We start from the raw sequence: 53,887 nt of genomic DNA on the forward strand, positions 1-53,887 counted from the left end.
GGAGTACAAATCTAGATTTGTACTCCAATGCGTGGCTTGGGCGGCTCCGGTTGGGAAGAGCGGGGTTGAATCGCGGCTGGTCGGCCGAGCCAAAAAGACTCGGCGTCGAGTATCGTTGGTTCGGCGTCGGGCAAAAAAGACTCGGCGTCGAGTATCGCCGGGTCGACGTCGGGCAAAAAACACTCGGCGCCGAGTATCGTTGGTTCGGCGTCGAGCAAAAAACACTCGGCGTCGAGTATAGCCGGTTCGGCGTCGGGTAAAAAACACTCGGCGTCAAGTATCGCCGGTTCTGCGTCGGGCAAAAAACACTCGGCGTCGAGTATCGTTGGTTCGGCGTCGGGCAAAAAACACTCGGCGTCGAGCAAAAAAGACTCTCTGCCGCATGTCGCTGGCGGTCGGCCCTAGACTCCCGATACCGGCGAATTTTTGCGATTTTTGATCGGTGAAAAGGCTAGGAATGCGATGCCGCTGAACAAAAATCAGGCCGAAGGCGTTAACGGAACGCTGGTTGAAAGCGTACTCAGCATTGTCGAATCGCCGGCTGTAAATTGTGCGGTCATGCTATGCGCCGCGTCCGCCGTGCCGGCGATATCGCTGCCGTCCGCCCAAAACGCATTGGCGGTTCGCGGTCCTATAGCCCGCGAGACTGCCACGACGAAAATTGCCCCTTACGCCCTGCGGGTCGCGGTATCGTGATCGCACGGTTCGTGCTCGACGATCAAAATGGCTTGGCGTCGAGCGAGTCTTTGGTGACGACGGCAGGCGAGGTGCGCATAGCCGCTGCTACGGATTCGCCAGATAGTTAAAAAATTCCCGCAGCCAATCCTGACCGCGTTTTTTCGGAAATTGGTTGGGATGCCGCTTGACCCATTTCAGCGCGTAAATCATCGGCACCGAATCCAAATCCTTGATGTGGTTGGTCCGCCAAAGCTTGCGGACGATCTTGGATACTTGAAACTTCAACTCGATGTGCTTGACGTGTTCCGGCGTCGGATTTCGGCAATGTTCGGCTGGCGAGGTGACCAAATACTCCCGACAAGCCAGCGGCCGAACCGGGTGAATCGAACAGCTTTCCGCTTCCAAAAACGGGCAGGCCACGCCAGAATGAAAATAACGTAGCGCGTGCGTCTGGACCGCTTCGTGCGTCGTTCCCTCTGCCAGCATCCGTTCCAATTGGCCCAGCCAGTCGATCTCGTCCAGTTTGGCGCAGCCGTCGGCAAATCGTTGCTTGATCGCCGAACGCTTCGGCTCGGGTATTTGTTCGACCAGCCCGGCTATCTGATAGGCCTCGAACTCCGCCAACGGCACCACTTGCCGGCAGCAAGCGCCGCAGCCGGCTTGGCAGGAGATGGTGGCACCGTCCGCGACAAATACCTCGACCGCGGTTTCGACGAAGGTGTTGTTGATGCGATGCAGCGCCGGCAGGATTGCCACCGGCGTGACTTTTTCCGCCGGCGCGCTGAGTTCCAATTCTATCGGTTTGCCGTAAAGCGTCAGTTTGATGTTGGCGGGCGTGGTTTTGCGCATAGGCTCTGCTCAAGGAATCGGAAAACTGTCTCCGGTATGCCGGCGACGATGGACGGCAAGCGGCGGGTGCTTGGGGTTATTTACCGTTCGCCAAGCGCTACCAGCATAGAAGCTTTTACGAAAAATCGAAACTTCGGCTTGCAACTCTCCGACAGCGCCACGGATTGCCTTGCTGAATAGCCTCTTATGACGGCATAACCAAGGTTTTCATACCTCGCCGAAAGCGCTCGCTCCGGACATACGGCATTTCGTAAACAAGACGGCATCTCGTGGCGATATCCAGAAATTCCAGCCGGCCTAGTCGGTGGCGGTCGGCGCCAAAACCAAAAAATAACTTTCAAATACAGCCGCTTAAAAATTTAAAAATCCGGCGACCGGCTTTGGCACGGCAATTGACTCTATTCCATCGAACTCAACCGTAAGGCGAACAAGTTCGGTAAAGCCCGGAGGACGCGGCGGTACCGGCCTTGTTGACCCGGATATTCAACATATTGCAACCCATTCGACCCTATAACGAAATCATTCAAGAGGCGCATCATGAAAACCATAGAAAGCACACTATCGAATCCCCAGGCATCGACCGACAAGCTGTCGCTCAAACGACTCCGCTCCGGCGTTTCCGCTCTGGTTTTGGCCATCAGCGGGCTGGGGATAGCCCAACCGGTCGCGGCGGCCGTGTTCAATCCATTCATCAATATTACCGGTAAGGTGGAATTCGATAGCTTAGGCACGCCGACCTTACCGACCAACGCCACCCAAAACGGCGAATTGATCCGCGTCGTCGGCGGCGCGACCACCACTACCAGCTTAATCAACGATCAGATTGTCGGCGACGACCCGCTGAGCGGGAGTTTATCCGACATCGGCGACGGTTTCGGCATCAAGCTGCACGCCGAAGGCGGTTCGAAAGACGAGCCGTCGTTTATGAGTTCGCTGTTCGGCGACTTGGCCTTGTCCATCAGAAACAGCTCGGCGGTCGACACGTTTTTGGTGAGCTTGAAATTCGATTTCAGCCATTTGGTTGCGGCTCCCGAGACCAAAACCATCAAAGGTAACGGCGATTTTGCCCAATCGATAGTACAGCTCCATAAAAAGGACAACAGCGAATTGCTGTTCAGCAAACTCATTTCGGATACGGTATTCGGCAACGAAGCCCGACCCGCGAGCGCACCGGACCAAAATACGGCCAGCGGCTACGGTGGAAAGTTGGTCGACAGCGGTTCGCGCTTGCTGACCTTCATTCTACACCCCGGCGAATTGCTGGAACTGGGCGACGACAGTCCGGAGTTAACGTTGTTCGGCGGTGCCGATCCGGGCGCTTTCTTCCTGGCGGACACGTCAGCCTTTCTCAGCGTCGCCGAGGTCACTCGACAAACCACCAACACCGTGCCGGAGCCGGAAACCTTGCTGCTGATGGCGATCGGCTTGCTGTCGTTCGGCCTGTCCAAACGCCGCGCAAGCACTTGCTAAAACAAAACGCTTTAAATCGACGAATTACTCAACATCACTGAATAAAGGTACTTCCCATGTCTAAAAAATCCTTGAAAACCCTATTGGCCCTGACCATCGCAAGCTTGAGCGGCTCCGCCGCCGCCTGCGGCTCGCAACCTTATATCGGCGAAGTATGCACCTTTGCCACCACCTATTGCCCAATCGGTTATGCAGAAGCCGACGGACGCTTGTTATCGATAGCTCAAAACCAGGCGCTGTTCGCCTTGTTAGGCACTACTTACGGCGGTAACGGACAAACGACATTCTCATTGCCGGATTTACGCGGCCGCAATCCGATCGGCGTCGGCGTCGGCCCGGGCTTGGCGCCGGTCGATTTGGGCGAGATCAGCGGGCAGGAGAACGTAACATTATTCCAGCCGAATATGCCGTTTCATAGCCACGCGGCTAATACCATCGTCACCGCGAAATTGCATGCCGTCAACAGCAACGGTAACAGCACCAATCCGAGCGGCAAGTTTCCGGCCGTCTCCGCGAATCGGGATAACATTTATTCCAACTCGCCCTCGAACGCTGAGTTGGCGACGGATGCCGTTACCGTCAACGCCAGCACGACGGTGGGCGCTAGCGGCGAGAGCCATCCATTTTCAGTACGCAATCCCTACGTCGGCATGCGTTATTGTGTCGCGACTGTGGGCATCTTTCCTGGACGCGAGTAGCATCAAACCCCCAAGAGCGCGGCTCAGGCCGCGCCTTTTGTGTTTGCGGGTAAGAGATGTGGTCCTATTGGTATTAACAGGAAATTGATGGATGTAAGGTTGCGGCAGAGGAAGTATTCTAGACTTAAAGCCATCGAACAGCCGCTGAGTTAACTGGCGGTCAGGCGCGGTACCGACAGCGCCCCCTTGTCGTCGCGATCTACGGCGAAACGGCTGGACCGTTCAGTCTAGCCGGTACTTTCCAGGCGCCGGGGCTCGGCTTTCGCTTCGCCGGTTTCCAGCAAACCATAAAACGGACGAAACGCCATCATCAAGGCTCGGTAAATGGCAAAGGCGTCGGTCGGATCTTTTTGCTTGAGTTCGGCGATTTCGTTCAGGTAACGATGTAGCATTTTTACCAGATTCTCGATCGTCATCGCCAGCCAGGCGTCGTTGGTAATCCATTTGTCGATAAATTCGTCCAGGCGGGCGAAAGTCATTTTCAGCAAGGGATAGGCGGTTTGGGTTTCCTTGAATTCCCGAAGCGCCACGTACTCGATGTAAGCCCGGTCTGAGGCTAGTCGCGGTCGGTTGGTAATCGTTAAATACGTGGCTTTGTAGTCGGCATGGAGGGTGTCGAATTTCTCGCAAAATTCGGCTTCGCTGGTCATTTCTAACCACGGTTGAAGAATCGTCACCGTGATGGCGTAGCATTCGTCGATCGCGTCCGCCATCTTGTCGAATTGTTCGACAAAGTCAGGCTTTTTGAGCTCGTCTTTAATTAAGCTTGCGATCGCGGCCAACTCGCCCGCGGTGACGCAAACCGTCGCCAATTCCCGAACAATTTTAAGTTCGCCTGCCATGGTGTCGATACCTCATTGCTGTCTGGTAGAAAATGAACAATCGCCCCGATACGAGGCTTATGCGGTCAAATCGACGATTTCGGCGATGCAGGCATTGTCCTTGACCGTGTGCAGGGCGTTGTCGAACAGCATATTCGAGTTATATAAAACGCTTTTAACAATGATGTTACCCACCGTATCCTTGATCACAAAGAAGGTATCGCCCTCTGGTACCCGGCTGGCGGCGATTTGGTGGCTCATTAACGAACCGGTGCGGACTTCTTTAATGCCTTGTATCGCTTCTTCCTTATTGGGGTAATCGCCGCTCATCAGGATCAGTTCGCCCTTGCTGCTCAGGAAGTTGAATACATATTGATTGTCTTCGTTGGTTTTCAGTTCAAAGGTCGCTGGCATGATCTGCTCCGGAGTTAGTCGGTTGGATGGGGTCGTCGCCGGTCGAATACCGGTTTTCCAAGCTCCGTAAAGCTCAAAATAGCGAGACGGACAGAAAACCTGGGTACGGCGGCGGACGCTGTCTATCCAAACGCAAGCATTGTGCCAAGAAAAAAACATTTAAAATCAATAGGCAATCTGGATGTGCTGGCGCAATTGTCGGGTTCGCGACACAACAACGGCGGCGGTTCGATTACGAAATAGGGCATGCTTTAGCGGAAACTTAATAGCTTGGTTGCCGGACAAGAAGCTACGCTTGGCGTGGGTTTTGAAAATGATGGAATTTGTCTTCTCCGGAAGAGGTTGGCTTAGGTCGAACCGGCGCGAATGCGGCTCGCGTTTCAGGGTTAACGGCACTTGGTGGATTTTCAAGAAATGCGGATTACCCGAAGCTACGCTAAGCTTCGCTTTCAATACCCGGTTCGGACTTTTTTGTGCTTATGAAGCTCCAAGTCTTGCTACTCTTTACGGTTATAACCGCTACATCGGCCGAAGGCGCTGAATTCCTTGAGACTCATCTTGAAGAAAATGGAGCGAGATTGACACTTACCCGGTCCGACGGAAGTAACTTTCCAGCGCCGAGGATAGAAGATCAAGATGGCTTTAGTAAGCCTGCAGTGTCCGCCAACAAGCGATACGCCGGTTGGTTAGCCATGTATCGGAATCAGGGAACTTCCTATCCGCAGCCCATCCTTCTTGCCGTCTTGGGGCCGGAGAGCCGTCTGAGAAGATTCACAGGGGATTTCGGCATGATCTACGGTTGGTGCTTTACGGGCGATAGCAGGAGTGTGGTCTATCAGTACCAGTTTCCGCACGGGGTTTCGCCCATCGGCTTTGAAATGTGGCGTCTGGCGGATGGCAAGCTTCAGCGAAAGATTCAGATTGCGCCGATCGCGCCCGATGCGAACGAAGATGAGGTCATTGGCGGGAGCGCGCCAGCCTGGACACAGTGCGCTCAAGCAAGCAGCATTGCGGAATAAGGAGTAGCGGGTTTTTAAAGGCGCAATTTGCGGAGAGTCTTGCCTGAATGCGCATCCCGTCCACGGGGGATGCCGCAGCTGCACATCGCCAAAAAAAGCCCGATCCGTTTGCCGCGGATCGGGCCTGTTTGGATGTTATAAGTCTATCAGGGTTTTTGCGAGATGCGCTTGACCGCTTCGGCGACGATGTCCAGCAGTTCGTTGCCGCCGTGCTGCAAATATTCGACGATTTGCTTGCGCATTCTGGGTTCCCAGAAATTGCGGATGTGGGTTTCGACGCCGCTGACCGCGACATCGTGTTCCGGCTCGGATTGGAAAAACGCGCCGATGTTATTGGCCATTTTGACGAGATTGCTGTTATCCATGAGTTATGCGGCAGATTCTTGATAATGTTGTAAACGAAAGGGGTGGGTATAAATCGTGTGGTTTTCGTTGCGGGTGAAGCCGACCAAGGTCAGGCCGCATTCGTCCGCCAGCCGTATCGCCAGCGCGGTCGGTGCCGAAATGGCCGCCAGTAGCGAAATGCCGACGCTGGCGGCCTTTTGGACCATTTCGTAGCTGGCGCGACTGGTTACCAATAGCCAGCCGGCAGAGAAGTCGCAACCGGTTCTGGCAAGCGCGCCGATCAGTTTGTCCAGGGCGTTGTGGCGGCCAACATCTTCCCTCACCATCGCGATGCCGCGTTCCGGCTCCAGCCAGGCGGCGGCATGTACCGCGCCGGTCAGCAAATTCAGCGCTTGTTGCTGCTGCATCGATTCGAAAGCCCGGCTGAGCAGCGCGGCGTCCAATATTGAACCATCGCCGACCCGGCGGGCCGGGCGGATGGCTTGTTCCAGCGTGGTTGCGCCGCACAGACCGCAACCGGTGCGGCCGGTCATGTTCTTGCCCTTGCCGTGCAGATTGTCGAAGCGTGCCTCAGGGATCTGCATACGGACTTCGACGCCTTTGGCGCGCTGCACCACTTTGACCGACAGCAGTTCGGCTGGGTGGCGGATGATGTCTTCCGTCAGGCTGAAGCCGAGGCCGAAGTCTTCCAGATTCAGCGGCGTGGTCAGCATCACGACGTGAGGGATCGTGTTGTAGACCAGCACTACCGGTACTTCCTCGGCCACGTAGTCTTGCTTTCGGCTATGGATGGGGCCGCGCCAGCTATCGAACGTGCCGGTTCGATAGCTGGTCCAGCCCAGTTCCTCTGGGACCGGGTCCATGTTGCCTCGGTTTTTAGCCGGCGCCGATGCGGTTGTCCAGCAGCGACTGCTGGTCGTCGGAGAAGGCGCGGTATTCACGCTGCCAATCAGACGGTTGAGCGACCTTCGCGACGTGTACCGCCGTCACTTTGTATTCGGGGCAGTTGGTCGCCCAGTCCGAGTTGTCGGTGGTGATGACGTTGGCACCGGAATGCGGGAAGTGGAAGGTGGTATAGACCACGCCCGGTTGCATTCGGTCGGTAATCAGCGCCCTCAACACGGTTTCGCCGGTGCGGCTCTTGACGCCGACCCAGTCGCCGTCGGCCACGCCCAGGACTTCGGCGTCGTGAGGATGGATTTCCAATTTGTCTTCGGCGTGCCAAGCGACGTTGTCGGTGCGGCGAGTCTGCGCGCCGACGTTGTATTGCGACAGAATACGGCCGGTGGTCAGGATTAGCGGGTATTTGCTGCTGGTGCGTTCCGCGGTCGGAATGTATTCCGTCAACAGGAAACGGCCCTTGCCGCGCACGAAATGGTCGGCATGCATGATTGGCGTGCCGTCCGGGGATTCGTCGTTGCACGGCCACTGGATGCTGCCCATCTCGTCGATTTTCTCGTAGCTGACGCCGGCGAATTGCGGGGTCAGGCTGGCGATTTCAGCCATGATTTCCGACGGATGGCTGTAATTCATCGGAAAGCCCAGTGCATTGGCCAGGTCTTGGGTAACTTGCCAGTCTTCCTTGCCGCCCAGCGGTGTCATCACTCGGCGCACCGGCGAAATCCGGCGCTCGGCGTTGGTGAAGGTGCCGTTTTTCTCCAGGAACGAAGAGCCGGGCAGGAATACGTGGGCGAACTTGGCGGTTTCGTTTAAGAAGATGTCTTGCACCACGATGCATTCCATTTCCCGCAAGGCATGATGGACGTGGTTGATGTCCGGGTCGGATTGCGCGATATCCTCACCTTGCACGTACAGGCCCTTGAAGCTGCCTTCTATCGCGGCGGCGAACATGTTGGGAATGCGCAGGCCGGGCTCGGAGGCCAATGTCACGCCCCAAGCCGCTTCGAATTGCGCGCGGGTGGCGTTATCCGAGACGTGGCGGTAGCCGACGAACTCATGCGGGAACGAGCCCATGTCGCATGAGCCTTGCACGTTGTTTTGACCGCGCAACGGGTTGACGCCGACGCCTTCGCGGCCAATGTTGCCGGTGGCCATCGCCAGATTGGCGATGCCGATCACGGTCGTCGAACCTTGGCTATGCTCGGTGACGCCCAACCCGTAGTAGATCGCGCCGTTGCCGCCGGTCGCATACAGGCGAGCGGCGCCGCGCATCGCTTCGGCGGGTACGCCGGTCAGTTCGGCGACGGCTTCCGGCGAGTTTTGCGGTAGGGCCACAAAGGTTTTCCATTTGTTGAACGATTCGACGTCGCAACGTTCCAGCGCGAATTGTTCGTTGATCAAGCCTTCGGTAACGATGACGTGGGCCAGCGCGGTGACGACGGCGACATTGGTGCCGGGACGAAGTTTCAGGTGGTAGTCGGCCTTGACGTGTGGGCTGTTACGTACCAAATCGATGCCCCGCGGATCGACGACGATCAGTTTGGCGCCTTGACGCAGCCGGCGTTTCATCAGCGAACCGAACACCGGATGGCCGTCGGTCGGGTTAGCGCCTATGACCAGAATGACATCGGATTTCAATACCGAATCGAAGGTTTGAGTGCCGGACGATTCGCCGAAGGTGGTTTTCAGGCCGTAACCGGTCGGCGAATGGCAGACCCTGGCGCAAGTATCGACGTTGTTGTTACCGAAGCCGGCACGGATCAGTTTTTGCACCAGATAGGTTTCTTCGTTGGTACAACGCGACGAGGTGATGCCGCCGATTGAATCCTTGCCGTATTTGGCTTGCAATTGTTTGAAGCGGTCGGCCGCGAATTGAATGGCTTCTTCCCAACTGACAACGCGCCAGGGGTCGCTGATTTTGTCGCGTACCATCGGCGTGGTGATGCGGTCTTTGTGGGTGGCGTAACCGAAGGCGAAGCGGCCCTTGACGCAGGAGTGACCGTGGTTGGCCTGGCCGTTTTTGTCCGGCACCATCCGCACCAATTGCTCGCCCTTCATTTCGGCTTTAAACGAACAGCCGACGCCGCAATAGGCGCAAGTAGTAATGGCGCTGTGCTCGGGCTGGCCGTGGTCGATCACGGCTTTTTCCATCAAGGTCGCGGTCGGGCAAGCTTGTACGCAGGCGCCGCAAGACACGCACTCCGATTCCATGAACGGTTGGTCTTGGCCCGGCGATACGTGGGACTCGAAACCTCGGCCGTCTATCGTCAATGCGAAGGTGCCTTGCACTTCTTCGCAGGCGCGGACGCAACGCGAGCAGACGATGCATTTGGAGGGGTCGAAAGAGAAATAGGGGTTGCTGTTGTCTTTTTCCGCTTTCAGGTGGTTTTCACCTTCGAAACCGTAACGGACTTCGCGCAAACCGACTTCGCCGACCGTGTCTTGCAATTCGCAATTGCCGTTGGCGGAGCAAGTCAAGCAATCCAATGGGTGGTCGGAAATATAGAGTTCGGCGATGCCTTTGCGCAGTTTGGCGAGCTTTTCGTTTTGGGTGACGACTTTCATGCCTTCGCCGACCGGTGTCGTACAGGATGCAGGGTAACCGCGCGCGCCTTCGATTTGCACCAAGCACATCCGGCAGGAGCCGAACGGGTCGAGGTGGTCGGTGGCGCACAGCTTCGGTATGCTGATGCCGGCTTCGGCGGCGGCGCGCATGACCGAGGTACCTGCGTTGACGGTCACCTTATGGCCGTCGATTTCAAGGTTGACGGTTTGTTGGGACGCGCTGGCCGGCGTTCCGTAATCGACTTCGTTGTTGAGTGACATAAGCTACCTCCGGGGGATCGGTTAGGCTTTGGTGGCTTGGAGGCCAAAGTCTTCAGGGAAATGATTCAGCGCGCTCAACACCGGGTAGGGTGTCATGCCGCCCATGGCGCACAAGGAACCGCACGTCATTGTGTCGCATAAATCACGCAGCAGTTCGGTGTTCTTGGCTTTGTCGACGTTATCGAGGATACGGTCGATGACTTCGACGCCGCGAGTAGAGCCGATCCGGCATGGCGTACATTTGCCGCAGGATTCTTCGACGCAGAATTCCATCGCATAGCGGGCCATGTCGGCCAGACTGGTGGTGTCGTCGTGTACCACGATGCCGCCGTGGCCCAACACCGCGCCGATCGCGGCGAAGGCTTCGTAATCGAGTGGGGTATCGAACTGGCTTTCCGGCATATAGGCACCCAACGGACCGCCGACTTGCACGGCCCGGATCGGCCGGCCGCTGGCGGAGCCGCCGCCGTAGTCGTACAGCAATTCTCGCAATGTGACGCCGAATGCGGCTTCGAACAGGCCTCCGTGCTTGATGTTACCGGCCAATTGAATCGGCAAGGTACCGCGCGAACGGCCTAGCCCAAAATTTTTGTAGTATTCGCCGCCTTTATCCAAAATGACCGGAATCGAGGCCAGCGAAATCACGTTGTTGACGATAGTGGGTTTGCCGAATAGGCCGACGATGGCCGGTAGCGGCGGCTTGAAACGGACCAGGCCGCGTTTGCCTTCCAGACTTTCTAGCAGCGATGTCTCTTCGCCGCATACATAAGCGCCGGCGCCGCTACGGACTTCCAGATGGAAGGTCTTGCCGCTGCCTTGAATGTTTTCGCCGAGGTAGCCGTTTTCATAGGCGGCAGCGATAGCTTGGTTCAGGGCAATTTTGGCGTGGGGGTATTCGATGCGCAGATAGATGTAGCCTTGGGTGGCGCCGACGGCCAAGCCGGCAATCGTCATGCCCTCGATCAACACGAAGGGGTCGCCTTCCATGATCATTCGGTCGGAAAAGGTGCCGGAGTCGCCTTCGTCGGCGTTGCAGACGATGTATTTTTGTTCGGCAGGGGCGTTTAACACGGTATTCCACTTAATGCCGGTCGGGAATGCGGCCCCGCCTCGGCCGCGCAGGCCGGATTCGGTAACTTGTTTAACGATGTCGGCAGGTTGCAGCGCCAGCGCGTTTTTCAAGCCGCGGTAACCGTCGTGGGCCAGATAATCGTCCAAGCTGACGGGATCGGTGATACCGACGCGGGCGAAGGTCAGGCGGTTCTGGTTTTTAAAATAGGGAAGGGCTTCTATATCGCCCAGATATAAGGGGTGTTGTTTGCCTTCCAAGAGGCCGGATGCTAGCAGGGAGGCGACATCTTCCGGTTGTACTGGGCCATAGGCGACACGGCCGGCGTCGGTTTCGACCTCGATTAGCGGTTCCAACCAGAACAAGCCACGTGAACCGTTGCGGATGATTTCAATGTTTTGGCCGGCGGTATGCTGTTGCAGGGTCTGAGCGACAAGTTCAGCGCCCAATGACAGCGCTGTGGAGTCGCGGGAGATAAACAGGCGGGTCATTATTCGGTACCTTTAAAAGTGGCTAGCAACTGATCGAATTTTTCCGGCGACACTCGGCCGAACACTTCGTTATCTATGGTGATAGCGGGGGAGCACGCGCAATTTCCCAGGCAGTAAACCGGTTCTAGCGAAAACATTCCGTCTGCGGATGTCTCGTGAAATTCGATGTTCAGCGTTTGTTTTGCGTGGGTTTCCAGAGTTTTACTGTTCATGGACTGGCAGGACTCGGCGCGGCAGATGCGTATCGTATGCTTGCCCGGCGGGGTAACCCGGAAATAATGGTAAAAACTAACGACCCCGTGAACTTCCGCCTTGGAAAGGTTGAGTGTCTTGGCGATATCCGGAACTGCGTCGGGCGGAATGTAACCCAAGGTGTCTTGAATACCATGCAGTATCGGCAACAGATTCCCCGGCATCTCTCGATGAGCGTCCAGTATCTTCAACACTGTGGGTTGTTGGGTTTGATAGTCTTGCATCACTGGCCCTGTAGTTAATGACAAAATAATTAGCACGCTATTTAAACATGAACGAAGCGAAGTTTGCAATTGGTTGTCATGCCTCAAAGCCGCGAATTTCCTCAACTTGGGGTGGCAATCGTCTGTTCGACCCGGTCCGGAATTTTTAGTTCTGATCGATTCAAAATCGAATTTTAGCGCTTTACTTCCAAATGATAATTGTTATCATTACATGCAGATTGTATTTGCCGAGAGGATTCCATGTACATTTGTGTTTGTAAAGCGGTCACGGATAGGCAGGTAGAGCAAGCTTTGAACGAAGGTGTATGTAGTCGTAAGCAGATTATGCAATGCACCGGAGCGGGTGGGGTTTGCGGTAAATGCACCGCCAGTATAAAAGCCTTGATCGACGAAAATTTGCGCAATCAACCGGCGCAAGCCGCTTAGGCTATAGAGGAACGGGTCGGCTAACGCCGGAGGGGTGAAGGCACAGGGCTGGTTAGCCCTGTGCAATAGCGGACTATTTTGCTGCGGGGGCCGTTTCAGAAGGTTGGCCTTCCGCCGGTTTGTCGGCCGTTGGCGCCGGTGCTGGGTCGGTGGGCTCAGCTGCTTGAGTTGCTTCCGGTTGTTTTGCCGGTTCCGGCGGCAACATGATTTCGACCTTCGCACTTTTCCGCAGGTTTTCAATCATGGCCTGCGCTTTTTGGCGCTGCAGCATCGGCCGCAACTGTTCCTTGACGGCGTCGAACGGCGGCGGAGTAACCGCTCTGGAGTCTTCGCGGAATATCACGTGCCAACCGAATTGAGTCTGAACCGGTTGTTTAGTGTATTTGCCGTTTTCCAGCGCGACTACGGCTTCGGAGAATGGCGGCACCATGCGGTCGGCGGTAAACCAGCCTAAATCACCGCCTTCGGAACCCATTGGGTCGATAGAGTTTTTCTTGGCCAGCTCCGCAAAGTTGCCGCCTTTATCCAATTCGGCGATCAATTTTTTCGCCTCGTCTTCGGTTTTTACCAAAATGTGGCTGGCTTTGTACTCGTTGCCGGCATTGGCCATTTTGGAGTCGTATTCTGCCTTGATTTCTTCGTCCGAGACCGGATTGGATTTCAAATAGTCCTGTAACGCTGCTTGCGAAAGCAAGGAGTTACGGATCGTGGCTAGGCGCTCCATCACTTCGGGACTTTTATCGAGTTGCTTTTGCACGGCCAATTGAATCAGCAATTCGCGTTGAATCAACTCTTCCAATAGTTGCTCTTTTGGGAAGGACTGGCCTTGGCTACGCTCGGAGATTTCTTTTTCCAGGGTCTCCAAGGTTTTTTTGCCGATGTAGGTGCCGTTGACCGACGCGACGGCGTCTTCTTTACTGACGGTCGGCGCGGCCGGCGCTGCTTCCTGAGCCTTCTCTTGGGTGCAGCCGTAGAGCAGAGCGGTACCGGCCAGGATCAGCGGGATGAGTTTTAATTTCATATCAAGAATTTCCTTTGCTGTTTTCGGTAGGGGTTAAGGCATTGATGCCGAGGGCGTGAATTTCGTCTTTCATCATGTCGCCCAGCGCTTGATAAACCAACTGATGCCGCTGGACCAACGATTTGCCGTCGAACGCGGTGCTCACTAGCGTAACGTAGAAATGCCCTCCGCCCTGATTGCCGGCATGCCCGGCGTGGGCGGCGCTTTGATCGATGATTTCGATTAAGTCGGGCTGAAAGGTGGCTTCGAGTTTTTGGCGAATGTTGTCGGTGGTCATTGGGGAAATACTTGTTTAAAAGGTTTGACGGTAACGCTGGCGTATACGCCAGCGGAAAAATACGGATCGGCATCGGCCCAGGTCCGGGCGCTGTCGAGATCGGCGAATTCCGCGACAATCAGGCTACCGCTGAAGCCGGCGTCTCCCGGATTGTCGCTGTCGATCGCCGGGTGCGGGCCAGCCAAGATCAAGCGCCCTTCGTCCTGCAAGCTTTGCAGTCTCTCCAAATGAGCCGGTCTGGCGGCCAAGCGCTTAGGCAAACTGCCCGGACGGTCTTCGGCGATAATCGCGTAGAGCATTATTTTTTGGTCTCCGGGGCCGGCACGTGTTTATATAAAAAGGCCATTTGCACGACGATGAAAACCACCATTAGGCCGGGTACGCCGAAGGTTTTGAAGCTGACCCAGTCGTCGGTGCTGTAATGCGCCATCACGTAAAGATTCAAAAAGCCGACGCCGATAAAAAACAAGGACCAGCTTAGATTCAACCGTTTCCAGATACGCGTCGGTAACTCAAGGTTGGCGCCCATCATGCGTTCGATAAAGGTTTTGTTGCCGATAAATTGGCTGACCAAAAACGCACCGCCGAATAGCCACTCGATAATCGTCAATTTCCATTTGATGAATTGTTCGTCTTGCAAGTACAGGGTGGCGCCACCCATCACCAGAATCAATCCTAATGTGATCCAGTGCATCGTTTCCACCTTGCGATAGAGTAGCCAATAGGCCGCGACTTGTACGATTGTCGCAACTATCACTACCGCCGTGGCCACATAAATATCGTAAAGTTTGTAAGCCACAAAAAATAAGACGATAGGAAAGAACTCTAAAACGGGCTTCATACGTAGGTCGGTAGTGAAAAAGAAACGGTTAGGCGTATAAATCGATTCCGGTTACCAGTTCGGCGACGCGTTGGCGATTCGATTGGTTAATGGTCTGGCTATAGGCATTCAAGGCTTTTCGGGCTTTAGGATCCGCGATCACGTCTTGTTCATCGTTCTTACCGAGCGGATTCTTAGTCAAAACCGAGTCGATCGTTGCCGGCTCGGATGGTTTTGTCACGAATGCGGGCGGCTTGCCCGTATTGCTTTCCAACGTTGCCCGCGACCGATTTTGCTCCGCATTGTCCGGCGACGGCTTCTGGTAGCCGGTCGGATAAAATGCCAGAGATGAACTGTGTATCGTGTTCACGGAGCGATGCAGGGGCCAAATCGACGGAAGCGCATTGTAGATTCTTTAGCCCCAATTGTACATGAGGCGGCTGGTATTGCTGGTAAAATGCGGCTTTTATGGGAGGAATTCATGGCAAACGACATTCACATAGAGCTGGAAGCCGCCGCGTTCCGGCAATTGCTCGAGCATCTGCAAACCCATACCGAAGTTCAGAATATCGAACTGATGTTGCTGGCCGATTTTTGCCGTAATTGTCTCGCGAAATGGTATGCCGCCGCCGCCGCCGAACGCGGCGCGAACGTGGATTACGAACAGGCAAGGGAAATCGTGTACGGCATGCCCTATCGGGAATGGAAGGAGAAATTTCAGATCGAGGCCACGCCGGAGCAGTTGGCGGCCTACGATGCCAAGTTGAAATTAAAGGTGGCGCCATGACGGCCGATACGCCTTTCGACGCGATGTTTTCCGGCGTAATTGGCCGAGAATATCAAATGCTGAAGCTGATTTGCCCGTTCGCGGCAGAAATGAGCCGTTTGGTCGGTGCCGAAGTCGGCACATACTGTCGTACGCGGGATACGCTGGCGCAAGTTGTCGAATTGGGCGGCGGTACCGGCATTACCACGTTATCGATCTTGACGGCCGCCGACAATTTGACGGTATTTAGCGTAGACAACGAGCCGACGATGCAAGCGCAAGCCCGCGAAAGCTTGAGTCACTGGGCCGACCTGGGCCGTCTGGCGTTTTGTGGCGACGACGCCTTGACCGCATTGCGCGGGTTGGCGACGGCCAGTGTCGATGTCGTGGCATCGGCATATACCTTGCATAATTTTCAATGCGATTACCGCCGCGATGTATTGGTGGAAATTTACCGGGTTCTGAAAAACGATGGCCGATTCGTTTGCGGCGACCGTTACGCCTTGGACGACATTCCGGCGCATACCCGCAATACCCAGCGCGAGGTGGCCGGATATTTCGAGACCTTGACCGGTATTAACCGCCTGGATTTGCTGGAACACTGGATCATTCACCTGTTCAGCGACGAATCCGAGGATCACATCATGCGCGAAGGCTTGGCGCTCAGGCAGATGGCCGAAATCGGGTTTCGCGAACTGACGTTGACGCATCGCCTGGACGTCAATGCGCTGGTCACCGCTGTCAAATGAATCGGCGTGACCGGCCGCGGCGGCGCGGGCGTTGAACCTCTGAATACGGAGAAAAACCGAAATGGCCGAGCCGACGACTAAAAAGCCCAAGAAAACCCTGGATGCGTTTGCCGACGATTTGGACGCGATGCTCAATATCGGCGAAACCGCGTCCGAGCAGGTCGGTTTGATCGACGACGACGAAGCGATCGATCGCTTGTTGGTCGATCACGAAGTGGTGGCCGACTCGGCTGCGGCGGAACGCGACGAATTTGCCGACATCGACGCCTTGCTGGCGGCCGAGCAAGCTCAGCCGGATCTGGATCTCGCCGCCGCAAAGTTGGGCGACGAGTTCGACGCAGCCATCGACATCAATCCCAAGCACGAACAAATGCTGGACGACGAATTCGCCGATTTGGTCGATGTCGGGGTTGAGGCCAAGTTGGAAGAATTGGAACTGGATGTCGAGCCGTTTCCGGAACCGGATGTCGCCGACCGGGCTATCGCGGCCATCGACGACGAATTCGAAGTCGGCGAAACGCCTGAATTAGTGGTAAGTGACGAACGGGACGAATTGGACGCCATGCGAGAGATCGACGAGTTTTCGGACACTGGAGCACCGGCTGGCAACGCCGAATTTTTGACGGCCGATTTCGACATTTCGGCGGACGACGAGTATGTCAAACCCATCGAAGCCGAACCGGAAGCCGCGCCTATCGTGATCGACGAGTTTGGCGACGACGATGTCGCCGATCTGGCGGCAGGGTTCGCGTTGGGCTCGGCGAGTGCCGAGGACGCCCCGCTCGCCGAACCGTCGGGCGATGACGACGAATTCGAGTCGCAGACCGCCGCCCAAGCACCGCCGGCCGATTCGATACCCGTGCCTCCCTCGCCTGAGCCGGTCCCGGTGGTTGCCCCGGCGCCGGTAATCCAAATGGTGGATCACAGTGCCGAAATCGCGGCGCTGACCCACCAAATCGATGAATTAAAACGCCACCAGCGCCAGATCAAGGCGGATATTCTGGAAAAGGCTGAAAAAGCCCAATTGGCGACCTGTCTGGAAACTGTCGACGGTTTGCAGACCGAGCAGAAGAAAACCAAACGAGGCTTGGACGCGGTCGCGAACAAAAAACCGGTCGCGGCCTACGTCGCCAACGGCGTGGCGGCGTTGGCGCTACTGCTGGGTACCGGTTTGGGCATACAAGGCATGATCGCCAAGTCGCAAGTCGGCGAGTTGGTGACGATCATCGGCAAATTGCAGGAGCAAGTCGTTAATGCCCCGGCCGCCAACGCCGCCGACCAGGAAATGCTGCGCAAGCAGTTGGACGAATTGTCGGTCGGAAATGGCGTGTTGACCGCCCAGATCGCGGAACTGAAAAAAGCCCAGGGCGGTGGCGGAGGACAGGCGGTCGGTGGCGACGTCGGCAAGCAGTTGGCCGAACTGGGCAATCGCGACATGCAAATCGGCGCCGCGATCGAAGCCTTGCAGTCTAAAGTCGGCGCGTTGGAAAAAGCTCGCCCGCTCGCCGCCGCGACGCCGACGGTCAAGCCCGAGAAGAAAAAGCCGGAACCTGTTCCTGAAAATTGGGCGGTCAATTTGACCGCATTCAAGCAGGATTGGTATGCCAAGCGTAAAGCCGAGGAATTCGCCGGCAAGGGCGTTCCGGCCAAGGTCGCGAAAAGCGAGGCCAAGGGCGAAACCTGGTACCGGCTGAGCGTTGACGGCTTCCCCAGCCAATACGAGGCGGCCGCCTATGCCGCCAAGGTCAAGAAAACCTTGAATCTGGACGCGGTTAGCGTGTTCAAGGTCAAGGATTGAGCGGCATGCCGGCTGAAAAACCCAACCAAAAACTGGTTGTCGCGGTATCGTCTCGCGCCTTGTTCGATCTCGACGAGTCGCATCGGATTTTCGAAACCCAAGGCAAGGAAGCTTTTTGCCGCTATCAGATCGAACACGAGAACGAAATTCTCGAGCCGGGTTTCGGATTCGCGTTGGTTAAAAAGTTTCTCGATCTGAACCTGGCTTTCCCGGACGAACCGCTGGTGGAAATTATCTTGCTGTCGCAAAACAGCGCCGATACCGGGTTGCGGATATTTAACAGCATCGCCCATCATCAACTCAACATCACCCGGGCCGCCTTCACCAGCGGCGTCTCCCCATACGCCTATATTCCGGCGTTCGGCGCTCATTTGTTTTTATCCGCGAATGGCGACGACGTGCGCAAGGCGCTGGATGCCGGTTGTCCGGCGGCGACCATCGTATCCGGCGCGGCCAGCAATCCGACCTCGCAATTGCGGATCGCGTTCGACGGCGACGCGGTCTTGTTTTCCGACGATTCGGAGCGCATCTACCAGCAACACGGCTTGGCGGCATTCGCGGCCAACGAACGTAACGAAGCCCATACGCCGCTACCGGGCGGGCCGCTCAAAGCGTTTTTAAGCGCCCTGCACCGGATACAGACCCATTTCGGTCCGGAAACCGCGCCGATCCGCACCGCGCTGGTGACCGCGCGGGCCGCGCCCGCCCACGAACGGGTGGTGCGGACCTTGCGCGCCTGGGAAATTCGGATAGACGAGGCCTTGTTCCTCGGCGGAATGCCCAAGGGGGCGTTTTTGAAAGCCTTCGGCGCCGATATTTTCTTCGACGACCAAAAAGGCCATTGCGACTCGGCGGTGCTGCATCAGGTGGCCGCCGCTCACGTCCCCAACGGGATTACGAACCGACCCGAATCTTGAAACGGTTAAACCACGGATTGTGCTCCACGCAGGCTAGCAGTGTCACGGATTTGAAATGAGCCAGCGCGATGTCTGTTTGGGTGCCGTATTTGCCGGGCGGCAGGATGATTTCCGCAGACGCGCTTTCGGCGTCGATCAATAAAGCGCATTGCTGTCTGCCCAGTGGGTTGTCGATCGCGTAAGGTTCGATTTTTCCGGGTATCGGTTCCAGCAGCAACAAGCTGGCATCCTCGAAAAGCGTTTGTTGGCGGATGATCACCAATTTGGCGGCGAGTTGCTCGCGATACAGTAAGGCGATATCGCCGTTGCCGAAGCTGCCGGTCGTGCTTTCCGCCACCAGGAATTGCTTGCTGGTCGAACGCAGCAGGCGAACTTCGAAGCTGTCCAGATGGCCGGCGCCGTTCGACTTCGGCGATTGGTTGAAAAAGCTTTTCTCGTGTTCCAGCGGCATCAGCGTCATATTGTGCAATGTGGCACGGCTGCCATGATTTTGCTCGCTTAAGCGCATGATTTTGGAGAGCCTGTCTTCGCCCTGCAGATAGCCGCTCACCGCGGCGAAACCGGTCAATAGCCGGGCGGGCTGAGCGGGGCCGATGGTGAGCGACGAAAAGATCTGGTCGTAGCCCAATAAATGCTGAGCCAAGCGATTGCGGGTGGCGACCGCCATGTCGACGCTGATTTCGCCTTGTTGCAAGGCTCGCCCCAAGCGCTGGGTGGAGATCGCCAGCGAGTCCTTGGGTAACGGCCATTTCGGATGCCTGCGCGGTTTGGGTTCGCTGTCGGTCAATTCCCAATAAAAGTCGAAATCGCCGACATCGTGGCGGTTGAATTGCAGTAAATGCTGAGTCTGTCCGGCAAATTGGAACAGCTGATCAATTTCGGTTTCGGAGTAACGGTTGGGAGCGCAAAGTGTGAATAGCAGATTGCGTTTGAATACGGCGTCCAGTGTGCCGGCGTTTTTAAAATCCGCGACTTTGACGGAAATTGCTTGATTCAGCCAGCGTTGTTTTTCGGCGAGCACATACAATTGCGCGGATTTTTTCCACAAACTTGCCGACGGCGCTTCGTAAAAGCGGGCGCCGGTTCGCAGGCAAAAGCCGGCCAATTGCAGCGCATAAAACATCGCTACCCGGCCGCGTTCCGCATCGTCGCTCAAACCGGACGCGAGCCGAGCAAAAGCCAAGCTGGCGTGGCGAAACAGTTGTATCGCCAGTTTGGCGGCCTTGCAGGATTTGGCGTTCGCCGGCCATTCGGCGCGGGCAAAAACGGCCAAGCCTTGCGCCAGATGCAGCGTGGGCGGGGTCATACCGATCATGGTTGCCAGCGGGTTGTCGCCGCTTAGCGGCGAAGTACTCAAGGTCTTCCAGGCTTGGTTGAGGCGATTCGCAGCGTTAGCGGGCGGCAGCGAACTGAGCGATTGCAACCAGGTGGTTGCCGATTCGGATTCGAGCGGAAACGGCAGCGAAGTTTGGGTGGGCATGAATCGGCCGACGGAGCTATGACGAAATATTTCCAAGTTTAGCTTAGCTTGACGGTTCGCGGCGCGGCAATTTTGCGAGGCGAGGTTCGCCGCATACAATGGCCTCCATTTGCGTCGAAACCCATTCCATGTCCCAACTTCCCCGATGGACCGCCTACTTGATCGCGCCGACGGCCGGCGCGGCGCTGACCTTGGCGTTTTCTCCCTACGATCTGCCCTGGCTGGCCTTGCCGGCGCTGGCTTTACTGTACTGGACTTGGCTGGACCGATCCGCGAAGCGTGCCGCCGTACTGGGTTACGGATTCGGTCTAGGTCTGTTTGGTAGCGGTCTGTGGTGGGTTTACATCAGTATCCACGATTTCGGTGACGCCGAACCCGCCGCCGCTACGGCGTTGACCGGCTTGTTAATCGGGGCGTGGGCGGTTTTTCCGGCCTTGGCGGGCTACCTAGCGGTCAAGTTCAACGCCGGTGCCAAGGCATGGAGCCGAGCGACGCTATTCGCGGCGGTGTGGGTCGTGGTCGAATATTTGCGCGGCGACTGCTTGCTAAACGGCTTTCCTTGGTTGTTGATAGGCTATGCGCAGTCGGATACGCCGTTGGCCGGCTACGCGCCGATCGTCGGCGTCTACGGCGTGGGGTTTTTGCTCGCGCTGTCGGCGTTCGCCTGGGTGGAGATCGTTGCCGGGACGATCCCTTGGCGGCGAGGTTTGCCGGTGGTATTGCTGATGTGGTCGGGTGGAGCGGTTTTGCGCGGCGTGGCCTGGACCGAGCCGGCCGGCGCGCCGTTTAAGGTGACTTTGGTGCAAGGCAATGTCGGCCAGGATCGAAAATGGGACATCGATCAACGCGCCGGCACTTTGAGCCTCTACCGGGATTTAACCGAAGCGCATTGGGATTCGGACGTGGTGATTTGGCCGGAAACAGCGGTGCCGGCCTTTTTAAACGAAGTGCAAGCGGAATTTATCGAGCCCTTGCGCGCCGATGCGCTGCGCCACGGCACCGAACTGGTGTTGGGACTGCCCAGCGGCGGACAGGGAAAACACTATTACAATAGCGTGCTGGCCTTGGGCGAGAACCAGCAGCTCTATCATAAACATCATTTACTGCCGTTCGGCGAGTATTTGCCGCTACAACCCCTGTCCGGCTGGATCTTGGACCTAATGGCGATACCGCTCGGCGACTTTGCCGCCGGCGCCGACCGCCAGCCATTGCTGTCGGCCGGCGGCTATCGATTTGTGACCACCATTTGCTACGAAGACGCCTTCGGCGAATTGGTAGCCCGCCAAATCGCCGACGCCGCCTACATCGTCAATCTGACCAACGACGCATGGTTCGGCGATTCCGCTCAACCGTATCAGCACCTGCAAATGGCGCGGATGCGAGCCCTGGAAACCGGCCGCTATTTGGTCCGAGCCACCAACACCGGCGTGACCGGCTTCGTCGGCCCCGACGGCCGCATACTCTCCGTCGCGCCGAGCTTTACCGCTACCACAGTGACCGCCGACATCGTGCCGATGCGCGGCGTCACGCCCTACGCGCGCTTCGGGGACGTATGGGTGTTGGCGGTGTTAGTGGCTGGGGTGGGGGCGCTAAAGATAGGGTGGCTTGTCATAAAACCGTAACCAGTCTGTCACGGTACTTTCTCATTCCGGCTTTAGGCTGGCGGACGTTAACCGATTCGCCGCTTCCAAAAACCAAGGCGCTAGGCGAGGCGCCGCTATTCGCCCCCGAGGACATTCCATGCGCAACCCCCACCCTTTATCGTTGCTGTCGGCCGGTCTGGCAGCCGCGTTGTTGACTCTATCCGTCGCGGCGGTCGCCGAAACCACGGTCGAAAATGCCGACTATTGGCGGCAAAACGGCCAGCACAGCATTCGCGTCGCCGAAGACCTGCAACCGATCGATCGTCACGCCAAGAACGTAATTCTGTTTGTCGGCGACGGCATGGGCATCTCGACCGTGACCGCGGCCCGCATTTTCGAAGGCCAAGGTAAGGCCGACAATCGCGGTGGCGAGGAAAATCTGCTGAGTTTCGAAAAAGCGCCCTACATGGCTTTGTCGAAAACCTACAGTGTCAATCAGCAAACTTCCGACTCGGCGCCGACAATGACCGCGATGATCACCGGCGTCAAGACCAACGACGGTGAGTTGTCGGTCAGCATGGAAGTCGCGCGTAAGGAGAGAAGCGCGGAAGTCGTTAACCAATACAAAGTCAAAACCCTGTTGGAGCAGGCCGAGGAGCGCGGCCTGTCCACCGGTATCGTCTCGACGGCTCGGATTACCCACGCTACTCCGGCTGCTTGCTATGCGCACACGTCCGAGCGGGATTGGGAGTCCGACGCGCAAATGCCGGCCGACGCCACTGTCAGCGATATTGCCAAGCAATTGGTCAATTTCAGCTACGGCGACGGCCTGGAAGTCGCGATGGGCGGCGGTCGTAGCATGTTCCTACCCAATACCCAGACCGACCCGGAAGACACCGCCAGCAAGGGCGGTCGCAAGGACGGCTTGGATCTGACTCAGCAATGGCTGAGCCACTACGCCAAATCCGCTTATGTTTACGATAAAACCGGTTTCGATGCGGTGGACGCGAAAAGCACCGATCATCTGTTGGGGCTGTTTGAACGTTCGCACATGGAGTACGAAACCGATCGAGCCAACGACACCGGTGGCGAACCTTCGCTAACCGAAATGACCGAAAAAGCCATCGATATTCTGTCGAAAAACCGTAAAGGTTACGTGCTGATGGTGGAGGCCGGCCGTATTGACCACGCTCACCACGCCGGTAACGCTTACCGGGCGCTGGCGGATACCGTCGAGTTATCCAATGCGGTGCGCAAGGCCGTCGAAAAAACCGACGCCAAGGATACGCTCATCGTCGTCACCGCTGACCATAGCCACACCTTTACCATCGCCGGCTATCCGGGACGCGGCAATCCAATTACCGGATTGGTCAAGGAACCGGGCGCGACGGTCTTCGCCAAGGACAGCAACGGTTTACCTTATACGACGCTGGGTTACGCCAACGGCCCCGGCTACCGTGGTCCCAACCCCCGCCCGGATTTGACAGACGTCGATACATCGCATCCGGACTTCTTGCAGGAAGCCGCGATACCGATGGCTAGCGAAACCCATGCCGGCGAGGACGTTGCGATTTACGCTTACGGCCCGAAAGCTCATCTGTTCCATGGTGTGCAAGAACAGAGCTACATCTACCACGTGATGGCGCGGGCGCTGAAATTGCCTGTCGGCCAGTAAGCGTTGGTTGACTGCGTTGTAGGGGCGCCAACCGGCGCCCCTTTTTTATGTTTGGAGTACCGATGTTGAAAACCGTATTTTCCGTTTGCTCGGTTTTGCTGATGAGCTTGACCGCATGTCAATCCCAGTTGCCGAGCCCTTTGCAAATTCAGGCGGTGGAGGCGATGCCGCCGCTGGCGGCCGAATTCGAAACCGAAGTACTCGAAACCGACACGCACGGTGACGAGACGACGCGAGTGTATCGTTGGCGTTTTGTCCGCCACGCTGATCGGGTGGAAACCCACAATCTGAGCGACGACAGCGGCGAAGTTTGGCGACGGCTGGCCGGCGGCGACATCGCTTATCAAAAAGTATTCCACGGTCAACGCCAAACCATCGACTATCAGCCGGGCGATTTGAAAGCCCTGGCGGCGGTGCCCGATTGGCGGGCGGTCGCCACCTTGCTTAGTCCCGCCGAGCTCGGTGGCTTACAGGCGGACGGCGAGGAATCCGCGCTGGGACGGGTCGCCTTGCGATACCGGTCGGGTCAGGGCGAAATCGAAGAACTTTTGTGGTTGAACCGGGAACAACTGCCGGCACTGATTCGACGCCAGGAGCGCGGTCATCTGTTAGTCACCCGTTTGGCGGCACTATACCCGACTGGACAAGCGCCCTGGCCGGAACTGCGCGACGAGGACTACGGACACACAGACTATGCCGATCTCGGCGATAAGGAGGGCGATCCTTTTGTCAAATCGATCTTACCGACGCTGAAAGGCGGCCATCATCACGAGCATTAAATGGATGAGTTCGGTAATCAGGGGAGGGCGGTTGGCGGTCTGTCGTAGATTCGGCACACCGCGAGCTTGGTTAAACCGCTACTTTCGAGGTGCAATGGGAGTATTTGGTTCGTTAGACCGGATTAGCGTTTTGGCAAGGGTGGTGTAATACGTTTCATCAAATCTTAACCGAACTGAAACTTGAATTTCTTGTGTGCTGGTTAACATCTTTTCCGCAAGGGCGACAGGCCGCCTCTTGCTTTTTGAAAAAAACCAACGACCCGCACTAAAGGAATTTGATTATGAAAGAGTTTAGATTGACCCTGATCGCTGCTGCCGTGGCGTCTCTGATATCGCCGCTTGCGGCTAACGCCGCGGAAACGGCGTTCGATAATTTTACGCCGTTGACCGCTTCCGCTGGCCCTGCCGCTAACGAGGCGTCACCGATTACGTTGTCTAGCCCTAACTTTACCCAGGTTTCGATTGCCGACCGTTCGACGCAACTGGCGCAAGGCCAGAGCAATAGCGGCAACTGGGACATGATTACCGCCAACGAAACCGGCCCGAACGCCGGCCGATATTTGTTCATGCCGTTCGAAACCGGCGCGGGCGGGGTGCAACGTATCGATTTGCACGATGCGAACTACAACACGCGTACCACCACCATCGTGGCGTCCGGAACCCAGGATTTTGTCTCCGGCGATGCATCTCGTTGGGCGCCGTGGGGTGGCTATTTGACCGCCGAGGAGTCTTGGGGAAGTGGCAGCAGTAAAGGTCGCTTATTCGAAGTAACTAATCCGACCACCGCGACAGCAAACGGCGGCACCTTCGTGCAACGTAGCATTCTGCCCCGCGTATCTCACGAAGGTTTGGCGTTCGATAACGGCAACAACCTGTATTTCGTCGACGAGTTGAATGGCGGATCGATCTACAAATATGTTTCAGCCAACCCGCTTGCCGATAACGGCGACGATTTCTTCTCGGCTGGTCAAACCTTCGTCATGAAGGTCGGTGTCGGCGGACAATTCGAAGGCAATAACGGACCAGCGATTACCGGAGCGTTCTCTTGGGAAGCGATCACCGATGTCAACGGCGGCGTTCTGGCCGGCGTGTCGGTATTGGCCAGCGACGGCACCATCGACGGCCGCGCTTCCGCCGACGATAACGATGTATTGGCGACCGGCTTCAATCGTCCCGAGGACTTGGAATTTCAAAACTTGGGCGGAAATCAGTTGATCTACTTCACGACCACCGATTCCGATACCAACGCGAATACCACCGACGGCCGTAGCCGCATTTACAATTTCAACGTGGCGACACAGTCGTTGAGCTTGTTTGCCGATTCCAACACTATCGATTTGGCGACCGGTTTAGCAGTCGGCGGTGGCTTGCGGAATGCCGACAATCTGGCGATCGACGCCGAGGGAAATATCTATATCATCGAAGATCGCGATGGCGCGGTGGATGACGATATCTGGTTCGCTAAGGACATCAACAAGGACGGCGATTTGCTGGATGCCGGCGAAGGCTTGGCGCGTTGGGCGTCGAACGGTACTACGGGTTCCGAGTTTACCGGTTTGTATTTCGATAAGTTCAACCCGAATGTTGCGTACGTCAACATTCAACATCCAGCCAGCGGCGTGGACCGTACGATGCAAATCAACGCGGTGCCGGTTCCTGGCGCGGTTTGGTTGTTCGGTTCGGCCATCGCAGGCCTGATCGGCTTGCGCCGCCGGGGCTGATTCTCGTGAGCGGGCAGGGAGGCCCGCTCAGTCTTAATCTCCACCGCCCGTTAACACTCCGGTCGCTACCCGGTGATCCGTGCCTTCAGGTGGATAGCCGGGAATTGGCCGGCATTTCAAGCAGAGAAACGATATGAAATTTGGATTCAAAATGATGGCCGTGCTCGGCGCATTATCGGTTGGCCCCAGCGCCGAAGCCGCGGTGATGACCCAGTGGAATTTCAATTCCGATCCGGCCGACGCTGCCACCGGGACCGGTGTTACCACGCCCGCAGTCGGTATTGGCGGCGCGACATTGTTGGGCGTCACCGGCAGTTTTAGCAGTGGCGATGCCAGCGGCGGCTCGTCGGACCCGTCGAGCGGTGACGATAGCGGCTGGCAAACCACCGGCTACGCAGCGCAATCGGTCGGCAACAAAACCCGCGGCACGCAATACTTGGTAAGCACGCTGGGCTTCGAGAATATTACGGTCAGCTACGATCTGCGGCATAGCAACACCAGCTCTCGTTACGAACAAGTGCAATACACCCTGGACGGTTCTATCTGGAACGATGTTGCTCAATTCGACGGCAATGCCGGCGACACTTGGTTTAACGGCCGTAGCGTGGATTTCAGCGCAATCGCTGGCGTTGCCGATAATCCTCTTTTTGGTGTGCGTATCGTCGCGGCATTCGCGCCGGGCGGCACTGGCTATCTGGCATCCGATGCGACCAAAACCTACGGGGCCGCCGGTACCTGGCGCTTTGATATGGTTACCGTATCGGGCAGTGAAATTGCGGCGGTACCGGTGCCGGGCGCGGTTTGGCTGTTCGGTTCGGCTCTGATTGGTCTGCTCGGCGGCGCGCGTCGCAAGGCTTGATCGCCTGTCGTAAACCCGCTGTTAGCAAGCAAAAAAGCCTCGGTTAAACGAGGCTTTTTTTGTTGAGCGCCGGCTTATTTATGAATTTCACTATGCAGCGCCCGATACTCTTCGGTTAATTTATGGCTGGGCGCGTAATGGATTAATGGTTGGGCGTCCGAGTGCGATTCGCGGACTTTGACCGAGGTCGATATCTTGGTTTCCAACACCGGCAGACCTTCGGCGATCAATTCCTCGACGAGCTGGCGGGGCAGGTTGGCTTGTTTTTGGTATTGGTTGACCACGATGCCTTCGATTTCCAATTTGTCGTTGTGGTCGGCCTTGACCTCGGCGATCGCCCGCATCAAGGTGTACAGCGCTTCACGGGCGAAGGTGTCGCAATCGAACGGAATCAGGCATTTTTCGGCCGCGATCAGCGCGGATTGGCTGTAAAAATTCAACACCGGCGGCGTATCGATATAAATATGTTCGAAGCCTTCCAGCTTTTCCAGCGCTTCCTTCAACTTGAAGATTTTGTAACGCGATTCCAAGCGGCCTTGCAATGCTTCCAGATCCGGATGAGAGGGGATGACATACAGGTTCGGAAACGGGGTTTCGTGTATCGCGCTTTCCAGGCCTTCCTTGCCGCCGCCGAATAGGCCCAGTCCCAGATTGTCTTTAAAGAAATGAGCGATAGTCTTATCCGGGTCGCCGACTTTGGCGCCCAGCAGATACTGTGTGGAGTTGCCCTGAATGTCGAGGTCGATGACCAGGGTTTTTTTGCCTTCCACGGCGCTGATGGCCGCGAGATTGCAGGTGATCGTGGATTTGCCCACGCCGCCCTTCTGATTGAAAATCACCCTGCGCATGATTACCCTCGACAGTTAGCAAATAAAAGCCCGCATTATAAGGTTAACGCTTGTAATATCAACAGCGTGAGAACCGGGTGCCCTTGCATTCGGGACAATCGGGCAGCACGCTGGTCGATTTGAAGGCGATTTGCTTGCCGCAGGCATCGCAGACGAAGGTGCCGGGGCCGGTGACGTCGCCGCTTTGATAGGGGTGGTATTGCTTGGCTTCCATTTCCAGCGCCGCCAGTTTGACGCGGGTTTTGTCGGCGATGCTCATAAAGGCGTCGAGCGCGAAGTTTTCGATCAGCTCGAGGTCGAACTTTAGCCACTCCGACCATGAGTCGTTTCGGTCTTCCCGTTGCGGCGAGGCGGCGACGTGTTCGACGTCGCGCATCACGTAATCGGCGATTTTATTGATTTCCTCTTGGGTATGGCCGCCCAGTTCGCTGGTTTTTTCCTTGGCGATTTCCAATGCGTCGGCGACCGTATGCAGGGTATCGTCCATTGCTTCGTAGAGATGGCCCATCAGATCGTCGTACGCTTTGGTCAGTTTGCTTTCGCCCATGGTTGCTCCCGGTTGTTATAGTGATTTGAGGCTTTGGATTTACCCGCCTCTAAGGTATTCTAGCGCCTTTTTATAGCATAAGACGAACAGGATGGAAGAGCATTACAACCCCACGGCCATCGAACAAAAAGTCCAAGCCGAGTGGGAAAAATCCGGGGTTTTCACGGCTGTCGAGAACACCGGCAAGGAAAAGTATTACTGTCTGTCGATGTTTCCCTATCCCAGCGGCAAGCTGCACATGGGCCACGTGCGCAATTACACGATAGGCGACGTCATCAGCCGCTTTCAGCGCATGCAAGGCAAACATGTGTTGCAACCGATGGGCTGGGACGCCTTCGGCTTGCCGGCGGAAAACGCCGCGATGCAGAACAAGGTGCATCCGGCCGATTGGACCTATTCCAATATCGACTACATGCGCGATCAGCTCAAACGTTTGGGCTTCGGTTACGACTGGAGCCGCGAGCTGGCGACTTGCGATCCGGACTATTACCGTTGGGAGCAGTGGTTCTTCATCCGTTTGCTGGAAAAAGATCTGGTTTATAAGAAAACCGCGCCAGTTAACTGGTGCCCGCACGATCAAACCGTACTGGCCAACGAACAGGTCATCGACGGTTGCTGCTGGCGCTGCGACACGCCGGTCGAGAAGAAGGAAATCTCGCAGTGGTTTTTGAAAATCACCGCTTACGCCCAGGAGCTGCTCGACGACTTGCAAAAATTGCCGGGCTGGCCCGAACAGGTGCGGACGATGCAGGCCAACTGGATAGGCCGTTCCGAAGGCGTGGAGATGGATTTTGCGGTCGACTGCAGGGATGCGGAAGGTAGAGCGCTGTCGGGAACAAGCGCCGATGAGGGTTTCGAGTCGCCGATCCGTATCTATACCACTCGGCCCGACACGGTGATGGGCGTGACTTATGTCGCGGTCGCTGCGGAACACCCGCTCGCGTTGAAAGCCGCCGAAACCAATGCCGACATCGCCGCCTTCATCGAATCCTGCAAGCAGATGGAAACCTCGGAAGCGGCGATGGAGACGATGGAAAAGCGCGGTATCGCTTCCGGTTACCAAGCCATTCATCCTTTGACTGGCGAATCGGTGCCGATATGGATCGCCAACTTCGTGTTGATGAGCTACGGCACCGGCGCGGTGATGTCGGTGCCGGCTCATGACCAGCGCGACTACGAATTCGCCAAGAAATACGATATTGCGATCAAGGAAGTCATAGCATCCGCCGACGGTAGCGACGACAGCGTGGCCGACAAGGCTTTTACCGACAAAGGCGTCTTGAAAAACTCCGGCGAATTCGACGGTTTGAATTTCGCAGAAGCCTTCGACGCCATCGCCGCCAAACTGGCAGGCCTCGACAAAGGCGAGCGTAAAACCAACTTCAGATTGCGCGACTGGGGCGTATCCCGCCAACGTTACTGGGGCGCGCCGATTCCGGTGATTTACTGCGACGACTGCGGCACTGTGCCGGTGCCGGACGAGCAATTGCCGGTAACCCTGCCGCGCGACGTGGTGCTGGACGGCTCGCAATCGCCGCTGGCCGCGCATCCGACCTTTCCGCATGCCGATTGCCCGAAATGCGGCAAACCGGCGCGGCGCGAGACCGATACCTTCGATACCTTCATGGAGTCGTCCTGGTACTTCGCCCGCTACGCCAGTCAAGAGTGCGATACCGCGATGCTGGATCAACGCGCCAACTACTGGTTGCCGGTCGATCATTATATCGGCGGCATCGAGCACGCAATCTTGCATTTGCTGTATGCGCGCTTCTACACCAAATTGCTGCGCGATGAAGGTTTGATCGTCTGCGACGAGCCGTTCAAAAACCTGCTGACCCAAGGCATGGTTGTCGCCGAGACCTTTTATCAGCACGACGAACACGGCCATAAAAAGTATTTCAACTTGACCCAAATCGAAGTCGAGCGCGACGCCAAAGGCAAAATCGTCGGCGCCAAATTGCTGGAAGACGGTTCGCCGGTCACGGTCGGCGCGATCGAGAAGATGTCCAAGTCCAAGAACAACGGCGTCGATCCGCAGGTGTTGATCGACAAATACGGCGCCGACACGGTACGCTTGTATACGATGTTTACATCGCCGCCGGACCAATCCTTGGAATGGAACGACGCCGGCGTCGAAGGCGCGTTTCGCTTCCTGAAGCGTTTGTGGCGACAAGTGTATCTGCACGTCGAAGCCGGCTTGCCTTCGATCGCCCTAGACAAAGCCGCGCTAAACGAAGATCAAAAAGCCCTGCGCCGTCAGTTGCATCAGGCTTTACAAAAAGTCGGCGACGACATGGCGCGCCGCCACACCTTCAACACCGCGATTGCCGTGAACATGGAGCTGCTCAATGCGCTGAACAAATTCGAGGATGACAGCGTTAACGGTCGGGCGGTGCGTCAGGAAGTATTGGAAGCGATCGTGTTGATGCTGGCGCCGATCATTCCTCACGCGGCACAACAGCTTTGGAACGAATTGGGTCGCGATAGCGACATCGTCGTCGCTTCATGGCCGGACGTCGACGAATCGGCATTGGTGCAGGACAGCATCGAAATGGTGGTGCAGGTCAACGGCAAGCTGCGCGGCAAATTGTCGGTAGCGGCTGCGGCGACTAAAGAGCAAGTCGAGGTGCTGGCTTTGGCGGATGCCAACGTGCAACGCTTTTTGGAGGGTAAACCGATCAAAAAGCTGATCGTTGTGCCCGGTAAATTGGTGAATATCGTTGTTTAAGTTCAGCTTTCGGCTGTTGGCCGGCATTCTTCTGATCTCGGCGGGTATGACCGGCTGCGGTTATCATTTACGTGGCTCGGTCGATATGCCGGAAGCGATGAAGAACGTTTACATCTTCGGCGCGTCGTCGCAGCTGCAAAACCAGATGCAGTCCATCGTGCGCGCGTCTAAAGGTAAGATCGTGGGTTCGCCGAACGATGCGGGCGTCGTGATTAAGGTATTGAAGGAAGACATGCGCCGCCGGACTCTGTCTATCGGCTCGACCGGTAAATCCAACGAATCGGAGCTGGAATATTATTTGCGCTTCCAGATGTACGATAACCAGGAAAAACCGTTGATGGAAGAGCAGACCATCGAGATGAGTCGCGAGTTTTTCAACGACCAAACCGCGATCTTGGCGAAGACCAACGAGGAACAATTGATCCGCTCCGAGATGTACAAGCAAGTCGCCCGTATGTTGTTGGCTAGGGCCAGGATAGCCGTCGACAATCAGAAAAAATAGCGATGCGCTTGAAGGTCGATCAGCTTGCCGGCGCATTGCAAAAAAATCTGGCGCCGGTTTATTGGGTCGGCGGCGACGAGCCGTTGCAGGTGGGCGAGGCGGCCGACGAGGTCCGCGCCGCCGCTCGGCGGGCGGGCTATACGACTCGCGAAGTGGTGTCGGTGGAAACCGGTAACGAGTGGCCGCTTTTGATGGCCGAAGCGGAATCCCTGTCGATATTCTCCGACAAGAAACTGATTGATTTGCGATTGCCGTCCGCCAAGCCGGGTATCGAGGGCGGCAAGGTTTTGGTCGAGTATTGCAAGAAGCGCCCCGACGATACGATTTTACTGATTAGCGCCGGGAAACTGGAAGCGGCTTCATCGAAGTCGCAGTGGTTTCAGGCCCTAGAAAACATCGGCGTCGTGGTGCAGGTTTGGCCGCTGCAAGGTCAAGAGTTTTTGCAATGGTTGCAACGTCGGGCCGAACGCAGAGGGATGCATCTGAGCAGCGAGGCCGTTAGACTATTGGCGTCCAGGGTAGAGGGCAACCTGTTGGCGGCGGCTCAGGAAATCGAAAAACTCTTCATACTGCATGGGGCTGTCACGATAGACAAAGCGGCAATCGAGGGCGATGTCGCCGACAGCTCGCGCTTCGATGTCTTTAAGTTGGTCGAGGCGCTATCGGCGGGCAAGCTGAATCGCGCGGTCAGAATATTGCAGGCATTGCGCGCGGAGGGCGTCGCGGCTCCCGTGGTGTTGTGGGCGATTAGCCGCGAAGCGAGATTGCTTTGGCATCTTCACAGCGAAGCCAAGGTCGGTGGATTGTCCGAGGCGACCTTCAAAAAATACCAGGTTTGGGACAAACGTAAGCAAGGCGTTCAAGAGGCCATGGTTCGAATCAAACCGGCCGAATTGCGAGCCATTCTGTTGGCTTGCGCGGCAACCGACGCCCGCGTCAAAGGCCAAGTCACTGGCGACGAGTGGGAAGGGTTATTCGAAATTTGCCGGCTCTGGGTAAAGCCTTTAAGAACCGGAACCGCCGCCTAATTTGGAAACTGGCGGCGGTTTTGGTTTTGCGGATTAAGCGAGTTTGCGTTTGCCGCCGGCCATTAGAGCCAGCAAGCCGGTACCGAACATCCAGACTGCGGCTGGAACTGGAACGGCGGTAAGCTGTAGGTTGCCGTCTGAGGCAAATAACGCCCCACCAACTTTGCTTTCGCCTTGTACACTGTTGATCGATGTCAAGATAGACACGCCTTTGGTTTTGATAGTAAAGATTGCATCGCCCCCGGCTATGGTGTCTGGAGAATACACATTGTGGTCGTAACCGTTAAGTCCGCCTGTGAAGGAAAGACTCATGTCCTGGTATCCTGAGCCAGAATTGTTGCCGGTAATTTTGACGCTTCCTTCGCCACTCGCAATACTACCGTAAAGGATAGCCGACCCGTTGCTGAACCCAGAGTCCGTGGTGAAATTAAAATCTGGATTTGTGTCGAAATAAAGGCCGACGTTACCAGTGTCTATAGTAAACGTTTGGGTACTGCCATTATTGACGTAGCTCCCTGAAAACGTCGCAATGGCGGTCAATTCGTAACCCGATCCCGAACCAGTGGAATTAAGATTAGGCGCCGCGACTGTTCCAAAATCGAATGAGTGCGAAACAACCGCTGATTGATACCAGCCTTGCATGGTACCGGTTGTTGCGGATGTAGGAGAAAACTTAACCAAGGCTACTCCCAAGCCAAAATCATAGGTGTCGAACTGAGCTACAGTATCTTCGAATCCGTCGCTACCGACAGCCTGGGAGTAATCGGCTGTCCCTACCCATGAGTTAGCAAAGGCGAGCGGGGATGTCATCAGGAGTCCGGTGACGAGGATGGTGTGTTTGAACGTTTTCATCTAGTACCTCTGTTTAAAATTAATGTCCCCCCGGATTTTTATAACGCTTTTTGTGAATCAATGCAAATTACAGTTCTAAGACCAAGGAAATATGTTTTACAGTTCGAGATAGAAAAACCATCACGAAAATTTGTGTGAAGTTAGCTAGGAAGCTGGGTGAGTTTTGTGGCGTTTTAACCGGGTTGTTTTCGAGGTTTTTTCGGCCGGTCGCTTGGGCTAGAATGTCCGGACTTGAATAACCGTAAACAGACGAGGACTTACTTATGGCAGAGTTTAGAAGGTACAAGTGTAAAACTTGCGGCCACATTTATGACGAAAAACTGGGTGATCCAAAAAGCGGCATTGCACCAGGAACCCTTTGGGAAGATGTACCGGACGATTGGGGTTGTCCGAAATGCGGCGCGATCAAAGTAATGTTTACGCTGATGAAATAGCGGTTCAGCAATTGGACCGCCGTGGTATTTGCGGCGGTCGGCACCGAAAAAGGGCGCGACGGCGCCCTTTTTTGTAGGACTCAGGCCAGCTTGGCTTTGATAAAGTCGACGAGGTCCCGCATCGCCACATCCTGGCTCGCGGCTTCCCCTCGGCCTTGGTACTCGACGCTGCCGCTATCCAGGCCGCGGTCGCCGATGACGACACGGTGCGGAATACCGATCAATTCCATGTCCGAGAACATGAAACCGGCTCGTACTTTTCTGTCGTCCAACAAGACTTCGATGCCGGCCGCAAGCAAGTCTTGGTAGATTTGTTCGACGGTATCGCGCAATCGGTCGGATTTATACATATTCATCGGACAGATCGCGACCTGAAACGGCGCCAATTCCTTGGGCCAGATAATACCGCGCTCGTCGTGGCCTTGCTCGATGGCGGCGGCGACTACCCGAGATACTCCGATGCCGTAGCAACCCATTATTATCGTTTGGTTCTTGCCGGCTTCGTTGACCACGGCGGCTTGCATGGCTTCGCTGTATTTGCCGCCAAGCTGGAAGATGTGGCCGACTTCTATGCCCCGGGCTATGGTCAGCGTTCCCTTGCCGTCCGGACTGGGATCGCCGTCGACGACTTGGCGAATGTCGCGGAATTCGATGCCGTTCAGCGGACAGTCGCGCTCCCAGTTGACGCCGGTGTAATGGAATCCGGCTTCGTTTGCACCGCAGACGAAGTCGCTAAGGTTTTCGACGGCGAAATCTGCAATGATGGCGGTTATAGGCCCAGGAAACAGTTTGTGACCTTCGGTAATCGGGCCGATATACCCAGGCCGGCAGCCTAGATGGGTTTCGATTACGGTATCGGTGGCGAAGTCGAAGGCGCCGATGATTTTGTTCAATTTGATTTCGTTCAGTTCGTGGTCGCCGCGCAACAAGACTAAATAGTGGAAGTCTTTGGGATTGCCGAACAACTCGTTACCTTTATGAGTTACGACCAATGTTTTCAGGATCTTTTCCGGCGACACGCTCAGAAACTCGCTGACCTCGGCAATGGTTTTCTTGCCGGGGGTGGCCGTTTTTTCGAATGTTTTTTCGGGTGCGGGTCTGTTCAGCGCGGGTCTTATCGTTTCGGCCTTTTCGACATTCGCCGCGTATTCGCTTTCGGTCGAAAAGGCAATCGCATCCTCGCCGGAATCGGCCAGCACGTGGAACTCATGAGAAACTGCCCCGCCGATCGCGCCGGAATCGGCCATCACGGCCCGGAATTTCAGGCCGAATCGGTTGAAGATGTTGGTATAGGTTTGGTACATCACGTCGTAGGTCTGCTGCAAGGACGTTTGATCCAGGTGGAAGGAATAGGCGTCCTTCATGACGAATTCCCGGGAGCGCATCACGCCGAAACGCGGACGGATTTCGTCGCGAAATTTGGTTTGGATTTGATAGTAGGTCACCGGCAGTTGTTTGTAGCTTTTCAACTCGTGGCGGGCCAGATCGGTGATAATCTCCTCGTGCGTCGGGCCCAGGCAGAAATCCCGGTCGTGGCGGTCTTTCATCCGCGCCAATTCCGGGCCGTATTTTTCCCAGCGACCGGTTTCCTGCCAAAGTTCCGCAGGTTGCAACGCCGGCATCAGTACCTCCAGCGCGCCGGATTTATTCATTTCCTCGCGGGTAATTTGTTCAACCTTGCGTAAAATGCGCAGGCCCAACGGTAGCCATGTGTAAATGCCCGCCGCCAGTTTACGAATCAATCCTGCCCGGATCATCAGTTTGTGGCTGGCAATTTCGGCGTCGGCCGGTGTTTCTTTAACGGTGCTGAGGGGAAATTGGCTAGTACGCATGGCGGCCTTCGAAGTAATTAACAAATCGTCTATTTTAACGTTTAAATTGGCGAACGACGACAAGGTTCGCCGATTTCGCGATCACTGTAAGGGGGCTTGGCATTGCCGCGACCGCCGAAATTTGGGAAACTTGAAAAAATAAAAAATCTCACCGGGAACGAAAGGGAAAAATGATTAAAGTCTTGCTGGTTGATGATCATGAGTTGGTTAGGAGCGGTATTCAGGCGTTGTTGTCGGCGGAAACGGACATTGCGGTTGTAGCGGTCTGCAATTGCGGCGAGCAGGCGCTGAAAGTAGTTGAGACGGATCCGCCCGACGTGATTCTGATGGATATCAATATGCCGGGAATGGGCGGCGTTGAAGCGTGTCGACGTATTCTGGCAGCGAATCCGCAAATCAGAATCATTGGAGTATCGGTGCATAACGATGGCCCGATTCCTCAACAATTACTGAAATTGGGAGTGGTCGGTTTTGTCTCCAAAGGCTCGTCGACAGCGGAGATGGTGGCGGCGATTAAGGCGGTGGCGTCCGGTAAGCGCTACTTGTGTCAAGATGTCGCCAGTAATTTGGCGTTTCAGTTGTTACCAGGCGCCAACCCATCACCTTTTTTGCAACTGTCTTCTCGGGAAGCCGAGGTGGCTCGCCTGATACTGAGCGGTAAAAGTATTCAGGAAATGTCGGCGTTATTGAAAATCAACGACAAGACGATCAATACCTACCGCTATCGTTTGTACGGTAAATTGGGAATCAAGAACGATGTGGAGCTGACCAGGCTCGCCGTCAAATATGACTATTTGGACGGCGTTTGATTGCCAATATTAGTGGAATCCGGGGTCAGACCAAGCCGCGCGCTTTATCGAACGCATCCCGGAAGTCGAGAAAGACCGGTTGTTCGGATTCCAAGAGCAACTTCAATAGCTCTCTTTGCAACTGATATTTGATGTTGCCGATCGCGAGCGCGCCGACGCCAATCGCTCCAGCGGATTGCGCCGCAGCTGAAAGTGGTACGGAAGTATCGTTGGGAGCAACGCCTTCGATACCGGATGGTGGAACCGCGTTCACGTCTCCGGCGACTTTCAACTGCTTGGCGTTGGCCAGCACATTGGCGCTGACTACCCGGATTCCGGCCTTGGCTGTACAAAAGATGATATCGGCACTTTCGATTAACGCCGACTTTTCTTCGTCGTTACGTGCCACCGCAGCCGTCATTTTTGCGCCGAAGCGTCGATTGTACTGCTTGGTGGCATCTTTAGCGCTGTCCACAGACAAGTGATCCACCAGTACGGTTTCGGCGCCGTGGGTTGAGGCCAACACGCCGGTGGCAATGCCGACCGGACCGGTGCCGCCGAAAACCAGGGCTTTGCAATCTTTCAATTCCTTGCCGTGTTGGGTTTTCAAGGCTTTTTCGACACAAGCCACCAGGGCCGCCGCCGTGGTGCATGCGCCGCTAGGGTCGGCAAACACCGATACCTGAAACGGCGGCACCATCGCCGGTTTGCACGCTTGAAGCATATCGATCGCCATGCCCATGTCTCGGCCACCGATGAAAATCGCGGTTTTCTTGACGCCGGACGGTCCTCTGGAAAAGATCACATCCTGCGTCAGGTTGTGGATGTTTTCCAGTTTGACGTTGGAGTAGGGCATTAGCACATCAAAACCCGCGTCGAGTGCCATGTTGATGTCAAACGGGCTGTTGTTTGGCATCGGGTCGAACATGTGGAGTATGCTGCGTTTCGGCATTGTTACCTTACCCTTGGTGATAGGCGGACATGATGACCAGCGCTGTTAGTTTGTCGATTTAATGAACTCGCGCGCGACATCGAACGCGTGTTCAAAGTGCAGGAACAACGGTTGATCGCTTTCCAACATACGTTTCAATAAGCGGCTTTGCGCTTGGTATTTGATGTTGCCGATCGCCAGCGCGCCGATACCGACTGCTCCGCTGATAGAACCGGCCAGCGGTTTCCCGTTGTCGAAAGCGTCGACGCCGGCGATACCGGCCGGGGGTACCGCGTTCACATCGGCGGCAACTTTCAATTGCGGGGCTTTGGCAATCAATTCCGCGCTGAGCAATTCTATGCCGGCCGCGCCTGTGGCAAACACTACATCGGCGGTCTGCATGTATTCGGCTTTATCGGCGTCGGCGCCCGCCGAGATTGTGATCTTGCCGTCGCCGAATTCTTCGCTGCATAGTTCGGCGGTGCGTTCGGCCCGGTCCAATTGCCGGCCAATGATCCGAACGTTGGCACCGGCTTGCGCGGCAATTACGGCGGCGGCTTGGCCGACCGGTCCCGTGCCGCCCAGAGCCAGCACATTTTTGCCTTCCAGCGTGGTATCGAACTTGTCCGCCAATTCTTTTTCGACGGCGGCGACCATGCCGGCGGCAGTGGTAAATGCGCCGCTAGGATCGGCGAATACCGAGACTTCAAACGGCGGCACCATGGAGTTTTTCGCACTTTTCAGCATATCCATTGCTTGTTTGGTTTCGCGTCCGCCAATGAAAATCGCGGTGCGCAACAAGCCTTTCGGGCTGCGGGAAAATATCGCGTCTTGAACCAATCCTCTGACTTCGCTCGGTTCGACATTGATATAAGGCACTGCTGAAATCCAGCCGGCGTCCATCGCCATATTGACGTCGAACGGGCTCAAATTTTTGGCTGTGGTCAGCATGTGCAGAATAAAAGGTTTTTCCATGATGGCCTCTGGTATATGAATGTTAGCCGGTTAGTATATGAAAAAGAGTTTGGGATAACAATTCTAGGTGAATTGCCGAAGTTCGTACTATTTCAAGTGCGGCGGCACGTGCGGTTCGATCGCGGCGTACATCAACTGGTGCATCTTCGGATTGCCGGTGATGATGTTTCCGGATTGTAAGTATTTGTCGTTAAAGGAGAAGTCGGTCGCGACGCCGCCGGCCTCCTGAACCAGCAACACGCCGGCCGCGATGTCCCATTCCTTGACGCCGATTTCCCAATACGCATCCAGGCGGCCGCAGGCCACGTAGGCCATGTCCAGCGCGGCCGCGCCGGCGCGGCGGATACCGGCAGAATCGGCGCAAACGGCGCGAAACATGCCCAGATAGGGTTCTATATTTTCCATGGTTTTAAACGGAAAACCGGTGCCTATCAGCGCGCCGCGCATCGAATTTTGTTTGGTGACGCGGATGCGCCGGTTGTTTAACATCGCGCCGCCGCCGCGTTCGGCGGTAAACAACTCGTCCCGAACCGGGTCGTAAATCACGCCCAATTCCAGCTTGTTCTTGTTTTTTAACGCGATGGACACCGCGTACTGAGGAAAGCCGTGTAAATAATTGGTGGTGCCGTCGAGCGGATCGATGACCCAGACGTAATCGTTACCTTTGTGCTCGCCGCTTTCCTCGGCCAGAATGGCGTGCTCCGGGAAGGCAGCCCGTATGATTTTAATGATTTCTTGTTCGGCGGCTCGGTCGACTTCCGAGGCGTAGTCGTTGCGGCTTTTTTGGTTGACAGCGAGTTTCTCGATGTTTTGCGACGAGCGTTGGATCAAATCGCCGGCACTCCGCGCGGCGCGGACGGCTATGTTAAGCATCGGATGCATGGGAGCGGATTGGTAATGAGCAGTTGGAAAACCGCGATAGAATAACAAATGTTTTGTTAGAATCGCCGGTTTTTTAGTCGGCCGGGGAATGGATGTTGTTGTCGAATTTTAAGGTCGTGTTGGTGGAAACCTCGCATCCCGGCAATATTGGCGCCGTGGCGCGAGCGATGAAAAACATGGAAATGTTTGAATTACGCTTGGTGGCCCCCAAATATTTCCCTCATGCGGATGCCACGGCTAGAGCCTCGGGGGCCGACGACGTGCTCCGGCGCGCCGAAGTCTACACCGGCTTGAGCGAGGCGATAGCCGACTGCCAATTGGTGTTGGGGGCCAGCGCGCGCGATAGAACCATCAGTTGGCCGACCGTGGTAGCCAGGGAAATGGCCGAACGCTGGGGTGGAGCGGCGGCGGCCGATCAAAATGTCGCGCTGGTGTTCGGCCGGGAAAACTCCGGTTTGACGAACCAGGAGCTGGATCTTTGCCATTACTTGCTGAGGATTCCGTGTAACCCGGACTACAGTTCATTAAATCTCGCGGCGGCCGTGCAAGTCGCTTGCTATGAATTATACGTCGCCTCCGGACGCCAACACCGGAGTGGAGTCGGCGATCAAGGAGAGGAGCCCCTGGCCAGCGCGGAACAAATGGAAGGATTTTACGAGCATCTGTTGCAGACGATGGCAGATATCGGATTCCTGCATCCTGAACGCTCAAGATCCATCATGCGCCGTTTGCGACGCCTGTTCAACCGCGCCCAACTCGACACCAAGGAGTTGGATATCTTGAGAGGCATTTTGCGCTTCTCGCAAAACCATAACGCTAAGTGAGCCCACAATGTTTGCCAGACTCAAAGAAGACATCCACTGTGTGTTCGCCCGCGACCCCGCCGCGCAGTCGGTTTTCGAAGTCGTCACGACCTATCCGGGATTTCATGCGGTGTTGATCCACCGCTGCGGCCATTGGCTGTGGCTGAACGGTTTTCGCTGGTTGGCCAGGTATTTGTCGTTTTTGGCGCGCTGGTTAACCGGCATCGAAATTCACCCTGGAGCGAAAATCGGGCGGCGGTTTTTCATAGATCACGGCATGGGCGTGGTAATCGGCGAGACTGCGGTGATCGGTGACGACTGCACTTTGTACCACGGCGTGACCTTGGGTGGCACCAGTTGGAGCAAGGGCAAGCGACATCCGACCTTGGCGAATGGCGTAGTGATTGGGGCTGGCGCCAAGGTTCTAGGCCCGATTGAGATTGGCGAAGGTGCCAGGGTGGGTTCTAATTCAGTCGTCGTCAAGTCGGTGCCGCCGGGGGTTACCGTGGTTGGGATTCCGGCGCATTTGATTGACTCGAAGTCCAAGCAACGGGCCAATCGCGACGCGATGGCTCAGAAAATGGGTTTCGATGCCTATGGTGCGACCGGCGACATGCCGGACCCGATCGCGAACGCCATCAACCTGATGCTGGATCACATTCACCAATTGGATAAGCAGGTGGAAGAAATGCGCGAGCGATTGCGCGCCTCCGGTGTCGAATGTAGAGAACAAGCCGCGTCGAATTTGCAGGCTTGCGAAATCAAGGATCAGCAATGAAAGATCCTTTGTTTGGCTGTGTTGAGGATTTGTCTTAATGATTTTAAGAGACATTAAGAAAGCATTGCAGCCCCTCTTGCACACGCCACTGCATCCGCAGTGGTTGGTTTGTGGCCGTAATCTCAAGTTGATCGAGTGGTTGAAAGGCTTCGGGGGCGATGGCATTGTGTTGGATATCGGTTGCGCCGGTTGTTGGCCCGAGCGATTTTTGCCGGGGAATTGCCATTACGTTGGGCTCGATTATCCTGAAACCGCAACGGAGTGGTACCGAACAGCACCGGATATATTTGCCGACGCCGGCCGGCTACCGATTGCGACAAAGAGTGTCGATGTCGCGTTGTTGCTGGATGTCCTAGAGCATTTGGATTCTGTCGATCATGCGATTGAGGAAATCGCCAGGATTTTAAAGCCCGGCGGTCGGTTATTGATTCAAGTGCCTTTTCTGTACCCACTGCATGACGAACCACGCGATTTTACGCGGCTTAGCCGACACGGTATTTCTAATCTTCTTCAACGCTACGGGTTGGTGGTTGAACAATGCTTAGCGGTCGGTACGCCAATGGAGACCGCCGGTTTGCTCACAAACATCGCGATCAGCAAAGTCGCCTGGGATTGGGTTTCGAGGAAAAGTCCTTTAATGCCATTGATTCTGGTGATTCCGTTTTTCGTTGTAATCATCAACCTGGCAGCCAAAGTTCTCTCATGGCTGGCTTACGACAACGATTTTATGCCTTTCAGTTATCAAGTTTCGGCTAGCAAGCCTCATTAAATGTGCCTTGAGTTTCGGAGAGTAGACTGCCAAAAATGCATTCTTATGTAGAATACTTGACCGTTTTACTGGGTTTATTTATAGTCGCGTTTACAATAATCATTAATTTGTAAGGGGTTTACCATGCGGCTAACTACTAAAGGACGTTATGCAGTGACGGCGATGTTGGATTTGGCGTACCACAGTCAGTCCAACCCGGTGACGCTGACTGATATCGCGACCCGTCAAACCATTTCGCTGTCCTACCTTGAACAATTGTTCGCGCGCTTGCGCAAGGCCGGAATGGTCAAAGGCGTGCGTGGCCCAGGCGGCGGCTATACCTTGAGTCGCAACGCTCGCGAAATCAATATCGCGGACATCATTGAGGCGGTCGACGAGCCGGTTGATTCCACTAAGTGCGGCGGCAAAGCAAATTGTCACAATGATCAGCCTTGTCTGACGCATGATTTGTGGATGGGGCTCAGCGAGCAGATTCGCGAATATTTGAAGGAAATCAGCCTTGGCCAGTTGTTGGAGCGTGACCTGGTCGGGGAAGTCGCAAAACGCCAAGCTCGGCAGGTTGAGCACGTCATTGATATGCAGCCGATCAAGGAAAAACTCAGCGCTTAATGATTTATTTCGATCACAACGCGACCACGCGTTGCGACGAACGAGTGTCTGAAGCCATGCAGCCGTACCTGAATGCGATGTACGGCAATCCGTCCAGTCTTTACAAGCTTGGACGCATGGCACGAAGCGCGATCGACAGTGCGAGAAATCAAGTCGCTGCTTTGGTGGATGCCGAGCCGGACCAGATTGTCTTTACCAGCGGCGGCACCGAGGCAAACGCATTAGCGCTGGTGAATGCTTGGGAGTGCGGCTTGGCGATCTCTGCAATCGAACACCCGTCGATCTTCGAAAACGCCGACCATCACCGGCGTCTGTTTCGTGATGTGCAGGTTTTGCCGGTCAGTGCTAGCGGCACCGTGAAAGTCGATGCGATAACGGCGATGACTTGGCAATCCGGCGATTTGGCGTCGCTGATGCTGGCCAATAACGAAACCGGTGCAATCCAGCCGGTGGCAACGATTGCCGATCTATTGGCGGAGCGCGGTGTGGCGGTTCATACCGACGCCGTGCAGGCCCTCGGCAAGATGCCGATTTCGTTTCGGAAATTGGGCGTGAAGTTAATGAGTCTTTCCAGCCATAAAATCTACGGGCCTAAGGGGTGTGGAGCCTTGGTGGTTGCCGCCGATTATCACTTTCGTGCTTGGCAGCGGGGTGGCGAACAGGAGTCCGGGCGACGAGCCGGTACCGAGAACGTTGCCGCGATAGTCGGTTTCGGTAAGGCCGCCGAGCTGGCGAAAAAGGAACTGGATCAGCGCATTGGGCGGGTTCGGGAACTTAGGCGGCGTCTGGAGGCCGAATTAAGCAAGGTCCCTGGCGTCAAAATATTTGCCGAACACTCGGACCGCCTCGCGAATACTGTTCAGTTCGGCATCGCCGGCGTCAACGGCGAAATGTTACTGATGCATTTAGACAAACTCAATATCGCGGTGTCGAGCGGATCGGCCTGTTCGGCTGGCTCCGAGGTCATCAGTCCGGTGCTGACTGCGATGGCTGTCGAGCCGTTGTATGCCCGGTCCGCGATTCGGGTTAGCTTGGGTAAAGACAATAACGAAGCGCAAATCGACGAATTTATTGCCGGCTTAAAGTCGGCGCTTGCATTGAATCGGGAGTACTAATTATGACTGTTCAAGTCACGGAAAACGCCGCCAAACAAATTCGCAAACAGCTCGAGAAGCGTGGTTCTGGGCTAGGGTTGCGGCTGGGTGTGAAGGCTTCGGGGTGTTCGGGCTACGCCTATGTGTTGGATTATGCCGATCAAGCCGAGGCTGACGAGTTGGTTTTCGATCAGTTCGGTGTCAAACTGTTGGTCAAGCGTATTGATTTAGATAAATTGGACGGTATCGTCCTGGACTACGTTCGGGAAGGCTTTAACGAAACCTTTAAATTTTTGAATCCCAACGTCAAGGCCACGTGTGGTTGCGGTGAAAGCTTTGCCGTTTGAGCGATGCGCTAAAAACGTTCTGGAAGGTGTTTGTTTTTCCGGTATTGCTGATTGAGCGCAATTTGGAGTACCAAGTGCGTTGCTTTTCGATGAGTTTGATTCAGCCGAAAAAATTTTAGTCCAAAGTTCAAGGAATATTTTCTAAAGCTGACCCCTTTCGGGGGTAAAGCGCCCGCGCACTTGGGCGGGCGCTAGAAGCGGCGTTATTTCATGTTAGCGCCGCAATTACCTTCCATTTTTTTGCCTTCGGCGGCTTTGTCCCCGGATGCCGCAGGTTTGTTTCCGGCGCATTTGCCTTCGGTAGCGGTTTTGTCGGGGGTTTTCTTCATCATTGCGGCGCCACATTTGCCTTCACCGCAAGAGCCATCCTTCATTTTATCCGCCGCCGCGTCGGGTTTGGCTTCAGCAGTGAGCATGTACCCTGAGCCTAGATCGGTTAAAGCGAACGGATTGCTCTCGGCTTGTGCCGCATTCATACCCAAGGTTGGCAACAGGGATGCGCCGATGGCGATAGCGAACGGGGTTTTATGGATTTTTTTCATATAGTCTCCTGGAAAAGTCGATACATATTAAGCGGTTGTTAAGTCAAAACCCGCATTGTCGGCGCAAGCTTATTTAGTAATATCACAAAAATGCCCGGTAATGTAAAGACGGGTTGGCGAGCTCTATTAGCGATATACTGCGCGCTCAACAGGTTAAGCTAACGTTCGGACATTTCGATTCTGACATGAAACCAATCACGCAAATTCAACTGCTGGGTTCCGAAGTGCTGCGTCGGCAAGCGCAGCCTGTTGATGATTTTTCCAGTAGCGAGTTCCACGAATTATTAGAGGAAATGCAGTCGGCAATGCTCGCCGAAGGCGGTGTGGGAATCGCCGCGCCACAATTGGGGGTGTCGCTGCAAGTTTTGATTATTGCGTCGCGGCCGACACCGCGTTATCCGCGGGCACCGGAAATGGCGCCATTGGTGATGGTCAATCCTGGGTTCGAAGTACTTAATGCCGAAATGCGCAAGGATTGGGAAGGCTGTTTGAGCGTACCCGGTATTCGTGCGCTCGTGCCGCGTTATCAATCCATTGATGTTCGGTATCGCGACGTTTATGGCGCCTCTCAACGCCTGGCGTTGCGTGACTTTCCGGCCAGAGTGTTTCAGCACGAATTCGATCACTTGTTGGGTTTGGTCTATTTGGATCGGGTCGAAAACAATCGGGATATCATTTCCGAGGCAGAGTTTTTCAATCGAGTAGCGGTGCAAGGTGAGTGATGAGAATAATTTGGATGATTTTCGGCTGGCTGACGAGCGTGTGTGTCTGGGCGGCAACGCCGTTGTCGGTTAGCGAAGTTGCTCCAGGGGTTTACGTACACTTGTCCGCGCACCATTGGCCGGATCGAGCCAACCATGGCGAGATCGCCAATATCGGGTTTATCGTCGGCGACAAATGCGTGGCGGTGATCGATAGCGGTGGTAGCCCTCGGCAGGGAATTGCCCTGCGCGACGCGGTCAAACAACTTACCGATAAACCGATTTGCTATGTGATCAACACCCATGTGCATCCCGATCACATCTACGGCAACCTTGCCTTCAAGGACGAACCGGGCGTGCGTTTCGTCGGTCATCACAAACTGGCGCGGGCCATGGCGACCCGCGGCGAGCATTACCTGAGTCGGGCTGAAGAGGTGCTGGACATCCACGTCAATCAAGACAATATCATACCCCCGGACTTGCAGGTCAAGGATACGATGACCTTGAACCTCGGGAATCGTGACCTTGTGCTGACAGCTCATCCAACGGCGCACACCGATAACGATCTTAGCGTGTACGATAAAAACACAGGCACTATGTGGCTAGCCGATTTGTTGTTTTTGGAGCATATTCCAGTCATTGATGGCAGTATCAGGGGCTGGCTAGCCGAATTGGAAAGATTGGAGCATCGTCGCTATCGCTTGGTGATTCCAGGACATGGTCGCCTGGTTAACGATTGGCCTGCGGCCATGCAGCCGGAAAAACGGTATTTGGCCGAACTGTCCGACGAGCTAAGAGCGATGATCAAGCAGGGCAAAACATTGGAGCAGGCGGTGTCTTCGGCTGGATTGGCCGCAAAAAGCCGTTGGCAATTGTTCGAACAGTTCCATCGCAAAAACGTTACCATCGCTTTCGCCGAGCTGGAATGGGAAGACTGATTGATTACCTGGGGAGATTTAAACCATGCATTATGTATCTCGATTGGCGGCCGCGTCGATTCTGTTGATTTCGTCGGTTAGCGTCCACGCGGAAGGCGACGACCTGACTTGGAATACGGTGTTGAAAGACCAGTTTTTCGCGGGCAAGAGCATTGAAGAAAGCTCGGACGTTATCGAGCTGGAAGCGCCGTATCGTGCCGAGGATCCGGCGATCGTGCCGTTGAAAGTCACGAGTAAGATTCCTCAGGCCAAAGACAAGTTCGTCAAAAAAATTTGGTTGTTCGTCGATAAGAACCCGTTTCCATTTGTTGGCGAATTCGAGTTCTTCCCGGAGAGCGGTAAAGCCGATTTGGCGATGCGGGTCAGGGTCAATACCTATAGCAACATTCGCGCGGTTGCACAAACCAGCGACGGCAAGTTCACGATGACTAAAAAGTTCGTCAAGGCCAGCGGTGGCTGTTCGGCACCCATTGGAGCCGATTTGGACGAAGCGCTTAAGCGGATCGGCAAGGTTAAATTCCGTTTGGACGGAGGCGTGCAAACCGGGCAACCGACCTTGGCTCAACTAATGATCAGTCATCCGAATCTGACCGGCATGCAGATGGATCAGGTGACTCGCTTCATCCGCAAATCGCAGTTTGTCGACCAATTGAAGGTCAGTTTCAATGACAAGCCGGTGCTGAACGCTAAGATCGACATTGCAATTAGCGCGGACCCGAATTTTCGTTTTTATTTCGTCCCCGATAAACCGGGCGAATTGAAAGCGGAGTTTTCCGATATTTCTTGTGAGTCGCCGACCAGTCGAAACGTCTGTAGCAAAGGGACCAACTATGTCCAAAGCTATCAGGTAAGTCCTTGAGTCCGCTGATTCGCGCGTTTGTGTTGGTTGGAGTGTCGTCGATAGGCCTTGTTGTGTCCGTTGATGCGCTGGCGATGCGTTGTGGGCATAAATTGGTCCGAATTGGTGACCACAAAGCCGATGTTTTGGCGAAGTGCGGTGAGCCGGATGGTGTGGAAGAGCGCACTGCCGTGCGCGGTACACGGTTTCGCCATCCTTACGGTGCATTGGAAATCGATCAATTCGAAGAAGTCGTTATTGAGGAATGGACCTACAATTTCGGGCGTAGGAAGTTTCAGCAACTTCTGGAGTTCGAAAACGGCGAATTAAAAAATATCCAAGATCTCGGGTATGGGTATTGAGCGAGATACGATTCCGACTTCAACGGCCGCAGGCTAGTCTACGAATTCGGGGTGGCAGAATATGTACGACGCATTTCCGCCTGCTTGGTTGGGGTAGCTTACTCGTGCTCGGATGCGAGCCACGTCTGTTTAGAAGAGAAGACTGTCCGAGAGCCTTGCTTCTTTGAGCGAGCCGCTAAACGACGCGAACCAAAGCTCTGCTTATTTTTGGTAAAAATCTGCCGCATTTTTTCGGCAGGTTGTGGATCGTGTCGTTTGTGGCCGCCATCTTGCCGGACGTTGAGCCAGGCATAGTAATCACTGGTGTTCCCTGCTCACTTCACTGAGCGCGGTCCCGGAGATGTCTTCTGTTGTGCTTGAATAAATCCGTGCATTACTCGGCTTCTTTCCCAAAGAAGACGGCGGCCTCTTTTTATATCTCGCGCGCCATGCGCAGTTCTGATAGCGTTTAAACAGACTCTAAGCTGCATTGACGTCAAGCTGGGGTGTAATAAGGCTTTCCTTTTTTTAAAAAGAGACTATAATTGTCGATTCGAGTATGTTGCAGTAACAAAGCACAATTGGACATGTAGGGAGATAGTATGCTTATCTTGACCCGTAGAGTGGGAGAGACCTTGATGATTGGTGACGATGTGACTGTTACAGTTCTCGGGGTGAAAGGCAATCAGGTTCGTATCGGCGTTAATGCCCCTAAGGACGTTTCGGTTCACAGGGAAGAAATCTACGAGAGGATCAAGAAAGAGCAATCCGAAGCGAGTAACGCGGAGAGTTGATAGAGTTTTAGGAGAGATGGCCGAGAGGCCGAAGGCGCTCCCCTGCTAAGGGAGTATGGGCCAAAAGCCCATCGAGGGTTCGAATCCCTCTCTCTCCGCCACTAAAATAAAAATAAGTTGTAATTTATTTTAAAATCATTGATAATAAGCGGCTCAAATAAGCGCCCGTAGCTCAGCTGGATAGAGTACACGGCTACGAACCGTGCGGTCGGGAGTTCGAATCTCTCCGGGCGCGCCATTTGAGTATTGGTATTACCGAATTAATCCCCTGTAGCTCAGTCGGTAGAGCGGGTGACTGTTAATCACTAGGTCGGCGGTTCGAGCCCGTCCGGGGGAGCCAAATAAATCAAGGGCTTAGATAGAAATATCTAAGCCCTTTTTTATTGCGTGGTCACTTTTATGGTCACTTTGTTTTTCACTCAAAACCGAAAAAAAATTTCGTGCTTGATCGAAAAACATACGGCACCCAACGACAACCAAGGATTGAATGCATCTCTAAAGCATCAAAGTGTTCCGACATCTTCTTTCTTTACCCTCCTTTCATAAAATTCTTTAATTTGGCTTGCAAGCCACATTTGTGGATTTCGAATTACTGGAGGTGGAACATCGCCAGCCTTCCTCATTCGCCAAAATTGGGTCCGAGTCACACCTAATTTTTCAACCATGTCGTTAATTTTCAGGAATTCCTTTTCTTTTGCCGTCGAATTTTGCTCGGATTCAATATTCACTGGATACCCTGATTACAAAGAGTTGTTACATACGCCACAGCGTTCAACCAGATCTTCTCTTGCGTTCAACAGTACCCAGGCACGACAATGTGGACATGTTGAGACCTGCACTTTTTTATCCTTGATGTCCTCAGACACAACCCATGCCGCTGAAAAATCGAGGTTTCCGAATGGGTAGGAATGTTTATAGGCGTCAAATGCGGTTATCACTGTTTGAATTTGATCATCGACCAACTTACTTGCAGCCGCCCGATAGCAAACCGCAAACAGCGTAACGTCTTTATATTTGCGCCTACTTCCAGTCAACCCGCGTGTTGAAAACTTGATTGAACCTCGGCTGGGCGAACGTCCATGCAATTGTCGATAGGTTTGTCTTAATGGCTTGATGGGAATGCCGGTCACTTGATGCACGATTTTCACCTTGGCATGGCGTTTCAGCAGTTCAATGGCTAACGTTTGCTGTTGATATTTTTTCAGCATAGACCACCCTCTCAGCAGATTGAGCCGGTTAAACCAAGCATGGCTTCCACTATCGGCGGCTGTTCTTTATTGATGTTCATCAGGAACTGACTGGAAAACCGTGGAGTAAAGCAAAGCCAATTGGAGCGAGCGATAAACTGAATGTCCTCCAAAGACAAATGACCGAGTGCTGTTCGCATGGCGTCATCCGTAATTCCCAGCACCAATTCCGTCAATACTGGATTTTCCCGCGCGATTTCCCTGGCCTTGATCAGCCAGGTTTGGTTCATATCGAAAACCTCTTCGTCGCACCCTTGGTGATTGACCTCTGAAAGTTTGTCGAAATAGTCGTCCAAGTTTTTAAAAGCAGACTGCATCAGCTTTTCATTGGCGTCATTCAAATTAATGACCATGAGTTTCGATTTCAAAAAATCGGCGCCAAACTCAGTAATCAGAGGAAAAAATAATTCCCGACAGAATCCCTGGGTAATTGTGCGGACGCCCTTAAAATCAATGGTCAATATTTGATGATTGGCAAAGCACTCGCGTGCGAGACGAGCCAGGTTTTTGCCATGTAAGGGCTGAGGTATTTGGGAATCAGTGGCTGTAATGACAGTAATATGCATGCGACTTCTCCTTAGTAGCGAATGGATGGTCTCGAGGCGGCAATGGATGTGTTCAAATTGGTTTTTTTGACTTTGCAGAAACCCAGCGTCGTCTTCCTGAACGATCGGTCCAAACATTGCATATTGGGCATTGGCTGAAGGTTGCGTCAGGGTGAATCATGCTGAGGTGGCGCGCGCTGCAATATGCGCAAACAGTGAATATCAAATCGCCGGCCAAGAGCATGCTCATTAAAGACCACGCTCTGTTTATGTCTAACGTGAACTGTTGTGCTGCAGGAGATATTCCTTTTGGCTCGGTTAATATTTTCGATGCGATGTTTTTGTAAATGCTATAGGCGTCAACCAAGGCCTGAGCTGAAGAATGCTGAATTGATAATCGCCGCCGAATATCATCGAGAATGCCTAAAAATAGCGACGCGTGAATATTGCGATTGGTTGACTGAATGACCCATTGATGATCATGAGGAAGCATGCCTTGTTTGGGCGGGTATCCTTTTACTGATTTATACAAGTCGATACTCTGTTGGCGTGACAACCGACAAAGTTGACTCACGATGGGAGGACGAGCGCCAAGCTGAATCAATTGTTCGGCTAAAACCAGGTAATTGGCGAAATCTGATGCTTTTTTAAATGGCACTGTCTTCATTTGTCCATCTCGGAATACAAGGTTGAAATAATTCCACGTAGGTGCCCATGGCAAGGCCACTTGGAACGAAGACCGGCAACAATTGAATGACTGCTCGGCTACTTTCAGCTTGTTCCCGAAGATGCTCCAAAGTCATTTCTGCGAGTTTTTCTATGCGGTCTTTATCCAAGCCAAATCGCCATGCTGTTTCTGCCGGGTTGCTGCGGGCGCATTCCCGGGCTAGCATGAGATATTCGAAATTTAATCGGGCAAGATCTTCATCCAGTGTTGACATAGACGCCTCTTAGTTGATTAACGGCTGTTGTCGATATGCTAGGCAGGTAATGCTCAAATGTCCCGGTCGCAAAGTGACCCGTTTTGGGTCACAAAGCTCCGGAGCTCCCGACTGATATGGTCTGGTATTGTTCAAATCAATTGGCTTCTTCAACAGCCGATTCTTTTTTCGATATGTGGACTGCCAAGTTGATAACGCTAGGCTTTTTGCATGTCTTGCAGAATTGATGATCCCGAAATTCTTCTAACTTCTTTCTGCTTATCAGAGGCTTTGCCCACGGTAAATGGAGCCGTAATTGGAGTTGGGTCTAATTAAGTACGTTTCAAAATCATTTTTCTTCGCTCATATCGCTTTGGTTATTGGGGGCATTGTTATGAATCGGCTGTTTGCTAACCATACCGTTACTGTCGGTGGCCTAGTTTGGGGGTGGTGCGAGGGATTCAGTACTTGATTGACTGGGTGGATAACGAGCCAATCGATGAAAAATGCCACCGCATATCGCGCGCGTTAGCCAAAGAGTCGTTAAATAAGGCGGATTTCGAAGAATCGAAGCGACGGTTCACGGAGGATGAAATCGTCGCTGCTGGTGGACGCTCCATCGGAAGTTCTGATTCAAAAAAATGGATCGACTGAGCCGGGGTATTGAAAAAATATTGCGAAACCCGCGAGCCGAAAATCTTAGAATTTGCCCGTAAACGAGGACTTTTCCACAATCAAAACCGGAGCGTAAATGCGGATTCCAGTGATCGTGAACACGATAAAGAACAGAACGATACATTTCATTTGCCCTATGACTAGCTGCGGCATATAATCGCCACTGGTTTTAAGGTTCCCGCTTTTCGCGGGTGAAACTGGAAGTCGGTTAAATGCCGACGCTGCCCCCGCAACGGTAGGTGATTCGTCACGAGCCCGGAGACAGGCCTAAAACTGTAGTCAACAGTATTGCGGAGGGCGATCTGTCAAATCGGTTTTTTAGGTTTGTCTTTCCCTCTGTTATTCCGTCCACCTTATTCGGAACAGACAACCATGAAAACACTCGCCGCATCCCCCGTCATTTCCTCCGCAAAAATTCTGCCCGGCTTGGGTGCCATCGTTTTGGGCTTGACCATCGTTTTAGGTCTGGGTTTTTTGCAGGATGCCAATAACTACCTACATAACGCCGCCCACGACGGACGCCACAGCGCAGCCTTTCCATGCCATTAACATGGCGGATTTTCGTAAGCTGGTCGCCATCTCGTTACTGGCGGGGATATTGGCTGGCCTGTTACTCAGCGTACTGCAACACTATCAAACCCTGCCGTTGATTTTGGCCGCCGAACAGTTCGAAACGCCCTCGGCTGAGCATGTGCATGACTGGCAGCCCATGGATGGATGGCAACGTAACGGCTTTACCTGGCTGTTCAATGGTTTGACTGGCTTCGGCTTTGCCTTGTTGATTAGTGCGTCGATGTACTGGCGGGATCAACGCGGTTATCTGTCTGGACTCGGCTGGGGTTTAGCCGGTTATCTGGTGTTTTTTGTCGCGCCGTCGCTGGGATTGCCGCCGGAGTTGCCCGGCACCGACAGCGCCGAATTGCATAGTCGCCAAGCGTGGTGGCTGTTTACTGCGGCATCTACAGCCATAGGTTTGTTCGGGCTGATGTTGACCAAACAACGCGGGCTGCAAATCGGCGGCGTTAGCTTGCTGGCTTTACCGCATTTGATCGGCGCGCCGCACCCGGAAGTCGCCCACGCCTTGGTCCCCGAAGCATTACAACAGCATTTTGTGCTACTGACATCCATCAATAACGCCTTATTCTGGCTGGTCTTGGGTGCCCTATCGGGCCGATTGCTGCGCAAAGTGACATTTCAATGATGAGTGCCGCTGCAACACGTCATTGTCCGGCGATATTGATCAGCGCCCCTGCCTCCGGGCAAGGCAAGACCACCATTACCGCGGCCCTGGCCTATCATCATCGCCAGCAAAACCGTAAGGTGCGCGTCTTCAAGACTGGCCCGGATTTTATCGATCCACAAATTCTCAGCTTTGCCTGCGGACAGCCGGTCTATCAACTGGATTTATGGATGATGGGCGAAGCGCATTGCCGGGAGATGCTTTATCGCGCAGCTAGCGAGGCGGACATCATCTTGATTGAAGGTGTGATGGGCCTGTTCGACGGCGACAGCAGCAGCGCCGATTTGGCGCAGACACTCAGCACACCGGTGGCCGTTGTCATCGATGCGGGCGGCATGGCACAAACCTTTGCCGCCGTGGGGTATGGATTAGCCCATTATCGAGCCAACTTGCCGTTCGCTGGCGTTATCGCCAACAAAGTCGGCAGTCCCGGTCATGCCAAACTGCTGAAAGAAGCGTTGCCGGAAAACATGCCCTTATTGGCAGCGATGGCGAAAGACGATGGCGTAGGCTTGCCGTCGCGACACTTAGGCTTACTGCAGGCCGATGAAATCGGCGATCTCGATCTTCGCCTGGCACGCGCCGCCGAATTATTGAACAGCCTTGCGCCGTGCCGATTGCCGGAACCCGTCGCATTCGCGCCGATCACCACCACAGCGTCGCCACCGTTACTAACCGGCAAACGCATCGCCGTGGCTCGCGACGCCGCGTTTTCGTTTATCTATCAGGCCAATCTGGATTGCTTGATGGCGATGGGCGCTGAACTGAGGTTTTTCTCGCCGCTGACCGATTCGGGATTACCTGAAGCCGACAGCATCTATCTGCCCGGTGGTTACCCGGAACTGCATCTGCAAACATTGGCAAACAATGTTGCCATGAAACAAGCCTTGCAGGCCCATCATCAAGCCGGTAAGCCGATTTACGCCGAATGCGGCGGCTTTTTATATTTGTTGGAACGTTTGACCGATCAAGACGGCCACGCGGCCGCGATGGCCGGACTGTTATCCGGTAGCGCGCAGATGCAAAAACGGCTGGTAAATCTGGGCATGCACAGTTTGCAGTTGGAACAAGGCGAAATTCGCGGGCACAGCTTCCATCACTCGCAACTGGAAACAGCGCTGCAGCCGTTCACTGAATCCAAGCCGCAACGCAATCGTAGCCGTAGCGAAAACTTTTACCGGGTGGGTTCGCTGCAGGCTTCCTACCTGCACACTTATTTTCCGTTCAACCCGCAGGTCGCGGCTGGATTTTTTCTATGAGCAGTGATCCGAGTCAATCGAAAGTCTGGTTTGTCGGCGCTGGTCCCGGCGACCCCGATTTAATCACCGTCAAAGGTCGCGACTTGATCGCCAAAGCGGATGCCATTTTATTCGCGGGCTCGCTGGTACAGGCCGCTGCGACGCAATGGGCACCCAGCACATGCGAGATCAAA

The 53,887-nt window shown here is 54.8% G+C and carries 63 protein-coding genes, 3 tRNA genes and 1 riboswitch (1 of these 67 cut by a window edge); of the genes, 39 read left to right on the top strand and 27 right to left on the bottom strand.

The features are described from left to right. Together A1355_RS26185 and A1355_RS14240 are read left to right on the top strand one after the other, a co-directional pair. Window positions 1-260: hypothetical protein (locus tag A1355_RS26185; RefSeq protein ID WP_231883675.1), on the top strand; the 260-nt coding region annotated here is incomplete at its 5' end. A 202-nt stretch (window positions 261-462) separates the two neighbouring features. Beyond that, entirely contained in the window at window positions 463-696 is a 234-nt protein-coding gene (locus tag A1355_RS14240) for a hypothetical protein (RefSeq protein WP_064029260.1), read from the top strand. An 87-nt stretch (window positions 697-783) separates the two neighbouring features. Here the strand turns inward: A1355_RS14240 and A1355_RS14245 are convergent, their stop codons facing one another. Further along, window positions 784-1,527: a YkgJ family cysteine cluster protein gene (locus A1355_RS14245; protein ID WP_064029262.1), complete on the bottom strand. Its 744-nt coding sequence runs from the start codon at window positions 1,525-1,527 to the stop codon at window positions 784-786. A gap of 537 nt (window positions 1,528-2,064) precedes the next feature. Here A1355_RS14245 and A1355_RS14250 point away from each other — a divergent pair. After that, complete coding sequence (locus A1355_RS14250) at window positions 2,065-2,997, top strand: PEP-CTERM sorting domain-containing protein (protein ID WP_064029265.1); 933 nt, start codon at window positions 2,065-2,067, stop codon at window positions 2,995-2,997. Window positions 2,998-3,053: 56 nt separating this feature from the next. Beyond that, window positions 3,054-3,695 carry a phage tail protein gene (locus A1355_RS14255; RefSeq protein WP_064029267.1) on the top strand — a complete coding sequence of 214 codons (642 nt, stop codon included), beginning with the start codon at window positions 3,054-3,056 and terminating at the stop codon, window positions 3,693-3,695. Window positions 3,696-3,922: 227 nt separating this feature from the next. Here A1355_RS14255 and A1355_RS14260 read toward each other — a convergent pair whose 3' ends face one another. Continuing rightward, complete coding sequence (locus A1355_RS14260; RefSeq protein WP_064029269.1) at window positions 3,923-4,537, bottom strand: hypothetical protein; 615 nt, start codon at window positions 4,535-4,537, stop codon at window positions 3,923-3,925. Between the two features lie 57 nt (window positions 4,538-4,594). Beyond that, window positions 4,595-4,930: a DUF1508 domain-containing protein gene (locus tag A1355_RS14265; RefSeq protein ID WP_064029561.1), complete on the bottom strand. Its 336-nt coding sequence runs from the start codon at window positions 4,928-4,930 to the stop codon at window positions 4,595-4,597. A 479-nt stretch (window positions 4,931-5,409) separates the two neighbouring features. Between A1355_RS14265 and A1355_RS14275 the strand changes: the two genes are divergently transcribed. After that, entirely contained in the window at window positions 5,410-5,949 is a 540-nt protein-coding gene (locus A1355_RS14275) for a hypothetical protein (protein ID WP_064029273.1), read from the top strand. Window positions 5,950-6,095: 146 nt separating this feature from the next. On the opposite strand, the gene A1355_RS14280 is transcribed toward A1355_RS14275, so the two are convergent. Genes A1355_RS14280 through A1355_RS14300 form a run of 5 tightly spaced genes read right to left on the bottom strand, consistent with a single transcriptional unit; the run spans window position 6,096 to window position 12,056 of the window. Then, window positions 6,096-6,314, bottom strand: a complete 219-nt coding sequence (locus A1355_RS14280) for a formate dehydrogenase subunit delta (protein WP_064029275.1) — start codon at window positions 6,312-6,314, stop codon at window positions 6,096-6,098. Between the two features lie 3 nt (window positions 6,315-6,317). Then, window positions 6,318-7,157, bottom strand: coding sequence for a formate dehydrogenase accessory sulfurtransferase FdhD (gene fdhD / locus A1355_RS14285; protein ID WP_064029277.1), 840 nt, complete (start codon window positions 7,155-7,157; stop codon window positions 6,318-6,320). A gap of 13 nt (window positions 7,158-7,170) precedes the next feature. Then, window positions 7,171-10,020: a formate dehydrogenase subunit alpha gene (fdhF, locus tag A1355_RS14290; protein ID WP_064029280.1), complete on the bottom strand. Its 2,850-nt coding sequence runs from the start codon at window positions 10,018-10,020 to the stop codon at window positions 7,171-7,173. A 21-nt stretch (window positions 10,021-10,041) separates the two neighbouring features. Then, window positions 10,042-11,580: a formate dehydrogenase beta subunit gene (locus A1355_RS14295; RefSeq protein ID WP_064029282.1), complete on the bottom strand. Its 1,539-nt coding sequence runs from the start codon at window positions 11,578-11,580 to the stop codon at window positions 10,042-10,044. Beyond that, window positions 11,580-12,056 carry a formate dehydrogenase subunit gamma gene (locus A1355_RS14300; RefSeq protein WP_064029284.1) on the bottom strand — a complete coding sequence of 159 codons (477 nt, stop codon included), beginning with the start codon at window positions 12,054-12,056 and terminating at the stop codon, window positions 11,580-11,582. Before A1355_RS14300 ends, A1355_RS14295 begins: the two co-directional genes overlap by 1 nt. 240 nt (window positions 12,057-12,296) lie before the next feature. On the opposite strand from A1355_RS14300, the gene A1355_RS14305 reads away from it, so the two are divergent. Further along, window positions 12,297-12,482, top strand: coding sequence for a (2Fe-2S)-binding protein (locus A1355_RS14305; protein ID WP_064029286.1), 186 nt, complete (start codon window positions 12,297-12,299; stop codon window positions 12,480-12,482). 73 nt (window positions 12,483-12,555) lie between these two features. On the opposite strand, the gene A1355_RS14310 is transcribed toward A1355_RS14305, so the two are convergent. The 5 genes from A1355_RS14310 to A1355_RS25275 are packed head-to-tail and all read right to left on the bottom strand — an operon-like array spanning window position 12,556 to window position 14,841. Next, on the bottom strand, window positions 12,556-13,503 hold the full coding sequence (locus A1355_RS14310) for a peptidylprolyl isomerase (protein ID WP_064029288.1): 948 nt from the start codon (window positions 13,501-13,503) through the stop codon (window positions 12,556-12,558). A gap of 1 nt (window position 13,504) precedes the next feature. Continuing rightward, the gene (locus A1355_RS14315; protein ID WP_064029290.1) at window positions 13,505-13,780 is read right to left on the bottom strand and encodes a BolA family protein; all 276 of its coding nucleotides are present in this window, start codon (window positions 13,778-13,780) and stop codon (window positions 13,505-13,507) included. Next, window positions 13,777-14,079, bottom strand: a complete 303-nt coding sequence (locus A1355_RS14320; protein ID WP_064029293.1) for a YciI family protein — start codon at window positions 14,077-14,079, stop codon at window positions 13,777-13,779. Before A1355_RS14320 ends, A1355_RS14315 begins: the two co-directional genes overlap by 4 nt. Beyond that, the gene (locus A1355_RS14325) at window positions 14,079-14,621 is read right to left on the bottom strand and encodes a septation protein A (protein ID WP_064029296.1); all 543 of its coding nucleotides are present in this window, start codon (window positions 14,619-14,621) and stop codon (window positions 14,079-14,081) included. The genes A1355_RS14320 and A1355_RS14325 overlap by 1 nt, the downstream gene beginning before the upstream one ends. Before the next feature lie 28 nt (window positions 14,622-14,649). Beyond that, window positions 14,650-14,841 (bottom strand): hypothetical protein, encoded by a 192-nt coding sequence (locus A1355_RS25275; protein ID WP_157197895.1) that lies wholly within the window; start codon window positions 14,839-14,841, stop codon window positions 14,650-14,652. 240 nt (window positions 14,842-15,081) lie between these two features. Here A1355_RS25275 and A1355_RS14335 point away from each other — a divergent pair, with 240 nt between their 5' ends. From A1355_RS14335 to A1355_RS14350, 4 genes are all read left to right on the top strand, one after another. Then, window positions 15,082-15,387 (top strand): DUF1244 domain-containing protein, encoded by a 306-nt coding sequence (locus tag A1355_RS14335; RefSeq protein WP_064029563.1) that lies wholly within the window; start codon window positions 15,082-15,084, stop codon window positions 15,385-15,387. Beyond that, on the top strand, window positions 15,384-16,115 hold the full coding sequence (locus A1355_RS14340; RefSeq protein WP_064029300.1) for a class I SAM-dependent methyltransferase: 732 nt from the start codon (window positions 15,384-15,386) through the stop codon (window positions 16,113-16,115). The genes A1355_RS14335 and A1355_RS14340 overlap by 4 nt, the downstream gene beginning before the upstream one ends. A 61-nt stretch (window positions 16,116-16,176) precedes the next feature. Further along, the gene (locus A1355_RS14345) at window positions 16,177-17,913 is read left to right on the top strand and encodes an SPOR domain-containing protein (RefSeq protein WP_064029302.1); all 1,737 of its coding nucleotides are present in this window, start codon (window positions 16,177-16,179) and stop codon (window positions 17,911-17,913) included. A gap of 5 nt (window positions 17,914-17,918) precedes the next feature. After that, window positions 17,919-18,830, top strand: coding sequence for a 5'-nucleotidase (locus A1355_RS14350; RefSeq protein ID WP_064029304.1), 912 nt, complete (start codon window positions 17,919-17,921; stop codon window positions 18,828-18,830). Here the strand turns inward: A1355_RS14350 and A1355_RS14355 are convergent. Then, window positions 18,808-20,310 (bottom strand): hypothetical protein, encoded by a 1,503-nt coding sequence (locus tag A1355_RS14355; protein WP_157197896.1) that lies wholly within the window; start codon window positions 20,308-20,310, stop codon window positions 18,808-18,810. The two genes, A1355_RS14350 and A1355_RS14355, sit on opposite strands and share 23 nt — an antisense overlap. A gap of 128 nt (window positions 20,311-20,438) precedes the next feature. On the opposite strand from A1355_RS14355, the gene lnt reads away from it, so the two are divergent. The 5 genes from lnt to A1355_RS14380 all read left to right on the top strand — a co-directional run bounded on the left by lnt (window position 20,439) and on the right by A1355_RS14380 (window position 26,927). Continuing rightward, complete coding sequence (gene lnt / locus A1355_RS14360; RefSeq protein WP_064029565.1) at window positions 20,439-21,932, top strand: apolipoprotein N-acyltransferase; 1,494 nt, start codon at window positions 20,439-20,441, stop codon at window positions 21,930-21,932. Between the two features lie 118 nt (window positions 21,933-22,050). Then, entirely contained in the window at window positions 22,051-23,568 is a 1,518-nt protein-coding gene (locus tag A1355_RS14365) for an alkaline phosphatase (RefSeq protein ID WP_064029309.1), read from the top strand. 62 nt (window positions 23,569-23,630) lie between these two features. Then, window positions 23,631-24,347 (top strand): hypothetical protein, encoded by a 717-nt coding sequence (locus A1355_RS14370; protein ID WP_064029311.1) that lies wholly within the window; start codon window positions 23,631-23,633, stop codon window positions 24,345-24,347. Between the two features lie 281 nt (window positions 24,348-24,628). After that, on the top strand, window positions 24,629-26,068 hold the full coding sequence (locus A1355_RS14375) for an alkaline phosphatase PhoX (RefSeq protein ID WP_064029313.1): 1,440 nt from the start codon (window positions 24,629-24,631) through the stop codon (window positions 26,066-26,068). A gap of 133 nt (window positions 26,069-26,201) precedes the next feature. Then, window positions 26,202-26,927 (top strand): PEP-CTERM sorting domain-containing protein, encoded by a 726-nt coding sequence (locus tag A1355_RS14380; RefSeq protein ID WP_157197897.1) that lies wholly within the window; start codon window positions 26,202-26,204, stop codon window positions 26,925-26,927. Between the two features lie 74 nt (window positions 26,928-27,001). On the opposite strand, the gene A1355_RS14385 is transcribed toward A1355_RS14380, so the two are convergent. Together A1355_RS14385 and A1355_RS14390 are read right to left on the bottom strand one after the other, a co-directional pair. Further along, the gene (locus A1355_RS14385) at window positions 27,002-27,775 is read right to left on the bottom strand and encodes a ParA family protein (protein ID WP_064029315.1); all 774 of its coding nucleotides are present in this window, start codon (window positions 27,773-27,775) and stop codon (window positions 27,002-27,004) included. 58 nt (window positions 27,776-27,833) lie between these two features. Continuing rightward, window positions 27,834-28,322, bottom strand: a complete 489-nt coding sequence (locus tag A1355_RS14390) for a zinc ribbon-containing protein (RefSeq protein WP_064029317.1) — start codon at window positions 28,320-28,322, stop codon at window positions 27,834-27,836. A gap of 91 nt (window positions 28,323-28,413) precedes the next feature. On the opposite strand from A1355_RS14390, the gene leuS reads away from it, so the two are divergent. From leuS to holA, 3 genes are read left to right on the top strand one after another with little or no spacing between them, the layout of a single operon-like run. Further along, on the top strand, window positions 28,414-31,050 hold the full coding sequence (gene leuS, locus A1355_RS14395) for a leucine--tRNA ligase (protein ID WP_064029322.1): 2,637 nt from the start codon (window positions 28,414-28,416) through the stop codon (window positions 31,048-31,050). Further along, entirely contained in the window at window positions 31,043-31,552 is a 510-nt protein-coding gene (lptE, locus tag A1355_RS14400) for an LPS assembly lipoprotein LptE (RefSeq protein ID WP_231883676.1), read from the top strand. Before leuS ends, lptE begins: the two co-directional genes overlap by 8 nt. Window positions 31,553-31,554: 2 nt before the next feature. After that, the gene (gene holA / locus A1355_RS14405; RefSeq protein ID WP_064029324.1) at window positions 31,555-32,580 is read left to right on the top strand and encodes a DNA polymerase III subunit delta; all 1,026 of its coding nucleotides are present in this window, start codon (window positions 31,555-31,557) and stop codon (window positions 32,578-32,580) included. Window positions 32,581-32,613: 33 nt separating this feature from the next. Here holA and pepA read toward each other — a convergent pair whose 3' ends face one another. Beyond that, complete coding sequence (gene pepA, locus A1355_RS14410) at window positions 32,614-33,432, bottom strand: flocculation-associated PEP-CTERM protein PepA (protein WP_064029327.1); 819 nt, start codon at window positions 33,430-33,432, stop codon at window positions 32,614-32,616. 263 nt (window positions 33,433-33,695) lie between these two features. Between pepA and A1355_RS24645 the strand changes: the two genes are divergently transcribed. Continuing rightward, the gene (locus tag A1355_RS24645; protein WP_082885552.1) at window positions 33,696-33,866 is read left to right on the top strand and encodes a rubredoxin; all 171 of its coding nucleotides are present in this window, start codon (window positions 33,696-33,698) and stop codon (window positions 33,864-33,866) included. 80 nt (window positions 33,867-33,946) lie between these two features. On the opposite strand, the gene A1355_RS14415 is transcribed toward A1355_RS24645, so the two are convergent. Next, on the bottom strand, window positions 33,947-35,698 hold the full coding sequence (locus A1355_RS14415) for a proline--tRNA ligase (RefSeq protein ID WP_064029331.1): 1,752 nt from the start codon (window positions 35,696-35,698) through the stop codon (window positions 33,947-33,949). A gap of 170 nt (window positions 35,699-35,868) precedes the next feature. Between A1355_RS14415 and A1355_RS14420 the strand changes: the two genes are divergently transcribed. Continuing rightward, complete coding sequence (locus A1355_RS14420) at window positions 35,869-36,507, top strand: response regulator (RefSeq protein ID WP_064029334.1); 639 nt, start codon at window positions 35,869-35,871, stop codon at window positions 36,505-36,507. Window positions 36,508-36,532: 25 nt separating this feature from the next. Here the strand turns inward: A1355_RS14420 and A1355_RS14425 are convergent, their stop codons facing one another. The 3 genes from A1355_RS14425 to A1355_RS14435 form a co-directional block, all read right to left on the bottom strand. After that, window positions 36,533-37,438: an NAD(P)-dependent methylenetetrahydromethanopterin dehydrogenase gene (locus A1355_RS14425; protein ID WP_064029336.1), complete on the bottom strand. Its 906-nt coding sequence runs from the start codon at window positions 37,436-37,438 to the stop codon at window positions 36,533-36,535. A 45-nt stretch (window positions 37,439-37,483) separates the two neighbouring features. Next, window positions 37,484-38,392 carry an NAD(P)-dependent methylenetetrahydromethanopterin dehydrogenase gene (locus A1355_RS14430; protein WP_064029338.1) on the bottom strand — a complete coding sequence of 303 codons (909 nt, stop codon included), beginning with the start codon at window positions 38,390-38,392 and terminating at the stop codon, window positions 37,484-37,486. A gap of 87 nt (window positions 38,393-38,479) precedes the next feature. Then, the gene (locus tag A1355_RS14435) at window positions 38,480-39,274 is read right to left on the bottom strand and encodes an inositol monophosphatase family protein (protein WP_064029340.1); all 795 of its coding nucleotides are present in this window, start codon (window positions 39,272-39,274) and stop codon (window positions 38,480-38,482) included. A 95-nt stretch (window positions 39,275-39,369) separates the two neighbouring features. Between A1355_RS14435 and A1355_RS14440 the strand changes: the two genes are divergently transcribed. From A1355_RS14440 to A1355_RS14465, 6 genes are all read left to right on the top strand, one after another. Continuing rightward, window positions 39,370-40,098: an RNA methyltransferase gene (locus A1355_RS14440; RefSeq protein WP_064029572.1), complete on the top strand. Its 729-nt coding sequence runs from the start codon at window positions 39,370-39,372 to the stop codon at window positions 40,096-40,098. A gap of 7 nt (window positions 40,099-40,105) precedes the next feature. Continuing rightward, window positions 40,106-40,855 (top strand): serine O-acetyltransferase, encoded by a 750-nt coding sequence (gene cysE, locus A1355_RS14445; RefSeq protein ID WP_064029342.1) that lies wholly within the window; start codon window positions 40,106-40,108, stop codon window positions 40,853-40,855. A 37-nt stretch (window positions 40,856-40,892) separates the two neighbouring features. After that, on the top strand, window positions 40,893-41,624 hold the full coding sequence (locus A1355_RS14450; RefSeq protein WP_082885553.1) for a class I SAM-dependent methyltransferase: 732 nt from the start codon (window positions 40,893-40,895) through the stop codon (window positions 41,622-41,624). Between the two features lie 123 nt (window positions 41,625-41,747). Beyond that, window positions 41,748-42,233, top strand: a complete 486-nt coding sequence (gene iscR, locus A1355_RS14455; protein ID WP_064029346.1) for a Fe-S cluster assembly transcriptional regulator IscR — start codon at window positions 41,748-41,750, stop codon at window positions 42,231-42,233. Then, window positions 42,233-43,348, top strand: a complete 1,116-nt coding sequence (locus A1355_RS14460) for a cysteine desulfurase family protein (RefSeq protein ID WP_064029349.1) — start codon at window positions 42,233-42,235, stop codon at window positions 43,346-43,348. Before iscR ends, A1355_RS14460 begins: the two co-directional genes overlap by 1 nt. Before the next feature lie 2 nt (window positions 43,349-43,350). Further along, a complete protein-coding gene (locus A1355_RS14465) occupies window positions 43,351-43,674 on the top strand; it encodes a HesB/IscA family protein (RefSeq protein WP_064029351.1) in 324 nt (107 codons plus the stop codon). Between the two features lie 203 nt (window positions 43,675-43,877). On the opposite strand, the gene A1355_RS14470 is transcribed toward A1355_RS14465, so the two are convergent. Further along, window positions 43,878-44,216, bottom strand: a complete 339-nt coding sequence (locus tag A1355_RS14470) for a hypothetical protein (RefSeq protein WP_064029353.1) — start codon at window positions 44,214-44,216, stop codon at window positions 43,878-43,880. 185 nt (window positions 44,217-44,401) lie between these two features. On the opposite strand from A1355_RS14470, the gene def reads away from it, so the two are divergent. From def to A1355_RS14510, 8 genes are all read left to right on the top strand, one after another. After that, window positions 44,402-44,938: a peptide deformylase gene (gene def / locus A1355_RS14475; protein ID WP_064029355.1), complete on the top strand. Its 537-nt coding sequence runs from the start codon at window positions 44,402-44,404 to the stop codon at window positions 44,936-44,938. Continuing rightward, complete coding sequence (locus A1355_RS14480) at window positions 44,938-45,855, top strand: quinoprotein relay system zinc metallohydrolase 2 (protein ID WP_064029357.1); 918 nt, start codon at window positions 44,938-44,940, stop codon at window positions 45,853-45,855. The genes def and A1355_RS14480 overlap by 1 nt, the downstream gene beginning before the upstream one ends. Before the next feature lie 25 nt (window positions 45,856-45,880). Continuing rightward, entirely contained in the window at window positions 45,881-46,714 is an 834-nt protein-coding gene (locus tag A1355_RS14485; RefSeq protein ID WP_064029359.1) for a quinoprotein dehydrogenase-associated SoxYZ-like carrier, read from the top strand. Further along, window positions 46,711-47,055, top strand: a complete 345-nt coding sequence (locus tag A1355_RS14490; protein ID WP_231883677.1) for a DUF2845 domain-containing protein — start codon at window positions 46,711-46,713, stop codon at window positions 47,053-47,055. Before A1355_RS14485 ends, A1355_RS14490 begins: the two co-directional genes overlap by 4 nt. A 581-nt stretch (window positions 47,056-47,636) precedes the next feature. Then, a complete protein-coding gene (csrA, locus tag A1355_RS14495; protein WP_064029361.1) occupies window positions 47,637-47,828 on the top strand; it encodes a carbon storage regulator CsrA in 192 nt (63 codons plus the stop codon). A gap of 10 nt (window positions 47,829-47,838) precedes the next feature. Then, window positions 47,839-47,929: transfer RNA gene (locus A1355_RS14500), tRNA-Ser, on the top strand. 60 nt (window positions 47,930-47,989) lie between these two features. Continuing rightward, window positions 47,990-48,066 (top strand) — tRNA-Arg (locus tag A1355_RS14505). A gap of 26 nt (window positions 48,067-48,092) precedes the next feature. Then, window positions 48,093-48,168: transfer RNA gene (locus tag A1355_RS14510), tRNA-Asn, on the top strand. Between the two features lie 163 nt (window positions 48,169-48,331). On the opposite strand, the gene A1355_RS25280 is transcribed toward A1355_RS14510, so the two are convergent. The 5 genes from A1355_RS25280 to A1355_RS14520 are packed head-to-tail and all read right to left on the bottom strand — an operon-like array spanning window position 48,332 to window position 50,561. Beyond that, window positions 48,332-48,556, bottom strand: a complete 225-nt coding sequence (locus A1355_RS25280) for a helix-turn-helix transcriptional regulator (RefSeq protein ID WP_157197898.1) — start codon at window positions 48,554-48,556, stop codon at window positions 48,332-48,334. Between the two features lie 12 nt (window positions 48,557-48,568). Continuing rightward, window positions 48,569-49,036 carry a FlhC family transcriptional regulator gene (locus tag A1355_RS24650; protein ID WP_082885554.1) on the bottom strand — a complete coding sequence of 156 codons (468 nt, stop codon included), beginning with the start codon at window positions 49,034-49,036 and terminating at the stop codon, window positions 48,569-48,571. Between the two features lie 11 nt (window positions 49,037-49,047). Next, window positions 49,048-49,641 carry an STAS-like domain-containing protein gene (locus tag A1355_RS14515; RefSeq protein WP_064029363.1) on the bottom strand — a complete coding sequence of 198 codons (594 nt, stop codon included), beginning with the start codon at window positions 49,639-49,641 and terminating at the stop codon, window positions 49,048-49,050. A 52-nt stretch (window positions 49,642-49,693) separates the two neighbouring features. Beyond that, window positions 49,694-50,287, bottom strand: coding sequence for a FlhC family transcriptional regulator (locus A1355_RS24655; protein WP_082885555.1), 594 nt, complete (start codon window positions 50,285-50,287; stop codon window positions 49,694-49,696). Further along, window positions 50,268-50,561 (bottom strand): flagellar transcriptional regulator FlhD, encoded by a 294-nt coding sequence (locus A1355_RS14520; RefSeq protein ID WP_064029365.1) that lies wholly within the window; start codon window positions 50,559-50,561, stop codon window positions 50,268-50,270. Before A1355_RS14520 ends, A1355_RS24655 begins: the two co-directional genes overlap by 20 nt. A gap of 447 nt (window positions 50,562-51,008) precedes the next feature. Between A1355_RS14520 and A1355_RS14525 the strand changes: the two genes are divergently transcribed. The 5 genes from A1355_RS14525 to cobM form a co-directional block, all read left to right on the top strand. After that, window positions 51,009-51,194, top strand: coding sequence for a hypothetical protein (locus A1355_RS14525; protein WP_216614753.1), 186 nt, complete (start codon window positions 51,009-51,011; stop codon window positions 51,192-51,194). A gap of 176 nt (window positions 51,195-51,370) precedes the next feature. Then, window positions 51,371-51,501: riboswitch (cobalamin riboswitch) on the top strand. A gap of 86 nt (window positions 51,502-51,587) precedes the next feature. Next, window positions 51,588-51,764, top strand: coding sequence for a CbtB domain-containing protein (locus A1355_RS24660; protein ID WP_082885556.1), 177 nt, complete (start codon window positions 51,588-51,590; stop codon window positions 51,762-51,764). 1 nt (window position 51,765) lies between these two features. Beyond that, complete coding sequence (locus A1355_RS14530; RefSeq protein ID WP_064029369.1) at window positions 51,766-52,416, top strand: CbtA family protein; 651 nt, start codon at window positions 51,766-51,768, stop codon at window positions 52,414-52,416. Continuing rightward, the gene (locus A1355_RS14535; RefSeq protein ID WP_331710122.1) at window positions 52,413-53,714 is read left to right on the top strand and encodes a cobyrinate a,c-diamide synthase; all 1,302 of its coding nucleotides are present in this window, start codon (window positions 52,413-52,415) and stop codon (window positions 53,712-53,714) included. Before A1355_RS14530 ends, A1355_RS14535 begins: the two co-directional genes overlap by 4 nt. Then, window positions 53,711-53,887: the beginning of a precorrin-4 C(11)-methyltransferase gene (gene cobM / locus A1355_RS14540; protein ID WP_064029373.1), read on the top strand. It continues 633 nt past the right edge of the window; only the first 177 of its 810 coding nucleotides appear in the window; the start codon lies at window positions 53,711-53,713; its stop codon lies beyond the right edge, outside the window. Before A1355_RS14535 ends, cobM begins: the two co-directional genes overlap by 4 nt.

Source organism: Methylomonas koyamae, assembly GCF_001644025.1.
GTDB classification, from domain to species: Bacteria; Pseudomonadota; Gammaproteobacteria; order Methylococcales; family Methylomonadaceae; genus Methylomonas; species Methylomonas koyamae_A.

Excerpts from the sequence above, each read along its gene's own strand:
- A1355_RS14325 (WP_064029296.1), bottom strand. The coding sequence starts at position 14,621 with ATGAAGCCCGTTTTAGAGTTCTTTCCTATCGTCTTATTTTTTGTGGCT.
- A1355_RS14345 (WP_064029302.1), top strand. The coding sequence starts at position 16,177 with ATGGCCGAGCCGACGACTAAAAAGCCCAAGAAAACCCTGGATGCGTTT.
- A1355_RS24655 (WP_082885555.1), bottom strand. The coding sequence starts at position 50,287 with ATGAAGACAGTGCCATTTAAAAAAGCATCAGATTTCGCCAATTACCTG.
- A1355_RS14465 (WP_064029351.1), top strand. The coding sequence starts at position 43,351 with ATGACTGTTCAAGTCACGGAAAACGCCGCCAAACAAATTCGCAAACAG.
- A1355_RS14365 (WP_064029309.1), top strand. The coding sequence starts at position 22,051 with ATGCGCAACCCCCACCCTTTATCGTTGCTGTCGGCCGGTCTGGCAGCC.
- A1355_RS14520 (WP_064029365.1), bottom strand. The coding sequence starts at position 50,561 with ATGTCAACACTGGATGAAGATCTTGCCCGATTAAATTTCGAATATCTC.
- A1355_RS14380 (WP_157197897.1), top strand. The coding sequence starts at position 26,202 with ATGAAATTTGGATTCAAAATGATGGCCGTGCTCGGCGCATTATCGGTT.
- A1355_RS14245 (WP_064029262.1), bottom strand. The coding sequence starts at position 1,527 with ATGCGCAAAACCACGCCCGCCAACATCAAACTGACGCTTTACGGCAAA.
- A1355_RS24650 (WP_082885554.1), bottom strand. The coding sequence starts at position 49,036 with ATGCTGAAAAAATATCAACAGCAAACGTTAGCCATTGAACTGCTGAAA.
- A1355_RS14320 (WP_064029293.1), bottom strand. The coding sequence starts at position 14,079 with ATGCTCTACGCGATTATCGCCGAAGACCGTCCGGGCAGTTTGCCTAAG.
- A1355_RS14295 (WP_064029282.1), bottom strand. The coding sequence starts at position 11,580 with ATGACCCGCCTGTTTATCTCCCGCGACTCCACAGCGCTGTCATTGGGC.
- A1355_RS14265 (WP_064029561.1), bottom strand. The coding sequence starts at position 4,930 with ATGCCAGCGACCTTTGAACTGAAAACCAACGAAGACAATCAATATGTA.
- lnt (WP_064029565.1), top strand. The coding sequence starts at position 20,439 with ATGTCCCAACTTCCCCGATGGACCGCCTACTTGATCGCGCCGACGGCC.
- A1355_RS14420 (WP_064029334.1), top strand. The coding sequence starts at position 35,869 with ATGATTAAAGTCTTGCTGGTTGATGATCATGAGTTGGTTAGGAGCGGT.
- A1355_RS14315 (WP_064029290.1), bottom strand. The coding sequence starts at position 13,780 with ATGACCACCGACAACATTCGCCAAAAACTCGAAGCCACCTTTCAGCCC.
- A1355_RS14485 (WP_064029359.1), top strand. The coding sequence starts at position 45,881 with ATGCATTATGTATCTCGATTGGCGGCCGCGTCGATTCTGTTGATTTCG.
- pepA (WP_064029327.1), bottom strand. The coding sequence starts at position 33,432 with ATGAAAACGTTCAAACACACCATCCTCGTCACCGGACTCCTGATGACA.
- A1355_RS14530 (WP_064029369.1), top strand. The coding sequence starts at position 51,766 with ATGGCGGATTTTCGTAAGCTGGTCGCCATCTCGTTACTGGCGGGGATA.
- A1355_RS14425 (WP_064029336.1), bottom strand. The coding sequence starts at position 37,438 with ATGCCGAAACGCAGCATACTCCACATGTTCGACCCGATGCCAAACAAC.
- A1355_RS14515 (WP_064029363.1), bottom strand. The coding sequence starts at position 49,641 with ATGCATATTACTGTCATTACAGCCACTGATTCCCAAATACCTCAGCCC.
- A1355_RS14335 (WP_064029563.1), top strand. The coding sequence starts at position 15,082 with ATGGCAAACGACATTCACATAGAGCTGGAAGCCGCCGCGTTCCGGCAA.
- A1355_RS14370 (WP_064029311.1), top strand. The coding sequence starts at position 23,631 with ATGTTGAAAACCGTATTTTCCGTTTGCTCGGTTTTGCTGATGAGCTTG.
- A1355_RS14385 (WP_064029315.1), bottom strand. The coding sequence starts at position 27,775 with ATGCGCAGGGTGATTTTCAATCAGAAGGGCGGCGTGGGCAAATCCACG.
- A1355_RS14430 (WP_064029338.1), bottom strand. The coding sequence starts at position 38,392 with ATGGAAAAACCTTTTATTCTGCACATGCTGACCACAGCCAAAAATTTG.
- A1355_RS14480 (WP_064029357.1), top strand. The coding sequence starts at position 44,938 with ATGAGAATAATTTGGATGATTTTCGGCTGGCTGACGAGCGTGTGTGTC.
- A1355_RS14260 (WP_064029269.1), bottom strand. The coding sequence starts at position 4,537 with ATGGCAGGCGAACTTAAAATTGTTCGGGAATTGGCGACGGTTTGCGTC.
- leuS (WP_064029322.1), top strand. The coding sequence starts at position 28,414 with ATGGAAGAGCATTACAACCCCACGGCCATCGAACAAAAAGTCCAAGCC.
- fdhD (WP_064029277.1), bottom strand. The coding sequence starts at position 7,157 with ATGGACCCGGTCCCAGAGGAACTGGGCTGGACCAGCTATCGAACCGGC.
- A1355_RS14305 (WP_064029286.1), top strand. The coding sequence starts at position 12,297 with ATGTACATTTGTGTTTGTAAAGCGGTCACGGATAGGCAGGTAGAGCAA.
- holA (WP_064029324.1), top strand. The coding sequence starts at position 31,555 with ATGCGCTTGAAGGTCGATCAGCTTGCCGGCGCATTGCAAAAAAATCTG.
- A1355_RS14310 (WP_064029288.1), bottom strand. The coding sequence starts at position 13,503 with ATGAAATTAAAACTCATCCCGCTGATCCTGGCCGGTACCGCTCTGCTC.
- A1355_RS14535 (WP_331710122.1), top strand. The coding sequence starts at position 52,413 with ATGATGAGTGCCGCTGCAACACGTCATTGTCCGGCGATATTGATCAGC.
- A1355_RS14240 (WP_064029260.1), top strand. The coding sequence starts at position 463 with ATGCCGCTGAACAAAAATCAGGCCGAAGGCGTTAACGGAACGCTGGTT.
- def (WP_064029355.1), top strand. The coding sequence starts at position 44,402 with ATGAAACCAATCACGCAAATTCAACTGCTGGGTTCCGAAGTGCTGCGT.
- A1355_RS14435 (WP_064029340.1), bottom strand. The coding sequence starts at position 39,274 with ATGCATCCGATGCTTAACATAGCCGTCCGCGCCGCGCGGAGTGCCGGC.
- A1355_RS14300 (WP_064029284.1), bottom strand. The coding sequence starts at position 12,056 with ATGCAAGACTATCAAACCCAACAACCCACAGTGTTGAAGATACTGGAC.
- cysE (WP_064029342.1), top strand. The coding sequence starts at position 40,106 with ATGTTTGCCAGACTCAAAGAAGACATCCACTGTGTGTTCGCCCGCGAC.
- A1355_RS14280 (WP_064029275.1), bottom strand. The coding sequence starts at position 6,314 with ATGGATAACAGCAATCTCGTCAAAATGGCCAATAACATCGGCGCGTTT.
- A1355_RS14415 (WP_064029331.1), bottom strand. The coding sequence starts at position 35,698 with ATGCGTACTAGCCAATTTCCCCTCAGCACCGTTAAAGAAACACCGGCC.
- A1355_RS24660 (WP_082885556.1), top strand. The coding sequence starts at position 51,588 with ATGAAAACACTCGCCGCATCCCCCGTCATTTCCTCCGCAAAAATTCTG.
- iscR (WP_064029346.1), top strand. The coding sequence starts at position 41,748 with ATGCGGCTAACTACTAAAGGACGTTATGCAGTGACGGCGATGTTGGAT.
- A1355_RS14375 (WP_064029313.1), top strand. The coding sequence starts at position 24,629 with ATGAAAGAGTTTAGATTGACCCTGATCGCTGCTGCCGTGGCGTCTCTG.
- A1355_RS14275 (WP_064029273.1), top strand. The coding sequence starts at position 5,410 with ATGAAGCTCCAAGTCTTGCTACTCTTTACGGTTATAACCGCTACATCG.
- A1355_RS14355 (WP_157197896.1), bottom strand. The coding sequence starts at position 20,310 with ATGCCCACCCAAACTTCGCTGCCGTTTCCGCTCGAATCCGAATCGGCA.
- A1355_RS14350 (WP_064029304.1), top strand. The coding sequence starts at position 17,919 with ATGCCGGCTGAAAAACCCAACCAAAAACTGGTTGTCGCGGTATCGTCT.
- A1355_RS14470 (WP_064029353.1), bottom strand. The coding sequence starts at position 44,216 with ATGAAAAAAATCCATAAAACCCCGTTCGCTATCGCCATCGGCGCATCC.
- A1355_RS14340 (WP_064029300.1), top strand. The coding sequence starts at position 15,384 with ATGACGGCCGATACGCCTTTCGACGCGATGTTTTCCGGCGTAATTGGC.
- A1355_RS14250 (WP_064029265.1), top strand. The coding sequence starts at position 2,065 with ATGAAAACCATAGAAAGCACACTATCGAATCCCCAGGCATCGACCGAC.
- A1355_RS14460 (WP_064029349.1), top strand. The coding sequence starts at position 42,233 with ATGATTTATTTCGATCACAACGCGACCACGCGTTGCGACGAACGAGTG.
- A1355_RS14390 (WP_064029317.1), bottom strand. The coding sequence starts at position 28,322 with ATGGGCGAAAGCAAACTGACCAAAGCGTACGACGATCTGATGGGCCAT.
- A1355_RS14450 (WP_082885553.1), top strand. The coding sequence starts at position 40,893 with ATGATTTTAAGAGACATTAAGAAAGCATTGCAGCCCCTCTTGCACACG.
- fdhF (WP_064029280.1), bottom strand. The coding sequence starts at position 10,020 with ATGTCACTCAACAACGAAGTCGATTACGGAACGCCGGCCAGCGCGTCC.
- A1355_RS14255 (WP_064029267.1), top strand. The coding sequence starts at position 3,054 with ATGTCTAAAAAATCCTTGAAAACCCTATTGGCCCTGACCATCGCAAGC.
- A1355_RS24645 (WP_082885552.1), top strand. The coding sequence starts at position 33,696 with ATGGCAGAGTTTAGAAGGTACAAGTGTAAAACTTGCGGCCACATTTAT.
- csrA (WP_064029361.1), top strand. The coding sequence starts at position 47,637 with ATGCTTATCTTGACCCGTAGAGTGGGAGAGACCTTGATGATTGGTGAC.